General features: G+C 64.9%; 51 protein-coding genes (1 of these 51 running past the window's edge). 20 read left to right on the top strand and 31 right to left on the bottom strand.

Annotated elements, in window-relative coordinates; all coding sequences use genetic code 11:
- The 6 genes from GPL20_RS13510 to GPL20_RS13480 form a co-directional block, all read left to right on the top strand.
- A protein-coding gene (locus tag GPL20_RS13510) for an AAA family ATPase (protein WP_157329971.1) crosses the window boundary here: on the top strand, positions 1-834 show its 3' portion. It extends 165 nt beyond the left edge of the window; only the last 834 of its 999 coding nucleotides appear in the window; its start codon lies off the left edge, out of view; it ends in the stop codon at positions 832-834.
- A complete protein-coding gene (locus GPL20_RS13505; RefSeq protein WP_157329970.1) occupies positions 834-1778 on the top strand; it encodes a DUF58 domain-containing protein in 945 nt (314 codons plus the stop codon). Before GPL20_RS13510 ends, GPL20_RS13505 begins: the two co-directional genes overlap by 1 nt.
- Positions 1775-4573, top strand: a complete 2799-nt coding sequence (locus GPL20_RS13500) for a DUF4159 domain-containing protein (RefSeq protein WP_157329969.1) — start codon at positions 1775-1777, stop codon at positions 4571-4573. Before GPL20_RS13505 ends, GPL20_RS13500 begins: the two co-directional genes overlap by 4 nt.
- A 151-nt stretch (positions 4574-4724) precedes the next feature.
- Complete coding sequence (locus GPL20_RS13490; protein ID WP_157329968.1) at positions 4725-6788, top strand: hypothetical protein; 2064 nt, start codon at positions 4725-4727, stop codon at positions 6786-6788.
- Between the two features lie 143 nt (positions 6789-6931).
- The gene (locus GPL20_RS13485; RefSeq protein ID WP_157329967.1) at positions 6932-7336 is read left to right on the top strand and encodes a DUF2946 family protein; all 405 of its coding nucleotides are present in this window, start codon (positions 6932-6934) and stop codon (positions 7334-7336) included.
- Positions 7337-7480: 144 nt separating this feature from the next.
- The gene (locus GPL20_RS13480) at positions 7481-9859 is read left to right on the top strand and encodes a TonB-dependent receptor (RefSeq protein ID WP_157329966.1); all 2379 of its coding nucleotides are present in this window, start codon (positions 7481-7483) and stop codon (positions 9857-9859) included.
- Positions 9860-10124: 265 nt separating this feature from the next.
- Here the strand turns inward: GPL20_RS13480 and GPL20_RS13475 are convergent, their stop codons facing one another.
- The 5 genes from GPL20_RS13475 to GPL20_RS13455 form a co-directional block, all read right to left on the bottom strand.
- Complete coding sequence (locus GPL20_RS13475) at positions 10125-10643, bottom strand: GNAT family N-acetyltransferase (protein WP_157329965.1); 519 nt, start codon at positions 10641-10643, stop codon at positions 10125-10127.
- Between the two features lie 57 nt (positions 10644-10700).
- A complete protein-coding gene (locus tag GPL20_RS13470) occupies positions 10701-11810 on the bottom strand; it encodes a hypothetical protein (protein ID WP_157329964.1) in 1110 nt (369 codons plus the stop codon).
- 48 nt (positions 11811-11858) lie between these two features.
- Positions 11859-13010, bottom strand: coding sequence for a glycosyltransferase family 2 protein (locus GPL20_RS13465; RefSeq protein ID WP_157330108.1), 1152 nt, complete (start codon positions 13008-13010; stop codon positions 11859-11861).
- A 107-nt stretch (positions 13011-13117) separates the two neighbouring features.
- A complete protein-coding gene (locus GPL20_RS13460; RefSeq protein WP_157329963.1) occupies positions 13118-14182 on the bottom strand; it encodes an acyltransferase family protein in 1065 nt (354 codons plus the stop codon).
- Positions 14183-14257: 75 nt separating this feature from the next.
- On the bottom strand, positions 14258-14749 hold the full coding sequence (locus GPL20_RS13455) for an NUDIX domain-containing protein (protein ID WP_157329962.1): 492 nt from the start codon (positions 14747-14749) through the stop codon (positions 14258-14260).
- Positions 14750-14841: 92 nt separating this feature from the next.
- On the opposite strand from GPL20_RS13455, the gene GPL20_RS13450 reads away from it, so the two are divergent.
- A complete protein-coding gene (locus GPL20_RS13450) occupies positions 14842-15726 on the top strand; it encodes a metallophosphoesterase family protein (protein WP_157329961.1) in 885 nt (294 codons plus the stop codon).
- Between the two features lie 104 nt (positions 15727-15830).
- On the opposite strand, the gene GPL20_RS13445 is transcribed toward GPL20_RS13450, so the two are convergent.
- The 3 genes from GPL20_RS13445 to GPL20_RS13435 form a co-directional block, all read right to left on the bottom strand.
- Positions 15831-16385: a hypothetical protein gene (locus GPL20_RS13445; protein WP_167533011.1), complete on the bottom strand. Its 555-nt coding sequence runs from the start codon at positions 16383-16385 to the stop codon at positions 15831-15833.
- Positions 16386-16567: 182 nt separating this feature from the next.
- On the bottom strand, positions 16568-16777 hold the full coding sequence (locus GPL20_RS13440; RefSeq protein WP_008560963.1) for a DUF4170 domain-containing protein: 210 nt from the start codon (positions 16775-16777) through the stop codon (positions 16568-16570).
- Between the two features lie 29 nt (positions 16778-16806).
- Entirely contained in the window at positions 16807-18435 is a 1629-nt protein-coding gene (locus GPL20_RS13435; RefSeq protein WP_157329959.1) for an isocitrate lyase, read from the bottom strand.
- A 229-nt stretch (positions 18436-18664) separates the two neighbouring features.
- On the opposite strand from GPL20_RS13435, the gene GPL20_RS13430 reads away from it, so the two are divergent.
- Positions 18665-20110 carry a helix-turn-helix domain-containing protein gene (locus tag GPL20_RS13430; RefSeq protein ID WP_157329958.1) on the top strand — a complete coding sequence of 482 codons (1446 nt, stop codon included), beginning with the start codon at positions 18665-18667 and terminating at the stop codon, positions 20108-20110.
- A 146-nt stretch (positions 20111-20256) separates the two neighbouring features.
- Here the strand turns inward: GPL20_RS13430 and GPL20_RS38795 are convergent, their stop codons facing one another.
- Positions 20257-20550: an antibiotic biosynthesis monooxygenase gene (locus GPL20_RS38795; RefSeq protein ID WP_045005289.1), complete on the bottom strand. Its 294-nt coding sequence runs from the start codon at positions 20548-20550 to the stop codon at positions 20257-20259.
- Between the two features lie 230 nt (positions 20551-20780).
- Between GPL20_RS38795 and GPL20_RS13420 the strand changes: the two genes are divergently transcribed.
- Together GPL20_RS13420 and GPL20_RS13415 are read left to right on the top strand one after the other, a co-directional pair.
- The gene (locus GPL20_RS13420; protein WP_157329957.1) at positions 20781-21584 is read left to right on the top strand and encodes a hypothetical protein; all 804 of its coding nucleotides are present in this window, start codon (positions 20781-20783) and stop codon (positions 21582-21584) included.
- 172 nt (positions 21585-21756) lie between these two features.
- Complete coding sequence (locus GPL20_RS13415) at positions 21757-22104, top strand: hypothetical protein (protein ID WP_157329956.1); 348 nt, start codon at positions 21757-21759, stop codon at positions 22102-22104.
- 85 nt (positions 22105-22189) lie between these two features.
- Here GPL20_RS13415 and GPL20_RS13410 read toward each other — a convergent pair whose 3' ends face one another.
- From GPL20_RS13410 to htpX, 3 genes are all read right to left on the bottom strand, one after another.
- On the bottom strand, positions 22190-22564 hold the full coding sequence (locus GPL20_RS13410) for a DUF3551 domain-containing protein (protein WP_246250472.1): 375 nt from the start codon (positions 22562-22564) through the stop codon (positions 22190-22192).
- Positions 22565-22772: 208 nt separating this feature from the next.
- On the bottom strand, positions 22773-23414 hold the full coding sequence (locus tag GPL20_RS13405; protein ID WP_157329954.1) for a tetratricopeptide repeat protein: 642 nt from the start codon (positions 23412-23414) through the stop codon (positions 22773-22775).
- A 137-nt stretch (positions 23415-23551) separates the two neighbouring features.
- Positions 23552-24520: a zinc metalloprotease HtpX gene (gene htpX / locus GPL20_RS13400; RefSeq protein WP_157329953.1), complete on the bottom strand. Its 969-nt coding sequence runs from the start codon at positions 24518-24520 to the stop codon at positions 23552-23554.
- Between the two features lie 284 nt (positions 24521-24804).
- Between htpX and GPL20_RS13395 the strand changes: the two genes are divergently transcribed.
- From GPL20_RS13395 to GPL20_RS13375, 5 genes are all read left to right on the top strand, one after another.
- Positions 24805-26151 (top strand): HlyD family secretion protein, encoded by a 1347-nt coding sequence (locus GPL20_RS13395; RefSeq protein ID WP_157329952.1) that lies wholly within the window; start codon positions 24805-24807, stop codon positions 26149-26151.
- Entirely contained in the window at positions 26151-28088 is a 1938-nt protein-coding gene (locus GPL20_RS13390) for a glycosyltransferase (RefSeq protein WP_167533019.1), read from the top strand. The genes GPL20_RS13395 and GPL20_RS13390 overlap by 1 nt, the downstream gene beginning before the upstream one ends.
- A 122-nt stretch (positions 28089-28210) precedes the next feature.
- Positions 28211-29512 (top strand): lytic murein transglycosylase, encoded by a 1302-nt coding sequence (locus tag GPL20_RS13385; protein WP_157329950.1) that lies wholly within the window; start codon positions 28211-28213, stop codon positions 29510-29512.
- Positions 29513-29620: 108 nt separating this feature from the next.
- Positions 29621-30124, top strand: coding sequence for a DUF1993 domain-containing protein (locus GPL20_RS13380; protein WP_157329949.1), 504 nt, complete (start codon positions 29621-29623; stop codon positions 30122-30124).
- Between the two features lie 179 nt (positions 30125-30303).
- A complete protein-coding gene (locus GPL20_RS13375; RefSeq protein WP_157329948.1) occupies positions 30304-31404 on the top strand; it encodes an alkene reductase in 1101 nt (366 codons plus the stop codon).
- Between the two features lie 227 nt (positions 31405-31631).
- Here the strand turns inward: GPL20_RS13375 and GPL20_RS13370 are convergent, their stop codons facing one another.
- The 8 genes from GPL20_RS13370 to GPL20_RS13335 all read right to left on the bottom strand — a co-directional run bounded on the left by GPL20_RS13370 (position 31632) and on the right by GPL20_RS13335 (position 39540).
- Positions 31632-33374 carry an ABC transporter substrate-binding protein gene (locus GPL20_RS13370; protein ID WP_167533018.1) on the bottom strand — a complete coding sequence of 581 codons (1743 nt, stop codon included), beginning with the start codon at positions 33372-33374 and terminating at the stop codon, positions 31632-31634.
- 129 nt (positions 33375-33503) lie between these two features.
- Positions 33504-33833: a DUF2160 domain-containing protein gene (locus tag GPL20_RS13365; protein WP_157329946.1), complete on the bottom strand. Its 330-nt coding sequence runs from the start codon at positions 33831-33833 to the stop codon at positions 33504-33506.
- A 9-nt stretch (positions 33834-33842) separates the two neighbouring features.
- A complete protein-coding gene (locus GPL20_RS13360; RefSeq protein ID WP_157329945.1) occupies positions 33843-34649 on the bottom strand; it encodes a carbohydrate ABC transporter permease in 807 nt (268 codons plus the stop codon).
- Positions 34649-35623, bottom strand: a complete 975-nt coding sequence (locus tag GPL20_RS13355; RefSeq protein ID WP_157329944.1) for a carbohydrate ABC transporter permease — start codon at positions 35621-35623, stop codon at positions 34649-34651. The genes GPL20_RS13360 and GPL20_RS13355 overlap by 1 nt, the downstream gene beginning before the upstream one ends.
- The gene (locus GPL20_RS13350) at positions 35623-36708 is read right to left on the bottom strand and encodes an ABC transporter ATP-binding protein (RefSeq protein ID WP_157329943.1); all 1086 of its coding nucleotides are present in this window, start codon (positions 36706-36708) and stop codon (positions 35623-35625) included. The genes GPL20_RS13355 and GPL20_RS13350 overlap by 1 nt, the downstream gene beginning before the upstream one ends.
- Positions 36709-36721: 13 nt before the next feature.
- Entirely contained in the window at positions 36722-37798 is a 1077-nt protein-coding gene (locus tag GPL20_RS13345; protein ID WP_157329942.1) for an ABC transporter ATP-binding protein, read from the bottom strand.
- The gene (glpD, locus tag GPL20_RS13340; RefSeq protein ID WP_157329941.1) at positions 37795-39345 is read right to left on the bottom strand and encodes a glycerol-3-phosphate dehydrogenase; all 1551 of its coding nucleotides are present in this window, start codon (positions 39343-39345) and stop codon (positions 37795-37797) included. The genes GPL20_RS13345 and glpD overlap by 4 nt, the downstream gene beginning before the upstream one ends.
- Before the next feature lie 51 nt (positions 39346-39396).
- A complete protein-coding gene (locus tag GPL20_RS13335; RefSeq protein ID WP_157329940.1) occupies positions 39397-39540 on the bottom strand; it encodes a hypothetical protein in 144 nt (47 codons plus the stop codon).
- An 83-nt stretch (positions 39541-39623) separates the two neighbouring features.
- Here GPL20_RS13335 and GPL20_RS13330 point away from each other — a divergent pair, with 83 nt between their 5' ends.
- Positions 39624-39875: a type II toxin-antitoxin system prevent-host-death family antitoxin gene (locus tag GPL20_RS13330; RefSeq protein WP_157329939.1), complete on the top strand. Its 252-nt coding sequence runs from the start codon at positions 39624-39626 to the stop codon at positions 39873-39875.
- The gene (locus tag GPL20_RS13325) at positions 39875-40291 is read left to right on the top strand and encodes a type II toxin-antitoxin system VapC family toxin (RefSeq protein WP_157329938.1); all 417 of its coding nucleotides are present in this window, start codon (positions 39875-39877) and stop codon (positions 40289-40291) included. The genes GPL20_RS13330 and GPL20_RS13325 overlap by 1 nt, the downstream gene beginning before the upstream one ends.
- A gap of 4 nt (positions 40292-40295) precedes the next feature.
- Here the strand turns inward: GPL20_RS13325 and GPL20_RS13320 are convergent, their stop codons facing one another.
- Together GPL20_RS13320 and GPL20_RS13315 are read right to left on the bottom strand one after the other, a co-directional pair.
- The gene (locus tag GPL20_RS13320) at positions 40296-41141 is read right to left on the bottom strand and encodes a DeoR/GlpR family DNA-binding transcription regulator (protein ID WP_254125753.1); all 846 of its coding nucleotides are present in this window, start codon (positions 41139-41141) and stop codon (positions 40296-40298) included.
- A gap of 91 nt (positions 41142-41232) precedes the next feature.
- A complete protein-coding gene (locus tag GPL20_RS13315; protein ID WP_157329937.1) occupies positions 41233-41907 on the bottom strand; it encodes an HAD family hydrolase in 675 nt (224 codons plus the stop codon).
- A 154-nt stretch (positions 41908-42061) separates the two neighbouring features.
- On the opposite strand from GPL20_RS13315, the gene GPL20_RS13310 reads away from it, so the two are divergent.
- Complete coding sequence (locus tag GPL20_RS13310; protein WP_157329936.1) at positions 42062-42514, top strand: nuclear transport factor 2 family protein; 453 nt, start codon at positions 42062-42064, stop codon at positions 42512-42514.
- A gap of 118 nt (positions 42515-42632) precedes the next feature.
- Here GPL20_RS13310 and GPL20_RS13305 read toward each other — a convergent pair whose 3' ends face one another.
- Positions 42633-42824 (bottom strand): hypothetical protein, encoded by a 192-nt coding sequence (locus GPL20_RS13305; protein ID WP_157329935.1) that lies wholly within the window; start codon positions 42822-42824, stop codon positions 42633-42635.
- Positions 42825-43314: 490 nt separating this feature from the next.
- Here GPL20_RS13305 and GPL20_RS13300 point away from each other — a divergent pair, with 490 nt between their 5' ends.
- Positions 43315-44211 carry a hypothetical protein gene (locus tag GPL20_RS13300; protein ID WP_157329934.1) on the top strand — a complete coding sequence of 299 codons (897 nt, stop codon included), beginning with the start codon at positions 43315-43317 and terminating at the stop codon, positions 44209-44211.
- Positions 44212-44223: 12 nt separating this feature from the next.
- Positions 44224-44538, top strand: coding sequence for a hypothetical protein (locus tag GPL20_RS38790; RefSeq protein WP_167533010.1), 315 nt, complete (start codon positions 44224-44226; stop codon positions 44536-44538).
- A gap of 111 nt (positions 44539-44649) precedes the next feature.
- Here the strand turns inward: GPL20_RS38790 and GPL20_RS13295 are convergent, their stop codons facing one another.
- From GPL20_RS13295 to GPL20_RS13260, 8 genes are all read right to left on the bottom strand, one after another.
- On the bottom strand, positions 44650-45060 hold the full coding sequence (locus GPL20_RS13295) for an acyl-CoA thioesterase (protein ID WP_157329933.1): 411 nt from the start codon (positions 45058-45060) through the stop codon (positions 44650-44652).
- Between the two features lie 7 nt (positions 45061-45067).
- Positions 45068-47164: a 3-hydroxyacyl-CoA dehydrogenase NAD-binding domain-containing protein gene (locus tag GPL20_RS13290; protein ID WP_167533009.1), complete on the bottom strand. Its 2097-nt coding sequence runs from the start codon at positions 47162-47164 to the stop codon at positions 45068-45070.
- Between the two features lie 2 nt (positions 47165-47166).
- Positions 47167-48450 (bottom strand): acetyl-CoA C-acetyltransferase, encoded by a 1284-nt coding sequence (locus GPL20_RS13285; RefSeq protein ID WP_157329931.1) that lies wholly within the window; start codon positions 48448-48450, stop codon positions 47167-47169.
- Positions 48450-50717, bottom strand: coding sequence for an acyl-CoA dehydrogenase (locus GPL20_RS13280; protein WP_167533008.1), 2268 nt, complete (start codon positions 50715-50717; stop codon positions 48450-48452). The genes GPL20_RS13285 and GPL20_RS13280 overlap by 1 nt, the downstream gene beginning before the upstream one ends.
- 295 nt (positions 50718-51012) lie before the next feature.
- Entirely contained in the window at positions 51013-51636 is a 624-nt protein-coding gene (locus tag GPL20_RS13275; protein WP_254125752.1) for a flavin reductase family protein, read from the bottom strand.
- Positions 51637-51769: 133 nt separating this feature from the next.
- Positions 51770-52369, bottom strand: a complete 600-nt coding sequence (locus GPL20_RS13270) for a TetR/AcrR family transcriptional regulator (protein ID WP_157329928.1) — start codon at positions 52367-52369, stop codon at positions 51770-51772.
- 33 nt (positions 52370-52402) lie between these two features.
- On the bottom strand, positions 52403-55540 hold the full coding sequence (locus GPL20_RS13265; protein ID WP_157329927.1) for an efflux RND transporter permease subunit: 3138 nt from the start codon (positions 55538-55540) through the stop codon (positions 52403-52405).
- Positions 55541-55763: 223 nt separating this feature from the next.
- A complete protein-coding gene (locus GPL20_RS13260) occupies positions 55764-56870 on the bottom strand; it encodes an efflux RND transporter periplasmic adaptor subunit (RefSeq protein ID WP_157329926.1) in 1107 nt (368 codons plus the stop codon).
- Positions 56871-57152 lie beyond the last annotated feature (282 nt).

Here is a 57152-nt window from a genome sequence, read left to right as displayed (position 1 = left end):
CTGATCGGCGTGCCGGGCCTTGCCAAGACCAAGCTGGTCGAGACGCTCGGCGTCACGCTGGGACTCGACGCCAAGCGCATCCAGTTCACCCCCGACCTGATGCCGTCGGACATTCTCGGCGCCGAAGTGCTCGACGAGAGCACGGCGGGCAGGCGCTCGTTCCGCTTCATCGCGGGTCCCGTGTTCGCGCAGCTGCTGATGGCCGACGAGATCAACCGCGCCAGCCCGCGCACGCAATCGGCGCTGCTCCAGGCGATGCAGGAGCAGCACATCACCGTGGCCGGCGCGCGTCACGACCTGCCGAAGCCGTTCCACGTGCTCGCGACGCAAAACCCGCTGGAGCAGGAAGGCACCTATCCGCTGCCCGAAGCCCAGCTCGACCGCTTCCTGATGGAGATCGACGTCGACTACCCCGATCGCGACGCCGAGCGCCGCATCCTGTTCGAGACCACCGGCGCCGAGGAGACGCTGGCCAGGGGCTCGATGACCGCGGATGCGCTCATCACCGCGCAGCGCCTGATCCGCCGCCTGCCGGTCGGCGATTCCGTGGTCGAGGCGATCCTGTCGCTGGTACGCGCGGCCCGTCCGGGGCCGGAGAGCGGCGAAGCCGGCAAGTTCATCGCCTGGGGACCCGGGCCGCGCGCCAGCCAATCGCTGATGCTCGCCGTGCGCGCACGCGCGCTGATCGACGGACGCCTCGCGCCCTCGATCGACGACGTGCTCGACCTCGCCGAGCCCGTGCTGAAGCACCGCATGGCCCTCACCTTCCAGGCACGCGCCGAGGGCCGCACGATTCCGGACGTGATCCGGCAGTTGAAGACACGGATCGGTTGATGGCCGCAGAAAACGGGCACACAGCAAAGGAGATCATTGCGATCCGACGTGCCGATGGCGAAAGCCGTACGCTCGCCGCTTCGCTTCCGCGCCTGGTGCTCGAGGCCCGCCGCATCGCCGCCAACGTCATCCACGGCCTGCATGGCCGCCGCCGCGCCGGCTCCGGCGAAAGTTTCTGGCAATACCGCCGTTTCGTCTCGGGCGAGCCGTCGCAGAACGTCGACTGGCGCCGCTCGGCGCGGGACGAGCATCTCTATGTCCGCGAGCATGAATGGGAGGCTGCGCACACGGTCTGGATCTGGCCGGACCGCTCGCCGTCGATGGCCTTCGCCTCGAAGACCGCGCGCGAATCCAAGCTCGAACGCACGCTGATCGTCGCCTTTGCGCTGGCCGAGCTGCTGGTCTCGGGCGGCGAGCGCGTCGGCATTCCCGGCCTGATGGCGCCGACCGCAAGCCGCAGCGTCATCGACAAGATGGCACAGGCGATGCTGCATGACGATGCCGACCGCCTCAGCCTGCCGCCGTCCTTCGTGCCCTCGGCGCTCGCCGAGACGATCGTGCTGTCGGATTTTTGGTCGCCGATCGCGGAGATCAGGGCGACGCTCGCAGGGCTCTCCGGCTCAGGCGCGCATGGCACGCTGGTGCAGGTCGTCGATCCCGCGGAGGAGTCGTTTCCCTATTCCGGCCGCGTCGAGTTCGTCGAGCCCGAAGGGTTCGGCGCGATCACCGCCGGCCGCGCCGAGAGCTGGGTCCAGGATTACACCGCGCGGCTCGCGCTGCACCGCGATCAGATCCGGGCCGAGACCAACAAGCTGGACTGGCTGTTCACGACGCATGCGACCGATCGCTCGGCGGCGGAACTCCTGCTGTTCCTGCATGCCGGCATGCAGGTGAGCAAGTCGGGCGCCCGCACCACGACGATCAAGGCGGGGCCGGCCGCATGATGGGACTGCCGCTCGCTTTCACCGAACCTCTGCTGCTGATCGGCCTCGTCAGCCTGCCCGTGCTGTGGTGGCTGCTGCGGGTGATGCCGCCGCGGCCACGCCGCATCGAGTTTCCGCCGACCCGCCTGCTGTTCGACATCGCGCCACGGGAAGAGACGCCGTCGCGGACGCCGTGGTGGCTGACCGCATTGCGGCTTTTGGCTGCCGCCCTCGTCATCTTCGCCGCCGCCGGCCCGATCTGGAATCCGCAAACCGGGCTCGCCGGCAGCAAGGCGCCGCTGATGATCATGCTGGACGACGGCTGGAGCGCGGCCTCGAACTGGGACATCAGGATCAGGGCCGCCGACGAGCTGATCGCCAATGCCGACAACGACCGCCGCGCGATCGCGCTGGTGCCGCTGTCCGAGCCGAACCGCGACATCACGCTAATGCCGGCGGGTGCGGCGCGCGTCGCGCTGCGCCAGCTCGCGCCGAAGCCCTATTCGATCGACCGCGTCGAGACCCTCGCCGCCGTCGATCGCTTCCTGAACGCCACCGGCGACTGCGAGATCGCCTGGCTCTCGGACGGCGTCGACACCGGCCGCGGCGACGAATTCGTGCAAGCCCTCGGCAAGACCATCGGCGATCGCAGCCTGACCGTGTTCGAAGGCGGCACCTCCTCGCCGCTGGCGCTGGGCGCGGCCGAGAACGCCGCCGCCAGGATGACGGTGAAGGTGCTGCGCACCGACGGCGGCATCGCCGCGGGCACCGTGCGCGCGCTGGACCAGAAGGGTTCGCCGATCGGCGAAGCGCGCTATTCGCTCGGCCCGCAGGACAAGGAGACCGACGCCGCGTTCGATCTGCCGGTCGAGCTGCGCAACGACATCACGCGGCTCGAGATATCAGGCGAGCGCTCCGCCGGCGCGGTGCAGCTGCTCGACAAGCGCTGGCGCCGCCGCGCCATCGGCATCGTCTCGGGCTCGACCAGCGAAACCGCGCAGCCGCTGCTGGCGCCGACCTTCTACCTCACCCGCGCGCTGGCGCCGTTCGCCGACGTACGGCTCGCCGACAAGGGCTCGCCGCAACAAGGCATCACGCAATTCCTCGACCAGAAGCTGCCGATGATCATCCTCGCCGATGTCGGCACCATCGCGCCTGAAGTCCGCGAGCGTCTCAACGCCTGGATCGACCAGGGCGGCGTGCTGGTGCGGTTCGCCGGCCCCCGGCTGGCGCAGGCCGAGGACGATCTCGTGCCGGTCAAGCTGCGCAAGGGCGGCCGCACCCTCGGCGGCAGCCTGACCTGGGAGAAGCCGCAGCACCTCGCCGCCTTCGCCGCCGACGGTCCGTTTGCCGGCGTCGTCGTGCCGAAAGACGTCACCGTGAGCCGCCAGGTCCTGGCCGAGCCCGACGCGGTGCTGGCCACCAAGAGCTGGGCGTCGCTGGAAGACGGCACGCCGCTCGTCACCGGCGAGCATCGCGGCAAGGGCCTGGTCAGCCTGTTCCACGTCAGCGCCGACATGCGCTGGTCGGACCTGCCGATGTCGGGCACCTTCGTCGAATTGCTGCGGCGGGTGGTCGACATGTCCGGCTACACGTCCAAGCCCGGCGCCGGCGTCGCCAGCGAAGCGACCACCGAGACGGTGGCGCCGCTGCACATCCTCGACGGCTTCGGCGCCTTCGGCCCGCCGCCGGCCACCGCAAAACCGTTGTCCGCGGATTACCGCGACCGCGCCACCCCCGATCATCCGCCGGGCTTCTATGGTCCGGCAGAAGGACCGCTTGCCGTGAACACGCTTGCCGCCGCCGACCGCATCGCAGCGCTGAACACGGCGAGCCTGCGCGCCCGGCACGCCACCTACACCAATGCCGAACCGCGGGACTTGCGCGGCTGGCTGCTGTCGACGGCGCTCGCGCTGTTCCTGATCGACGCCATCATCGTCGCGCTGCTCGGCGGCGGGATCGCCGCGCTGCTGCGCCGCCGCGCCGCGGCCGCGATGATCGCTCTCGGCCTCGCGCTTGCGAGCCTCGTCTCGCCGGCGCCGTCGCGTGCCGACGGCGCCGCGGACGAGTTCGCGATGAAGGCGGTGTCGCAGACCCGCCTCGCCTATGTCGTCACCGGCAATGCCGACGTCGATTCCATCGTCAAGGCGGGCCTGACCGGACTGACCCTGTTCCTGGCCAATCGCACCGCGCTCGAGGCCGGCGATCCCGTCGGCATCGATCCGGCACGCGACGAGCTAGCCTTCTTCCCGCTGATCTACTGGCCGATCGTGCCGGGGGCGCCCAAGCCGCCGCAGGATGCCCTCAACAAGATCGACGCCTACATGAAGCAGGGCGGCACCGTGCTGTTCGACACCCGCGATGCGATCGAGGCGCCGCCCGGCGACGCGCAGACACCGGGGATGCGGACGCTCCGCGAGATCCTGTCGTCGCTCGACGTGCCCGAGCTCGAGCCGGTGCCGCGCGAGCACGTGCTGACCAAGACCTTCTATCTCCTGCGTGACTTTCCCGGCCGCTTCAACACCGGCCAGACCTGGGTCGAGACGCTGCCGCGCGACGAGGATGACGACAGTGCGCAGCGGCCCGCCCGCGGCGGCGACGGCGTCTCGCCCATCATCATCACCTCGAACGATCTTGCCGGCGCCTGGGCGGTACGGCCCGACGGGCAGGCCATGCTGCCGGTGACCGGCGGCGACACCCGCCAGCGCGAATTCGCCTACCGTGCCGGCGCCAACATCGTGATGTACACGCTGACCGGCAACTACAAAGCCGACCAGGTGCACGCGCCGGCCCTGATCGAACGGTTGGGGCAATAGAGATGCACGTGACGAGTTTGAGCCACGCGCCCTGTCATTCCGGGATGGTCCGAAGGACCAGACCTCCGAGCGCAATTGCGCTTCGAGGAATCTCGAGATTCCGGGCTCGATGCTTCGCATCGCCCCGGAATGACGTTGATAGGTTTGTCTGATGAATTACGGCATCGCGTTCACGCCGCTTGTTCCCGCGATCGTTCTGTGGCTCGCACTCGCCGCCATCGTCGTCATCGCGCTCGTGCTGCTGCTTGCACGTGCGCGCGGTGCGGCCGTGCGCGTCGCCGCGCTGCTGCTGTTCCTGCTGGCGCTCGCCAACCCCTCCTTCACCCGCGAGGACCGCGATCCCCTCACCTCGGTCGCCGCGGTCGTCGTCGACAAGAGCCCGAGCCAGAACTTCGGCAACCGCAATCGCGAGGCAGCGCAGGCGCAGGAGGCGCTGGTCGACAGCCTGAAGAAGATCAAGGGCCTCGACGTCCGCGTCGTCGACGCCGGACAGGCCGACGGCGAGACCGACGGCACCCGGTTGTTCGGTGCGCTGGCGTCCGCCTTGTCCGACGTGCCGGTCGACCGCGTCGCCGGCGCGTTCCTGATCACCGACGGCCGCGTCCACGACATTCCGGCCAGTGCCGCCGCGCTCGGCTTCCAGGCGCCGGTGCACGCGCTGATCACCGGGCAGAAGGACGAGCGCGACCGCCGCATCGCGATCACGGCAGCGCCGCGCTTCGGCATCGTCGGCCAGAGCCAGACCATCACCTACCGCCTCGACGACCAGGGCGTCTCCGGCGAGCGGGCCAAGGTCACGATCCGCCGCGACGGCGAGGTCATCAACGAGCGCACGCTGGGAAGCGGCCAGAGCGCAAGCGTCGAGGTCGACATCAAGCATGCCGGTCCGAACATCGTCGAGATCGAAGCCTCGCCGCTCGAGCGCGAGCTGACGCCGGTCAACAACCGCGCCGTCGTCGCCATCGACGGCGTGCGCGACAAGCTGCGCGTGCTGCTGGTCTCGGGCGAGCCGCATTCCGGCGAGCGCACTTGGCGCAATCTGCTCAAGTCCGACGCCAGCGTCGACCTCGTACACTTCACCATCCTGCGTCCGCCGGAGAAGCAGGACGGCACGCCGATCAACGAATTGTCGCTGATCGCGTTTCCGACCCGCGAGCTGTTCCAGCAGAAGATCAACGAATTCCAGCTGATCATCTTCGATCGCTACGCCCGCCAGGGCGTGCTGCCGATCGCCTATTTCGACAACATCGCGCGCTATGTGCGCTCGGGCGGCGCGGTGCTGGTCTCGGCCGGCCCCGACTACGCCTCCAACACCAGCATCTGGCGCACGCCGCTGGATTCGGTGCTGCCGGCCGAGCCGGTCGGCGTGACGGAGAAGCCGTTCTATGCGCACCTGTCCGACATCGGCAAACGCCATCCGGTGACGCGCGGGCTGGAGGGCGCGGGATCCGAGCCGCCGCGCTGGAGCCGCTTCTTCCGCACCGTCGATACCCGTAATGCCGTCAACCCGCCGGTGATGACGGGCGCAGACGGCAAGCCGCTGTTGTTCCTGTCGCGCTTCGGCGAGGGCCGCGTCGCGCTGCTGCTCTCCGACCACATCTGGCTGTGGGCGCGCGGCTATGAGGGCGGCGGCCCGCATCTCGACCTGCTCAGGCGGATGTCGCACTGGCTGATGAAGCAACCGGATCTCGACGAGGAGGCGCTGCGCCTCCAGGTGCAGGGCAAGAACCTGGTGGTGGTGCGCCAGACCATGTCGGACAGCGTTCAGCCGGTCAGTGTGACCTCGCCGTCGGGCGCCTCGCGCGATCTGACGCTGAGCCCCGGCGATCCCGGCGAGTGGCGCGCCAGCCTGCCGGCCAGCGAGCTCGGCCTGTGGCAGGCGACCGACGGCACGCTGAAGGCGCTCATCAATGTCGGCCCGACCAATCCGAAGGAGTTTTCGGAAGTCACCTCCACCACCGAGACGTTGAAGCCGCTGGCACAGGCGACCGGCGGCAATGCCGTGCGCGTGGTCGACGGCACGAGCGTCGAGCTGCCGCGCATCGTGCCGGTGCGATCAGTGAGCGTCTTCGCCGGCGACGGCTGGATGGGGGTCAGGATGCGCGACGCCAGCGTGGTGAAGGGCGTCGGCGTGCTGCCGATCTTCGCCGGCCTGATCGGCCTCCTGCTGCTGCTCGGCGCCTTCGCCGCGACCTGGGTCCGCGAAGGGCGCTAGTTGCAGGAACGCCACATCGCGTGGCTGGCCCACGCGTGCCAAGCTGACAGCGGTTGACATCCGCTGACCGACCCTGCGATGTTACATTATAACATCGCGGCATCAGCGGATTGGCGCCTCGCGATGTGGGGTGGCGTTTCCAGATGAAGTGGGTCCGGTCGAATATCAGGCACGGCGCCCGGCTCGCGCTCTTCGCGATGCTGGTGCAGCTCGCGTTGACGTTCGGCCATAGCCATTGGTTCGCTCAGGCCGCCCCCCTCGCCCAGTCCTCGCTACAGCAGGCCGACGGCGCCAAGGGCGCTGCCGCGATCGATCGCGCCGCGGTTCAGAAGCAATCGCCTTCCGGCCCCCACCGCGAGCAGCCGGGCGACGACAATTGCGCGATCTGCGCCGTGGTCGCGATGGCGAACACAGTCGTGTTCGCGACGCCGCCCCTGCTGCTGCTGCCTCAGGCGGTCGAGCTGCTCCACCGCACCCTGGATGCCGAATTCAGCCACCTGAAATCGGCCGGCACGGCGTTCCAGCCGCGCGCCCCTCCGGCCTCCTGATCTCCAACGCTTGATCACGCCCGGGCTCGCCACACGCCGGCGAATGTCCGGGAGAAGTTGAAGTCGAATTCCGTCGCACCGCGACGGCAGGCCGCCTCCGATCAACACACATTCTTTCGGACGGCGCCTGATGGAATCAGGACCATGTCATTTGAATTGCGACGCGTGCAGCGTCTTGGCGGAGCAAGCCTGCTCCTGCTCGGCGCCGCCGCTACATCGGCGTCCGCCCAAGAGTCTGCGCAAGACAAATCGTCGACCGAGCTCCCCGCCGTCACCGTGACGGCCCCGAGCCCGATCGTGCGCAGAGCAGCGGTGGTGCCGTCCCGCACCGCAGGCCGCGGCACGCGAACCGCGCGGGTGCGCAGCCGCGAACGCACGGCGGAAGCCGCGCCGGCAGCTTCGGCGCCCGCAGCCGCCCCCCAGCAGGGCGTGCTGCCGATCGTGACCAACCAGTTCGCCACCGTCACGGTGGTGCCGAACGAGGAGATCCGCCGCGAGGGCGGCGGCCAGCTCGGCGACCTCCTGTTCTCCAAGCCCGGCATCACCGGCTCCAGCTTTGCGCCCGGCGCCTCCAGCCGGCCGATCATCCGCGGCCTCGACGTCAACCGCGTCGGCATCGTCGAGAACGGCACCAATGCGAACGGCGCCTCAGATCTCGGTGAGGACCATTTCGTTCCCGTTGATCCGCTTGCGACCAACCAGGTCGAAGTGATCCGAGGGCCCGCGGCACTACGTTACGGATCGATGTCGATCGGCGGCGTCGTTGCCGCCACCAACAACCGGATTCCGGATGCGTTGCCATCTTGCGCCGCCGCGCCGTTCCAAACCTATGGCCTCCCGACCAAGGCGCCGCTCGCAACGGCCACATCATCGCCCTGCTTGACGGCTGAGACGCGCACGTCGTTCGATTCGGTCAATCGCGGCGTGGAGACGGGAATTCTGCTCGATGGCGGCGGCAATAATTTCGCCATCCACGCCGACGCGTACGGCCGCAATACGTCCGACTATTACATTCCCGGCTATCCCTACCGCTTCGACAACACCCGGCCGGTCGGCAGTCGCCAGCCGAACTCGGCAAGCCAGGCGGACGGTGCTTCGATTGGCGGCTCGTACTTCTTCTACGGCGGCTTCATTGGCGCTGCGATCACGCAGAATGATGCGCTGTACCACATCCCCGGTATTGACGGTGCCGACCATCAGACCCGCATCGATGCCCATCAGACCAAGATCACCATGAAGGGCGAGTACCGGCCGGATGCAGCGGCGATCGATGCCGTTCGCTTCTGGGCCGGTGCCACCGACTATCGGCACAATGAGATCGGACTTGCCGACCCCGCCGACCTCAACAGCGACGGCATCAGGCAGACCTTCACCAACAAGGAGCAGGAAGTTCGCGTTGAAGTGCAGCTCATGCCGTTCAACGCGCGCTTTGCGGAGGTGACCACCGCCTTCGGTCTCCAGGCCGGACATCAGGAGCTGACCGCGCCAAGCCCGGACGATCCCGGTTCGCTCTTCAACGGGCTCTGGAACCCGAACCACAACATGCGCGAGGCGGGCTATGTCTTCAACGAGCTCAAATTCACCGACACGACCAAGGCCCAGGTCGCCGGCCGTATCGAGCACGTCGACTTGAGCGGATCGACGCCGAATTTCCCGGCTGATTTTCTGCCCAATGGTGATCCTCTGGCCAGCATGGCGCGCAACCTGCATTTCACGCCAAAGAGCGGCAGCGTCGGGCTCATCCAGCAACTGCCTTACGACCTCGTCGGTAGCCTCACCGCGCAATATGTCGAGCGCGCGCCGAAGCCTGCCGAACTGTTCTCGCGCGGCGCGCACGACGCCACCGCAACCTTCGACATCGGTAACCCCAACCTGACGATCGAGACCGCCAAGACAGTCGAGGTCGGCTTGCGCAAGGCGACGGGACCGTTCCGCTTCGAGGCGACTGCGTACTACACCCGCTTCGACAATTTCATTTTTCGCCGGCTCACCGGGGTCATGTGCGGCGAGGATTTCGCGTCGTGCGGAGCCCCCGACGCCGAGCTCAACCAAGCCGTCTACTCGCAGCGGAATGCGATCTTCCGCGGCGGCGAGTTCCAGAGCCAGATCGACGTCGGCCCGCTCTACGGCGGCATCTGGGGATTTGAAAATCAGTTCGACATCGTTCGCGCTACCTTCACCGACGGAACGAACGTACCCCGGATTCCACCGGCGCGCATCGGCGGCGGACTGTTCTGGCGGGACAGCAACTGGCTGACCCGCATCAACCTGCTGCACGCGTTCCCGCAGAGCAACGTCGCCGAGATCGCCGAGACGCCCACGCCCGGCTACAACCTCTTGAAGGCGGAAGTCAGCTACAAGACCAAGCTCGACCCGAACGTGTTCGGCGCGCGGGAAATGTATGCGGGCCTCGTCGGCAACAATCTGCTCAACGAGAAGATCCGCAACTCGGTGTCCTACAACAAGGACGAGGTGTTGATGCCCGGCATCGGCGTCAGGGCGTTCGCGAACTTCAAGTTCTGATCGGCCAAGGCCGGGGCCTCATGGGCCCCGGCAAACACCGTCATTGCGAGCGTAGCGAAGCAATCCAGACCGCCTCCGCGGGACGATTCTGGATTGCTTCGCTGCGCTCGCAATGACGGAGTATGAGGTGACGCCGGCACGTTTCTAAAGCGCGATGAGATTGGGATGAATCGTCATCGCGCTTTAAGTTGTTGTTTGAGCATGATCTTTTCGGAAAACCGCTGCGCACTTTTCCGGATCATGCTTTAACTCTCGGCGTCGTAGCCTACCCTGCCCGCGCCTTGCTCCAGTCCGGCACCACCGCTCCCGACACGCCCTCGAATGCGCCGTCGACGAGCTCGAACACGAGGATGCGCGCGGCGTCGACCGGGCCCGGCATGGTCACGCGGCCCTTGGGGACCTGCTTGAAGCCGACGCGGCTGTAATAGGGCTCGTCGCCGACCAGGAGCACGATGGCGTGGCCTTTTTCCTTCGCGTCCTTCAGCGCGCGCTCCATCAGGAGACGGCCGACGCCGCGGCCGCGGAACGGCGGCTCGACGGTGAGCGGTCCGAGCAGCAGCGCCGGTGTGTCGCCGACCAGGATCGGCAATTGCCGGACGGAGCCGACCAGCAGCGTGCCGATGCGGGCGGTGAAGGACAATTCGAGCAGATGGTCGACGTGCTCGCGGATGCGATAGGCGCTGAGCACGAAGCGGCCGGGCCCGAAGGTGCGCTCGTGCAGCCGCTCGATCGCCAGAGCGTCGCCGGCAGTCTCGGGAAGGATGGTGAGTGAGAGATCGGTCATGTCAATGCGCGGGATAGCACCTGAATGCACCGGGGTCCATCGGGCAATGCTGCCGGCTCACACATGTAGCTTCTGCCCGAGCCGCGCCTGCGTCGCAGGTTCGGCTGGTTGCATCACGAGGGCGAAACACACGCTCCAGGCCGAGAGCATCGTGATGGGAACGACATAATAGGGGGTGAACGTCGGATGGCCGACGAAGAAGATGAGATTGACGAGAAGATTGCCACCGACGACAAAGGCGACCTGTCGTGCTCCGCCCTGGCCGGTCCGCAACAGCCAGACGGTCGAGCCGACCGCGAGCAGGATCAGTGCAAACTGCATATCGTGCAGATACTGCGTCAGGACAGCGAGATCGATGTCGAGGGCCTTGGCGTCGTCGGAACTGTAGGTCGTCACGAACGGACTGCCGGCGTTGATTGCGTTCGCGACCAACGTCGGAATCATGCCGACGATGAAGGCGAGACCGAAGACCAAACCCTGCACGAACGTCGTGACCGTACGCGACCTGAGGAAAGCCACACCCAAAAACAGGACATAGCCAGCGACCAGGAACAGGTTCGGCAGCCTGAGATTGACCGACAATCCGAGCAAGAGACCGATCAGCAGGAGGAGCCAAACATTGTGCTTCGCCCTGATGAGCCATAGAGCAGTTAGATAGCCCACGACGGCGCAGAGCGCCATCGTGGGCGCAATCGAATAGCTGGCCTTTGCCGGGTTGATCATCATGTACACGGCAAGCGCGCCAAACACGCCTGCTCCCAAGGCCGACCAAATCGACCGCGCGTAAAAGATGGCGAGCAACGCGAAGCCGCAGACGATCAGATTGACGCTGACGTAGAGCGGCACCACCTGATGGCCTTGTGGAAACAGCGCGAGCACGAGCCCGGTGCCTGGCGGATATTGCATCACGTATTTTCCGCTGGCATTCGGGGGATGGCACGGTGCGGGGCTTTCCTCGGGGAAGCCTATCTCCTTCAGCTTGCCTTTCAGAAAGTGATCTTCATCCCGGGAGACATCCGTGTCGAGCCCGCCGATCCCATACAGCTGAAACAGGTGCGCCTGCCGCAAATAGCATATGTCGTCCCATACGCCGCGGGCTTCAGTCCAATGCGACGTCACACGAACGTTGCTGGCGAGGATCAGCAGACAGATCAGGCCGAACGCCAACTTGAGAAGCTTCATCCAATCACCATGACCCGGAACGCATGCATTAGACTAGGAGTGCTTGATGGACATCAGGCCGGCGAGGAAGCCGGCGAATACAAGTTGGGCCCCGACCGTGATCGCAGTCGTGGAAAGCGCCACGACACGGAGCAGGCTCGATACGTCGAGCGGCCCGAAATTGGCTTCGCCCCATTGGACAATAGCCGTGATCAGGCCGCCGATCCCGAGCACGAAGATCGCAGCCCCCCCAAAGACGAAGAACTCGAGCGTGCAAGCATCCAGCATGCGGCCATATCGCTCAGAAGGTGGAAGAAGGTTCATATCCTCAGCGAAACTGCGGGCAATGGTTGCGAAACAGATGCCTTGGATTCCCACGATGAGGCAGGTGCACGCAACGAGCATCGTCCGGATATCGAAGCCGATTCCGCCGATCCTGATCGGCCCGAAGAAGAGGATGCCGCTCAAAAGAGTACCGGCGGCGACGAGGAGCACGCCCGGGTAAAAGAACAGCCACCTCGGCGAATAGAGCAGCAAGAACTTGAGGTGACGCCAGCCATCGCGCCACGTCCTCAAGTGTGGAGGACGAGATCGGCCATCCTTCGACAGCGTGGTCGGCACTTCCGATATTTTCAATCCGACGAGCGTGGCACGAACAACCATCTCGCTCGCAAACTCCATTCCGGTGGTGCGCAGGTCCAGCTTCGCAATTGAATCCCTGGAAAAGCCCCGCATGCCACAATGAAAATCACGGAGAGGCGTGCGGAAGAACAGACGGCCCAACCAGCTCAGGATGGGGTTTCCGAGATAGCGATGAAGGAAGGGCATAGCGCCGGCTTCGATGCCACCGCGAAACCTGTTTCCCATCACCAGATCATCACCGGCCCGCAGGCGTTCCAGGAATGCATCGAGGCGTGCGAAATCATAACTGTCGTCAGCGTCTCCCATCACGACATAGCGGCCACGGGCCGCCGCGATACCGGCGCGGAGTGCTGCGCCGTAGCCGCGCATGGGGACGTCGATGACACGAGCGCCGCCGGCCTCAGCGATATGCTGCGAATTATCCGTGCTGCCATTATCCGCAATCAAAACTTCGCCCGTGATCTGGGCCCGACGAAGAAACGCCTGCGCCTTGGCAACGCAGACTGCCAGCGTTTCGGCCTCATTGAGGCAAGGCATCAAAATTGTCAGTTCGAGCTCAGGCATGGTCACCGACGGAGTGTCCCGACTTGCCTTACGCTTTTCGAAGGAGGTTCGGTCGTATCCATCGGTTCAACCAGTTTCGCTCGCATGCATGGGGACAGGTAGGACCGTTACTGTGCAACGGCGCGGTTGTGCAAGCCATTCAGACCTGCCAGCCGGCGACCAAGGTTAATCCCGGGAATTTCGATCAGCTTGTAGCAGGCCAGTGAAGGCACGGCCGCTGCGAGGGTAGTCAGCACTGATAAGGTCATCGCGGTTGCCCAGGGGTTCAGGTGCTCGAACCATCCAGCGCCCAGAGCTATCACGGGCGCGACCGTGAGCATGTGCAGCAAATAGAAGCTATAGGATATCCGACCGTAGAAGCGTACCAGAGGCCAATCGAGCGGTTTCATCATGGGTTGATGCGGCCACTGCGAAATCGCCAGCACGAGCAAAGCTCCGCCGATGCAGTCCATCAAGATCATCAAACCGGCGTCTTGCTTGAGCATGCCCGCCGCAAGGAACAGCGCTATGCCGAGGGCGGGAATCCAAGCCGACATCCGCAGGGACACGGAGCGCGCGATCTTCGGTCCCTCGAAATGAACGAGAATGCCTGCAAGAAACGCATAAAGCGGCGCCAAATTCGCGCCAATGAGATCGCGATACTGGCCAACGAACGACAGGCCAAACAGAACGGCAGCAACTGCGAGAAGAGGCGTCCTGCCGCGTTTCCTGTATGCTCGGACGGACATGAAGATCAGCGGAGTTGCGGCAATCTCGACCGTCAATGACCACATCACGCCATTGATGTCGCTCTTGATGAGAAGCATGTTGAGCAAGACGTTGAGGGGCGCAAACGAACCCTCAAAGCCAACATAGAATCCAAAGCGTTCATGAAGGAACGTGAGCAGGCCTACGACCGCTATGGACGCCGGCAAAAGACGAAAGGCTCTGTGCCTGGCAAAGGAACTGAAGGAGATGGAACTCGCCCTGTCGAGGCTTCGGGCGAGAACAAATCCGCTGATGACGAAGAAAACGACCACGCAGCCAAGGCCGTTGGCGAAGGCGAAATAGAGGCGCGAAAACCCTGAGGCCGGGTATTGCAAGTACATAACGCCGCAATGATAGACGGCGACCAGAACGGCAGCCACACCGCGAAGAGATTCAAGTCTCGGGATGAAGTCACTTTGCCCCATACGGCATCGTTCCTAACACAACAATAGCCCACGAAAAAAGGAGGTTCCTTCCGCCTTCGGCTCCGCATTGAAGCCTCACCGCCACGTCGCGATCGGCGGCTTGCCGTCCAGCACTTCCGCGATCCGCAGCCGCGTCCCTCGCGTGGTGCCCTCGGGCAGCGCGGCGCTGTCGAAGAACCCGCATTCCACGATCTCGTGGTTGGGCTCGGGCAGGCGGTCCTGCCTGAACTGCCTGACCACGTAGACCGCGACATGGTCGCGGCGGGAGACGTGGCTATTGAGGAAGATGCCGTGCAGCACCGCATCCGCGGTGAGATCGATATCGCCCTCCTCCTTGAGCTCGCGCCGCATCGCCTGCTCCATGGTCTCGCCGAAATCGACGCCACCGCCGGGCAGATACCAGCCGCTGATGTAGCTGTGCCTGACCAGGAACACCCTGTTCTCGGCATCCAGCACCACGGCGCGGACGCCGAGCGTCATGCCGCGAACGATCAGGAAATAGGCGTGGAAGATTCGCCGCAGCAGCGGCTCGAATTTCCGTCGCATCCGGTCCAGGCGATCCCCCATCAGTCTCCGTCGATGCCCCGATTCAGGCTTCGCTTGCGCGTTGCCGACGACCTTGCCATTACAGCGGACGAATAGCGAGGCAATCGCGCGCCATGGCCCCCTTCACGCTCGCCCATCTGTCCGACCCGCATCTGCCGCCGCTGCCGAAGCCGCGGCTGATCGAGCTCGCGGGCAAGCGCGCGCTCGGCTATGTCAACTGGACGCGCAACCGCCACAAGTACCAGCGCCGCGAGGTGCTCGACGCGCTCGTCGCCGATATCCAGGCGCAGGCGCCCGACCACATCGCCGTGACCGGTGATCTCGTCAACCTGGCCCTGGAAGCCGAGTTTGCGCCGGCCCTGGCCTGGCTCGAAAGCGTCGGCCCGCCCGACCGCGTCACCGCGATTCCCGGCAATCACGATGCCTATGTCGGCGCGACGCAACATCGCTTCGGCGAGACGTTCCTGCACTACATCGCCGCGGACACGCCTGACATCGCGACCTTCCCCGGCGTGCGCCGGCGCGGACCGCTGGCGCTGATCAGCCTGTCCACGGCGGTGCCGACCCTGCCGCTGATGGCGACGGGCACGCTCGGGCGCGACCAGCTCGCCTCGCTCGAACAGGTCCTCGAACGGCTCGCGGCCGAGGATGTCTTCCGCGTGCTGCTGGTGCACCATCCGCTGAAGTCCGCCGCGCGCCAGAAGCGGATGACCGACGCGACCGCGCTGCTGGCGGTGCTGAGGCGCCACGGCGTCGAGCTGATCCTGCACGGGCACGACCACATTCATTCGACGATGTGGTTCGAGGGCCCCAACGGCAACATTCCCGCAATCGGCGTGCCGTCGGCTTCCGCGCTCGCGCACGGGCGATACCCGGCGGCGGCCTATAATCTGTTCAGAATCGAGAAGGACAATGCCGGGTGGCGTTGCGAGCAGACGGTGCGGAGCCTGGGAGCCGGATTTCAGATCCAGCAGATCAAGCACGCGCGGTTGATTTAGCTCACCGTCATTGCGAGCGAAGCGAAGCAATCCAGGAATCTCTCCGCGAAGGCAGTCTGGATTGCTTCGTCGCAAGGGCTCCTCGCAATGACGACGGAGGAGCCTCACCAGCTCCGCAAGGCCGCAACCACGGCGACGCCGAACAAGGCGGCGGCGCCAAGAATGAACCCGAACACGAACGGCCACACGCGCGAACGGCGCGGCGGCGGCGCGGCCTCCGGCTTCGGCTCGGGCGGGACCACCATCGCGTGCTCGCGCTCGATCATGCGGCGCGCGACATAGTCGGTCACGGCTTCGACGATCACCGACGTGTCGTGCGATTCGGCGAGCACGATGCGGCCGAAGCGGGTGTCCTGGACGAAGCGGTACATCCGCTTGTCGCGCCCCATCACGATGTGCGCGACGACGTCGATCCAGAGTCTCGGCGTATCGCCCTGGCTGATGCCGCGGTCGAACAGATCGATCTGCTCCGGCACCTGCGCGAACAGGGGATCGAGCGCGTCGTTGAGGATCTCGAGCCGCGCCACCTCGGCGTCGCGCAAGTCGACGACGACGCCGGTCCGGTCGGCGGCCTCGATCCGCGCGCGCAACAGCGCATCGCGCAGCCGCACCGGGCGTGGCTGGCTGGGATGGGTCCCGCTGGTCTCGGGCTCTGACATGGTCGGCCTCGTCCTCAAACACTGCCATTAACCTATCAGCAACCATGATGGCCGCAAAGGGCCTACAATTCCAGATACTTACGGCACCCACAGACGTTTCACCTGTACCAAAAACAGACGATCCCACCCAGGCAGGGCCTGGATGGGACCGTCCGTCCTTGGACGTCTTCTTGTTCAGTGTGTCAGGCCGAGACCCGCGACGGCTCTTCCACGATCGAGAAGCGGACGCCGGCCTTGTGGCGGCTCTCTTCCGACACCTCGCGCCAGCAGTCCTCGGCTTCCTTGCGGGTCTTGAACGGACCTTTGACCTGGGCCGAGCCTTCCACGAGCTTGTGGAAGTTCATCGAACCGAACTCGCCGCCGATCACCCAGAAATTGCTGCCTTTGGTCATTGTCAGTCTCCTGTCGAATAGCGTCTGCGTTAGCCGAACTGGTTCATGGTGTTGTGGGCGCCGCCCGCCTTCAGGGCAGCCTCGCCGGCGAAGTACTCCTTGTGGTCGTCGCCGATGTCGGAGCCGGCCATGTTCTGGTGCTTCACGCAGGCGATGCCCTGACGGATCTCGGCGCGCTGGACGTTCTTGACGTAGCCGAGCATGCCCTGCTCGCCGAAATACTCGCGTGCGAGATTGTCGGTCGAGAGCGCCGCCGTGTGATAGGTCGGCAGCGTGATCAGGTGGTGGAAGATGCCGGCGCGCTTGGCCGAATCCGCCTGGAAGGTGCGGATGCGCTCGTCGGCTTCCTTCGCCAGAGGCGTGTCGTCGTACTCCGCCTTCATCAGCTCGGCACGGTTGTACTGGCTGACGTCCTTGCCGGCTTCCTTCATCGCGTCGTAGACCTGCCAGCGGAAGTTGAGCGTCCAGTTGAACGACGGCGAGTTGTTGTAGGCCAGCTTCGCGTTCGGCACGACCTTGCGGATGCGGTCGACCATCTTGGCGATCTGCTCGATATGCGGCTTCTCGGTCTCGATCCAGAGCAGGTCGGCGCCGTTCTGGAGCGAGGTGACGCAGTCCAGCACGCAGCGGTCTTCGCCGGTGCCCGGGCGGAACTGGTAGAGATTGGAGGGCAGCCGCTTCGGACGCATCATCTTGCCGTTGCGGTTGATGATGACGTCGCCGTTGCGGGCGTTCTCCGCCGTCACTTCCTCGCAGTCGAGGAAGCTGTTGTACTGGTCGCCGATGTCACCGGGCTTGTGGCTGACGGCGATCTGCTGCGTCAGGCCGGCGCCGAGCGAATCGGTGCGGGTCACGACGACGCCGTCTTCGACGCCGAGCTCGAGGAAGGCGTGGCGGCAGGCGCGGATCTTCGCGAGGAAGACGTCATGCGGCACGGTGACCTTGCCGTCCTGGTGTCCGCACTGCTTCTCGTCGGAGACCTGGTTCTCGATCTGGAGCGCGCAGGCGCCCGCTTCGATCATCTTCTTGGCGAGCAGATAGGTCGCCTCCGCGTTGCCGAAGCCGGCGTCGATGTCGGCGATGACGGGCACGACATGGGTCTGGAAGTTGTCGATCTTCTCGATCAGTTCCTTCTCGCGGGCCTTGTCACCGTCCTTGCGCGCCTTGTCGAGGCTGCGGAAGATGTCGTTGAGCTCGCGCGAGTCGGCCTGGCGCAGGAAGGTGTAGAGCTCCTCGATCAGCGCGGGCACCGAGGTCTTCTCGTGCATCGACTGGTCCGGCAGCGGGCCGAACTCGGAGCGCAGTGCCGCGATCATCCAGCCGGAGAGATAGAGGTAGGTCCGATCGGTCTTGCCGAAGTGCTTCTTGACCGAGATCAGCTTCTGCTGGGCGATGAAGCCGTGCCAGCAGCCCAGCGACTGGGTGTACTTGGTCGGATCGCCGTCATAGGCGGCCATGTCGGCCCGCATCAGCGCCGCGGTGTAGCGGGCGACGTCGAGGCCGGTCTTGAAGCGGTTCTGCAGGCGCATGCGCGCGACCGCTTCGGCCGTCACCCCGTTCCAGGTCGGCTGGGTCTTAAGGAGCGCCTGGGCCGCCTCGATCTCGCTCTGATACGAGGCCGGGCGCAGGGTGCTGATGCCGCGGGGCTGGTAGTTCATGTGCCTGATCCTTTCGTCGACGACGGCTATCTAAGCCATCGACATTTTTGACAGTGCATTGCGAAATGCGTGTCAGCAGCTAAACGCGAGAAACCGAACTTCGTACAGAGAGCTTGAATCCGAATGGTGATGTCATGTAACATCAGAACATGTCATAGATGTTATTTTGTAAAGTTTGTAAAAATATCGGTCAGCTAGACTGTCCTTGGATGCCTCAGGAGATCTGAAAATGCCCGCCGAGTCCGGGAAGAAACTGTTCGTCGGGCCCCGCTTCCGGCGGATCCGGCAGCAATTGGGGCTGTCGCAGACCCAGATCGCGGAGGGGCTCGGGATCTCGCCGAGCTACATCAACCTGATCGAGCGGAACCAGCGCCCGGTGACCGCCCAGATCCTGCTGCGGCTGGCGGAGGCCTACGACCTCGACCTGCGTGATCTTGCTACCGCCGACGAGGACCGCTTCTTCGCCGAGCTCAACGAGATCTTCTCCGATCCACTGTTCCGCCAGATCGACGTGCCCAAGCAGGAGCTGCGCGACCTCGCCGAGCTCTGCCCGGGCGTCACCCATGCGCTGCAACGGCTCTACGCGGCCTATACCGAAGCCCGCCAGGGCGAGACGCTGGCGGCAGCGCAGATGGCCGACCGCGACGTCGGCACGCGTTATGAGGCCAATCCGGTCGAGCGCGTGCGCGAGCTGATCGAGGCCAACCGCAACTATTTCCCGGAACTGGAGCAGGCCGCGGAGACACTGCGCGATGAGTTGAACGTGCCGGCCGAAGGGCTCTATGCGGCGCTCGCCGCGCGCCTGCGCGAAAAGCATTCGATCCAGACCCGCATCATGCCGGTCGACGTGATGCGCGAGACGCTCCGGCGGTTCGATCGCCACCGCCGCCAGCTGCTGATCTCGGAGCTGGTCGATCCGCCCGGCCGTGCGTTCCAGCTTGCCTTCCAGCTCGGCCTTGGCGAATGCGCGCAGCATCTGGAGACCATCATCGGCCGCGCCGGCCCGCTCGACGACGCGCCGCGCCGGCTGTTCCGCATCACGCTCGGCAATTACTTTGCGGCCGCCGTGATGATGCCCTACCCGGCCTTCCTCGCCGCGGCCGAAGCGCTCAACTACGACATCCACGTGCTGGCGCAGCGGTTCAATTCGGGCTTCGAGCAGGTCTGCCACCGTCTCACCACGCTGCAACGGCCGAACGCACGCGGCATTCCGTTCTTCCTGCTGCGCGTCGACAATGCCGGCAACGTCTCGAAGCGGTTTTCCTCCGGCACCTTCCCGTTCTCGAAATTCGGCGGCACCTGCCCGCTGTGGAACGTGCACTCGACCTTCGACACGCCCGATCGCCTGCTCAAGCAGGTGATCGAGCTGCCCGACGGCACGCGCTACTTTTCGATCGCGCAGATGGTGCGCCGCCCCGTCGCGCCGCACCCGCTGCCGCAGCCGCGCTTCGCCATCGGCCTCGGCTGCGAGATCCGTCACGCCGCGCGCCTGACTTACGCCGCCGGCATGGACCTGGAGAAGACGGAGGGCACGCCGATCGGCGTCAACTGCCGCCTCTGCGAGCGCGAGAATTGCGCCCAGCGCGCCGAGCCGCCGATCACGCGCACGCTGATCCTGGACGAGACGATACGGCGGGTGTCGAGTTTCGCGTTCTCGAACGCGCGGGAGTTGTGAGGGCGGCGCGCATCCGTCTCAGTCTCGTCATTGCGAGCGAAGCGAAGCAATCCGGACTGTTTCCGCAGTGACAGCCTGGATTGCTTCGTCGCCAGCGCAAAATTGCTTCGCAATTTTGTCACGGGCTCCTCGCAATGACGAAGGGCTCACGCCAGCGTATGCACGATCACCGGCCCCGCGGCGGCGCTTGCATGTCCGGCGAGCAACGAGCCCAGATCCTTCTCGATCCAGGCGATCGCACGCCGGTTCGCCTCCTCCGCCTGTTCGAACTTGTCGAAGATCGAGATCGCGGTCACGGTGTCGTCGCCGGCATAGACGACGTAGTAGGCGCGGAAACCGTCGACATCGCTGATGATCGGAACGGCGCCGTCCTTGATGCGGCGCGCCAGCTCTTCCGCGCTCCCGCTCTTCGCCTTGGCCTGACGGATGGCGGCATACATGGCATCCTCCTCCGGCTGTCTGGATCTACGGGCCTGGTTGCCCGGAGGCGGATGTTACGCCGAAGCGTGCGGCCGATCCACGCTTGGTTAACCCGGCACTAATCCGCCCGCACGATCTGCAACCAGCGGTTAAGCACGCCTCAACATCGGTGCCTTAGTGTTGCCCCACTCACTTTTCGCAAACGGCGACGACCTATTCTGCCGGGCGAAGTGACATCAGGGGGTTCATCATGCGCATTGCGTTGCTGCTGACGGCAACCATCGTCGGCGCGCTCTTCGCCAGTCCATCCAACGCCGGGCCGCTCGAGGCCGCTGGCGCAGCCAAGCCGTTGCCGCCGGGTTTCCAGAGCTACCGCGGCTACATGTTCGACCTGTCGGAGAATTCCGAACGCAAGGACGTCGACAAGCTCACCGAGAATCTGAAGCAGCAGATCGACGTCGTCGAGGCGTCCGGCCTCTCGCCGCGGGTGCTGCGCTTCTTCCATACCGTTCCGATCGTCGCAAGCGAGCTGGCCTGCCTTGACGAAGGCGCCGCGACCGCGTGCTACGGCAGGGTCACGCCGGACATCCAGCGCACCGCTCCGCGGGCGCTGACGGTCTGGGACCACGCCACGCAGCGCTGGACCAATCCCAATGCCGTCGACCTCGCGGTCGATTCGGGGCTCGGCGTCATCATGCTGCGGCCGGACATGATGCGCTACGAGAAGGAGGCCGTGCTGCTGCACGAGCTGCTGCACGCCTACCACGCGCGGCTGTTGCCGGACGGCTACGCCAACAAGGGTGTGATCGGCTACTACGCTCTGGCCAAATCCAAGGACCTGCTGCCCAAGGAATCCTATGCGATGAAGAACCCCATGGAGTTCTTCGCCGTGACCTCCAGCATTTTCCTGGCTGGAAAAAGCGAATTCCACGACCCGAAGTCGCGCGAGGCGCTGAAGGAGAAGATGCCGGACTATTACAAATATCTGGTCGGCGTGTTCGGCTTCGACCCCGACCCGGCAGCGTCAAGCGGCCCGGTTGCCTCGCTGAAGTGAGGCCGAGACGGCGCGCCAGGCGCCAGGCCACGTCAAGAGCCGCGCGAGAAGCGCGGCTTTCTTGTTTGTAAAGCGGAAGCTGCGGATGACGCACAGGCGGGAATTGCCAAGGGGGGCCTCGATCTGCATAGTCCCGCCCGCATCGATATCGTTTCGAAGAGGATGGAAGAACATGGCGGACGCCGACCTGGATGTCGTGATCCGGCAATTGGCCAGACAGCTGCATACGGGCCTGATGACCCGCGCCAAGGAGCGGCGGGATCGCTTCAACGGCCTTGCGGCCAAGGCCAAGGGCAAGGAGACCGGCGAGCGCTTCAAGATGATGGCCAAGGCCACGATGGAGCAGGCGAGCGCCGCCGCCAAGCGCCTCCAGATGTCCGCCGACAACGTCGCCGACAGCTACGCGCGGTCGATGCGGCTTGCCGCCAGCACGCCAATCGCGGCGAAGGTGGAGAAAAAGGCGAAGGAAAAGCCTGAGAAGAAGGCTGCGGGGAAGGCCAAAGGGAAGAAGACGAAGTAGTCGTTGCTCTTCCCTGCTCCCCGTCGCGGGCATCTCATCGCGCTTTAAGCGGCGTCCGTGCGCGAGCACGGCCGCCCGCCATCCGTCACATGTATCGCCTCACGCTATCGAGAAAACGCTGTTTCTCGCCCGGCGCGTAACCTTGGGAAGCTCCATAATACGGTTCATTGAATTGATTGTACGGTGCAGCCCGATAGTGGATCGGCGGCCTAGGTGGCACGTACGTTTGGCGATGATGACGCCGATTGCTCCCTCTGGCCGCCGTGCCGGCGTAATACGGGTTGAGGACGCACATCTGACCGTTGGCCGACGCCCGGCATTGCTCCATCGTCGTGTAGCTGCATCTATAGTAAGGGGTCATTCCGCGAGAAATGACGTTCAGGCAAACGGGATAAGCCGGGTCATATCTTTGCGCCCGGGCGTGCCCCGCTGTTAAGGCGATACTCGCTGTCAGGATCATCAAAGCCCATTTGCGCATTGGAACCTCCTCCAAGTCCGCACGACACGGGGTCCACTCTGGCCGCAATTCGGTATTGATCCAAATCAATACTCGCGGAATTGTTGACGCGCTCGCAGTGAGAGGCTGCGACAGTTTTGCTCGGCAAGGCTTCCGGAGTGTCACGGCGCGGTGGTCGCACCGGATTGCCGGCAGTCGCCAGCCCCAACTCTCACCGTCTCGGCGCTGCGACCTGTGTCGGCTCCGCACTTGCGAGTTCGGCGAGCCTGGCGCGCGCGGCCTCGCGGGTGCGGCCATCCTTGCCGGCGGGCAGCGCCAGAGCGGCTTCGAAATCGGCGCGCGCGTCGTCGGCCTGGCCGCGGGCAAGGTACGACAGCCCGCGGTCGAGGCGGGTCTGCGCATCCGACGGGTCGAGGCGGATCGCCGTGTTGTAGCTCAGGATGGCGCGATCGAGATCGCCCGTTGCAGCGAGCGCCAGACCGCGCTGATGATAGGGCGCGGCGAGCCTCGGATCATGCGCGATCGCTTCGTCATAGTCCGCGATGGCGAGCTCGAGGTCGCCATTCTGCCGGCGCGCCAGCGCCCGGTCGCGATAGAGCGAGGCACGGTTGGGATTGAGATGGATGGCCTCGTCGAAATCGGCGATCGCCCGCCGCCAATCGCTATGGCGCAACGCGATCCGCCCGCGCCCCTCATAGGCGAAGGCGATCAGCGAGCCGCGCAGCGGCGAGAAGCCGATCACGGCCGAGCAGATGTCGGGATCGTCCTCGTCACCGCAATTGACGACCATATGGGTGGACAAGCCAACGAGCACGCCCAGAACGATCAACGATGGTACGGCAACTCTGATCATCTTCGACGATGACCGGCGGTGAGCCGGCCACGCATCCCCTTTCGAAGGAATGGTCTCGTCGAGGTGTTAGCACCCGCTTCGATGATCCTGTGTGCGCCAGGTCACAAAGCCGGGCGCAATTTCCGATGGCGGTTCCATCAGCCCCAAGGGCCACGTGAAGGGCCACGTGAAGGGCCACGTGACGGACCGCGCGAGGACGAGCGGCCCCAGGGGCCTTGCGGCGGATAATTCTCGTTGGCACCGACGGACGGCCCCGCCTGCGCGCCGAGCTCGGCCGCCAGTTGCTGGAGCGCGGCGATGCGGTTCTGCGTCGAGGGATGGGTGGTGAAGAGATTGTCCACGCCATGGCCCGACAGCGGATTGATGATGAACATGTGCGCCGTCGCGGGATTTCGCTCGGCCTCGTAGTTCGGCACCTGATGCGCGGCACCCTCGATCTTCACCAGCGCCGAGGCCAGCCACATCGGCTGGCCGACGATGCGCCCGCCGAGATTGTCCGCGGCATATTCGCGGGTGCGGCTGATCGCCATCTGCACCAGCATGGCGCCGAGCGGGGCGAGGATCATCATCAGGATCGAGCCGACAATGCCCGGGCCGTTGTTGTCGCGGTGGCCGCCGAAGAACATGCCGAACTGCGCCAGCATGGAGATGGCGCCGGCGATGGTCGCGGTGATCGTCATCAGCAGCGTGTCGCGATGCTTGATATGCGCGAGCTCGTGCGCGATCACGCCGGCGAGCTCCTCGCGGCTGAGCTGGTGCATCAGGCCGGCGGTGACGGCGACCGCGGCGTTCTCGGGATTGCGGCCGGTCGCGAACGCGTTGGGCTGCGGCTCGTCCATCAGGAACACGCGCGGCATCGGCAAGCCGGCGCGGCCCGCAAGCTCGGCGACGAGGCCAACCAGCTCAGGCGCAGTCGAACGGTCGACCTCATGGGCGCCGTACATCGACAGCACCATGCGATCGGAGTTCCAGTAGGCGAAGAGATTGGTCGCCGCCGCAATGACGAGCGCGATCATGGCGCCGGTGGCGCCGCCGATCAGATAGCCCACGCCCATGAACAGGGCGGTCAGGGCTGCGAGCAGCATTGCGGTACGAAAATAGTTCATGGCCGTCTCCCAAGGCGGCCGCGGGCGAACCTCTGGCCGGCACCCAGCAGGTATGAACGCGGCCGCGCACCGCAAGGTTCGTGCGTCGCCCGGCCGCAGAACCATGGCGGCGCGGCCAGCCTTTCCGCCGTCGCGAAATCTTGACGGGAATTTGTACAAAAACACACGCGGACGCTTAGCGACCTGGAAAGCGCAGTGTCGGCTTAATTGGCGGTAACCGGGCACGCTGCGCGGTTCCTGCGCATTGACCGGTTCCGTTGGCATCTCGTCAGCAAGGTGACCGCATGATGGACCGCTCGCGCGCCGCTTCCGTCGACCAAGGATCAACCCCCTCCTCCCAGGACGCGAAGACCGACGCGAAGGGCTTGCAGGAGGCCCTGCACGAGCAGCTGTTCGCCAATGACGAGCCCGGCCACGCGCCCGAAGCGCAGACAGCGCCGGAATCCGGAAGCCGCTGGCCGCATCTGCGACGCGGCGCCAAGATCGCCATCGGACTTGCCATCATCGCCGTGTTCGGCTGGCTGCCGCTGCGCGCGATCTGGGAGACTTCGAGCGTCGAGGCGGTGCTGAATTCCCGCCTCGTCACCCTGCGCACGCCGATCGGCGGCCGCGTGGCAGCCGCGCAACGCGTCACTGACCAGACCAAGCTCGACGCCGGGGCCGTTGTCCTGCGCGTCGTGAATTCGCGCAGCGATCGCACCCGGCTCGACGATCTCCGGCGGCAGAAATCGCGCCTGGAGAACGAGCGGCCGAGCCTTGCCGCCAAGCTTGCCTCGGCCCAGGCCGCACAAAAGGACCTGGCGCGGCAGGCCGCACAATTCCGCGAGGGGCGCGTGCTCCAGCTCGAGGCGCGCATTGCGGAGATCCAGACCTCGATCGAGGCGGCGGCAGCGCGGCGGGACGAGGCCAGTGCCGCCGTCGAGCGTGCGTCGTCGCTGGCGAAATCCGGCAATGTCTCGACGGTCGAGCTGGCACGATTGACGCGCGAACTTTCGGTGTCACAGCAGACCGAGCTCGGTGCGCGCAAGCGGCTGGATGCGGCGAAGGTCGAGCTCACTGCGGCGCGGAACGGCTCGTTCCTCGGCGACAGCTATAACGACCGGCCAAGCTCGGTGCAGCGCGAGGAGGAGATGCGCCAGCGCGCGAGCGATCTCGAAGCCGATCTCGCACGCACCGACACCGAGATCGCCTGGCTCGCCAACGAGATCATCATCGAGGAGGCCCGCTACGCCGATCTCTCCGAGGCCAACATCACCACGCCAGTAGCGGGCCGCGTCTGGGAGATGATGACCTCGCCCGGCGAGGACGTGCAGGCCGGCCAGCCCCTGCTCAAGGTGCTCGATTGCAGCGGCGCCGTGATCACCGCGAACGTCACCGAGAACGTCTACAACCGCCTGCAGCTCGGCGATCACGCCACGTTCGAGCCGAATGACGGCGGCGAGCCGATCTCCGGCACCGTCGTCAACCTGACGGGCGCCGCCGGCGCGCCCGCCAATCTCGCCATCAATCCGGATGCGCTGAGCAAGGAGCCCTATCGCGTCACCGTGGCATCCCGCGATGCCGCGGCACGCGCATGCACGGTGGGACGCACCGGCCGCGTCGTGTTCGCCCGGAACGAGGCCGCGCCGTGATGACGGCGCTGACGCCCGGCCTGATCACGCTCGGCGCCTTCATGGCGATCGTGCCGCTGCTCAATCGCAACAGCGCGATGGCACGCTCGTTCCTGGCCGTCGTCTCGCTGGTCTTCCTGCTCCGCTATCTCACCTGGCGCATCACGTCGACGCTTCCGCCGCCGCATCTGACCGTCGATGCCGTAATCGGCTATCCCTTCATGCTGCTGGAAGCAGCCTCGCTCGTCGCGGTAGCGTTGTCCCTGCTATTCCTGAGCCGGACGATCGACCGCACCAGTGCGGCAAGGATAGACCGCCGCGCCCGCGATCCGCGCGCGCCGCTGATCGATGTCTTCATCTGCACCTACAACGAGGAACGATCGATCCTCGAGCGCACGATCATCGGCGCGACCGGCATGGAGTACGGCAACTACCGCGTCTGGGTGCTCGATGACGGCCGCAGGTCCTGGCTGCGCCGGCTCGCGGGCGAACTCGGCTGCCACTATCTGACGCGGCCGGACAACCTCCACGCCAAGGCCGGCAATATCAACCATGCCCTCAGGCACGTCGGCGCGCTGCCGGAGCGGCCGGACTTCGTGGCCATTCTCGACGCCGATTTCGTGCCGCGGCCCGACTTCCTCGCGCGGACAGTTTCCCTCATGGACGATGCGTCGGTCGGCGTGGTGCAGACGCCGCAGCACTTCATCAATCCCGATCCGATCCAGACCAACCTCGCCGCGACCGATGTCTGGCCCGACGAACAGCGCTTCTTCTTCGACATCCTCATGCCGGCCAAGGACGCCTGGGGCGTCGCGTTTTGCTGCGGCACCTCATCCCTCATCCGCTATGCCGGGCTGATGCAGATTGGTGGCTTTCCGACCGACTCGGTGACGGAAGACTACCTCGTCACGCTTCGCCTGAAGGAATGCGGCCTCAATACGATCTATCTCAACGAGCGGTTGACGATCGGGCTCGCGCCGGAAGGGCTGAAGGAATACATCACCCAGCGCGCGCGCTGGTGCCTCGGTCTGATGCAGATCGTGCGCGGCCGCAGCGGACCGCTCTCGCGGGAGTCGAAGCTTGCCTTCATCGACCGGCTCTCGCTGGTCGACGCCTTCATGAGCTGGTCTGCGGTCTACATCTCGAAGGTGGCGGGCCTGGTGGTGCCCTGGCTGTTCCTGCTGTTCGGCATCAAAGCGGTTCGGGCCGACCTGACCGAGCTGCTGCGCGTTTTTCTGCCGTTCTATGTCTGGCACGGTCTCAGCATGGCCTGGCTGTCGCACGGCCGCTCGCTCGCCATAATGTCGGACGTGTCCCAACTCATCGCCGCGCCCGCCGTGCTCAAGGCGGTGGCAACCGGCCTGGTGAAGCCGAAGGGACACAAATTCAAGGTCACGGCGAAAGGCGGCGACCGCGACAGGCGCTTCGTCGAATGGCCGCTGCTGCGGATCTATGGCTGCGCGCTTGTCATCACGCTCGCGGCCATCGCCTACGCCTTCATCCTGCATCTGCGCGGCGAGAACATCGCCTATGGCGGACTGGCGCTGGCCTGGAGCCTCTACAACGCGCTCATCCTCACCGTGGTCTGCTTCGTCTGCATCGAGCAGCCGCGCAAGCGCAAGGCGGAGCGTTTCAATCGCAACGAGGCCGTCCTGCTGCGCCAGAAAGGCAGGTCGCATCTCGCGCGGCTCGCCGACATCTCCATTACCGGTGCGCGGCTGATCGACCCCGATCCGCCGGCACCCGGAAGCACCATCGAGTGCCGCATCTACGGCCGTTCAATCGCGGCCGTCGTGGTGCGACGGACCGCGGATGGATTCGCCGTGCGGTTCGAGGAAGGCATGGATACGCGCGTCCACGCGATCCGGGCGTTCTATGCCGGCGAATATGTTCGCGCCTATCGGGGCGTCAAAGCGCTCCCGGTCGGGAAAGCGCTGCTGATGCGGCTGTTCAGCTAGGCGCCGCACGACATCCGCTCGCTCGCATTGCCTGCGCCGGCGTGGCATGGAAAGGATGGCCTGAGGCCGTCACTTCACCTAGACTTCGTGCGAATCCACGCCTGCTCCCCGCCGGAACCCCCATGCTCCAGACCCGATTTGCGATCGCGGCCGTCGCGCTCCTCGCATGCTCCGCCACCGCCTCCGCCCAGCTGATGCCACCGCCTGCCAAGCCCGCAGCGCCCAGGGCCACCGCGCCCTCGCCGCGCGCGGCCTCGTGCCACAATGGCGCGAGCTTCGATCGCTTCCTGGCCGACGTGAAACAGCAGGCGGTTGCCGCCGGCGTGTCTCAGCACACCATCGCGGAGGCTTCGCCCTACCTCGTCTACGACCAGGGCATCGTCAACCGCGACCGCGGCCAGCGCGTGTTCGGCCAGCTCTTCACCGAATTCGCCGGCCGCATGGCCGCGCCCTATCGCATGCAGAACGGCCAGCAGCACATCAAGCAATATGCCGCCGCGTTTGCACGCGCCGAGAAGGAATACGGCGTGCCGCCGGCGGTGATCGCCGCGTTCTGGGGGCTGGAGAGCGATTTCGGCGCCAACATGGGCAATCTGCCGACGTTGAAATCGCTGGTGTCGCTGGCGTATGACTGCCGCCGCTCGGAGATGTTCGTGAACGAGACCATCGCCGCGCTGAAGGTCATCGACCGCGGCGACCTCACGCCCGAGGAGATGATCGGCTCATGGGCCGGCGAGCTCGGCCAGACCCAGTTCCTGCCGACGCATTACGTCAACTACGCCGTCGATTATGACGGCGACGGGCGGCGCGACCTCTTGCGCTCGGGGCCCGACGTGATCGCCTCGACCGCGAACTACATCGCCAACGGCTTGAAGTGGCGGCGCGGCGAGCCATGGCTGGAAGAGATCAGGGTGCCGCCGAACCTGCCGTGGGACAAGACCGATCTCACGGTGCGGGAGCCGCGCTCGACATGGGCGCAGCTCGGGGTCACCTATCCCGATGGTCGTCCATTGCCGAACGACAATCTGGCCGCCTCCGTGCTGCTGCCGATGGGGCGTAACGGCCCGGCCTTCATGGCGTATCCGAATTTCGCCGCCTACACCGAGTGGAATAACTCGCTGATCTACTCGACCACCGCGGGCTATCTCGCCTCGCGCATCGCGGGCGCAGCGCCAATGCGCAAGCCCTCGGCACCGGTCGCACAGCTGCCGTTCAACGAGCTCAAGCAATTGCAGCAGCTTTTGGTCCAAGCCGGCTTCAATGTCGGCAAGGTCGACGGCGTGCTGGGCCAGCAGAGCCGCGCCGCCGTGAAGGCGATGCAGATCAAGTACGGCCTGCCCGCCGATTCCTGGCCGACCGCCGAGCTCCTCGCCCGCATGCGCGGCGGCACGGCACAGGCGCAGCCACAGGCGACGGTGCGGTAGAATTTTCGCACCGCACAAGCCGCTGTCCGCGATTGTATTTTTCCATGACGGCCCCATGTGAGTGGCTCAGGTTTCTCCTGAATTTCCCACCATGAGAGCGAGCATCACATGTCCTTCTACGACGCCGTCGTCCCCGCCTATCTGCAAATGCTGAACAGCCTCACCGGCCTGCTCACCAAAGCCGAGGCGCATTGCGCGGCCAAAAAGATCGACCCCAGCGTCCTGCTGGGCTCCCGCCTCTTCCCGGACATGCTGCCGCTGTCGAAGCAGATCCAGCTCGTCAGCGATTTCGCCACCAAGGGCTGCGCGCGGCTGACGCACAGCGAGGTGCCCTCCAATCCCGATACCGAAAAGACCTTCGAAGAATTGAAGCAGCGTCTGGCGAAAACCATCGACTATGTGAAGTCGTTCAAGCCCGAGCAGTTCGAGGGCGCGGAGAGCAAGGACGTCACCTTTCCGACCGGGCCCGATAAGACTACGACCCTGAAGGGCCAGCAGTTCCTGAGCGCATTCTCGCTGCCGAACTTCTATTTCCACTGCGCGACCGCGCACGGCATCCTGCGTCACAACGGCGTCGAGATCGGCAAGCGCGATTTCATGGGCCTGAACTGATTTGCGCAATCGCACGGCCGCGGCAGCGGGATTCTACTGTCGTGGCCGAAATTGCACATGAATTATGCTACGCGGGCCCTGCCGCGCAGCTCGCCTGCACTTTCCGTATGGCTCGTCCCTTGCGCTGATTGCCGCGATGCACAAGTGTTCGTGACCTCTCACCGCCTGGAAGCATTCCCATGAGCCGTTCGGCCAAATTGTTTGAGACCTACAAGCTCGGCCCGATCACACTGGCCAATCGCCTGGTGATGGCGCCGCTGACGCGCAACCGCGCCGCGCCCGGCACCTTCGTGCCGAGCCCGCTCGCCGCCGACTATTACGGCCAGCGCGCGTCCGCAGGCCTCCTGATCACCGAAGCGAGCCAGGTCTCGCAGCAGGGCCAGGGCTACCAGGACACGCCCGGCATCTACTCCAGGGACCAGGTCGCCGGCTGGCGCAAGGTCACCGACCGCGTGCATGAGCGCGGCGGCAAGATCTTCATCCAGCTCTGGCATGTCGGCCGCATCTCGCATGTCGACCTCCAGGCCAATGGCGCCGCCCCGGTGGCGCCGAGCGCGATCCGCGCCAAGGGCAAGACCTTCGTCAACGGCACCTTCGCCGACGTCTCCGAGCCGCGTGCGCTCGAGCTCTCCGAGATTCCAGGCATCATCGACGACTTCAAACGCGCGACGAAGAACGCGCTGGAGGCCGGCTTCGACGGCGTCGAGATCCACGGCGCCAACGGCTATCTGCTCGACCAGTTCGCCCGGGACGGCGCCAACAAGCGCCAGGACGCCTATGGCGGCTCCATCGAGAACCGCGCGCGGCTGATGCTCGAGGTCTCCAAGGCGGTTGCCACTGAAGCCGGCGCCGACCGCACCGGCATCCGCATCTCGCCGGTGACGCCGGCCAACGACCTCTCCGACTCCAACCCGCAAGCCTTGTTCGACCACATCGTCGACGGGCTCAGCGCGCTCAAGCTGGTCTATCTCCATGTCGTCGAAGGCGCGACCGGCGGCCCGCGCGACATCGCGCCGTTCGACTATGGCTCCTTACGCAAGCGCTTCACCGGCGCCTACGTCGCCAACAACGGCTACGACTTCGATCTCGCGACCAAGGTGCTGGACGCGAACGCGGCCGATCTGATCGCCTTCGGCAAGCCCTTCATCTCCAACCCCGACCTGGTCGAGCGGCTGAAGACGGGCGCGGCGCTGAACGACTGGGACAAGACCACGTTCTACGGCGGCGGCGCGAAGGGATACACGGATTACCCGACGCTGGCGGCCGAGCCGGCGGAGTAGGTCTTCTCCACACGACAACTGTCATGCCCCGCGAAGGCGGGGCATCCAGTACGCCGCAGCTTATCGGTTCAGTCACGACCGCCTCGGAGTACTGGATTGCCCGCCTTCGCGGGCAATGACACCGAGAATATGGAAAGTGCGTGCCTCAAGCTCATGATCGCGAGAGCACAAGAAAAAGGCCGGGATCGTTCCCGGCCTTTCGTGTTTCTCGGCGCTCTGTGCGCCGCTTACTTCGCTTCCGCGCGCTTGGGCGGGGTGGCCGGCCACGACTTGATCAGAGTGTCGTAGTCGACGGTTTCGCCCTTCGGCTTCTCGTTGGCGAGCTTGCGCTGCGGCGCAATCGTGCCGTCCTTCTGGGCCTTGGCGAACCAGAACTCGGCACTCTCCTTCTTGTGCAGCTTCGGACCGCAGGCGCCCTGCACGCCGGACTTCTCCAGACGCTCCATGACGGAGTCCTGGGCCGCCGCAAGAGCATCCATGGCCTGCTGCGGCGTCTTCGCACCGGACGACGCATCGCCGATGTTCTGCCACCACAGCTGCGCGAGCTTCGGATAGTCGGGCACGTTGTTGCCGGTCGGGGTCCACTGCACGCGCGCGGGCGAGCGGTAGAACTCGATCAGGCCGCCGAGCTTCGGCGCACGCTCGGTGAACGACTTGTCCCAGATGTCGGATTCACGGATGAAGGTGAGACCGACATGGCTCTTCTTCAGCGACACCGACTTGGAGATGATGAACTGGAGATAGAGCCAGGCCGCCTTGCGGCGATCCGCCGGGGTCGACTTGAGCAGCGTCACGGAGCCGGCGTCCTGATAGCCGAGCTTCATGCCTTCCTTCCAGTACGAACCGTGCGGCGACGGCGCCATACGCCATTTCGGCGTACCGTCCGCGTTCATCACGGCGATGCCCGGCTTCACCATGTCGGCGGTGAAGGCGGTGTACCAGAACATCTGCTGGGCGATGTTGCCCTGCGCCGGCACGGGGCCGGCTTCGGAGAACGTCATGCCCTGCGCCTGCGGCGGCGCGTACTTCTTCAGCCACTCGAGGTACTTGGTGATCGAGTAGACCGCGGCCGGACCGTTGGTGTCGCCACCACGTTCCACCGACGAGCCGACCGGGCGGCAGCCTTCCATGCGGATGCCCCACTCGTCGACCGGCAGACCGTTCGGAATGCCCTTGTCACCGTTGCCGGCCATCGACAGCCAGGCGTCGGTGAAACGCCATCCGAGCGAGGGGTCCTTCTTGCCATAGTCCATATGGCCGTAGACCTTGACGCCGTTGATCTCCTTGATGTCGTTGGTGAAGAACTCGGCGATGTCCTCATAGGCCGACCAGTTCACGGGCACGCCGAGCTCGTAGCCGTACTTGGCCTTGAACTTGGCCTTGTAGTCGGGGTTGGTGAACCAGTCGTAGCGGAACCAGTAGAGGTTGGCGAACTGCTGGTCGGGAAGCTGATAGAGCTTGCCGTCCGGTCCCGTCGTGAACGACTTGCCGATGAAGTCGTTGACGTCGAGCATGGGATCGGTGACGTCCTTGCCTTCGCCGGCCATGTAGTCCGACAGCACGACCGTCTGGCCGTAGCGGAAATGGGTGCCGATCAGGTCGGAGTCGTTGATCCAGCCGTCATAGACGTTCTTGCCCGACTGCATCTGGGTCTGGAGCTTCTCGACGACGTCACCTTCCTGGATGAGGTCGTGCTTGAGCTTGATGCCGGTGAGCTCGGAGAACGCCTTGGCCAGCGTCTGCGATTCGTATTCGTGGGTGGTGATGGTTTCGGAGACGACGTTGATCTCCATGCCCTTGAAGGGTTCGGCCGCCTTCGCGAACCATTCCAGCTCCTTCTTCTGGTCTTCCTTCGACAGCGTCGAGGGCTGGAATTCCGCGATCCATTTCTGGATCACGGCGTCGTCGGCAGCGCGAACCGGCGCCGAGACGGCAAACGACACCGCAACAATCGCGGCGACGCTGGACATGGTCAGAAAGCTATTCTTGGTCAATGGACCTTTCCTTCTCCTAAACTGTCGCATGTTGTTCCTCCATTGCAGCGACAAACTTTATACAGGCCCGGGTTGGTCCCGGATCTGGCCGTCCCTTCGCGAGCTTCAGACCGTGCGAAAAATGAACACGGCCGTGACAAGCGAAATTCCACTTGCGAGCCACAGGCTCGAAATCTCGAATCCCTCCTCGCCGATCGGCAGTGTGGCGATCGCGTCGTTGCCGACGAGGCCGATCCACGCGAGGTGAATGACGGCGGCCGCGATCAGCGAGATAAACAGGCGGTCGCCGCGCGTGGTCGGAATGCGCAGCACGCCGACGCGCTCGGCCTCGGGATAGACCGCGGCAAGATACGTCATCACGGCCAGCGTGCAGGCGAGCGCGGCGAAGAAGATCGCGGTCGGCAGCGTCCAGGCCATCCATGCGATGGATTCCATGAGAACCTCCTAGACCCGGCCGAGCGCGAAGCCGCGCGCGATGTAGTTGCGGACGAACCAGATCACGAGCGCGCCCGGAATGATGGTGAGCACACCGGCGGCAGCCAGCAGGCCCCAATCCATGCCGGCCGCCGACACCGTGCGCGTCATGATCGCGGCGATGGGCTTGGCCTGCACCGAGGTCAGTGTGCGCGCGAGCAGCAGCTCGACCCAAGAGAACATGAAGCAGAAGAAGGCTGCGACGCCGATGCCGCTCGCGATCAGCGGCACCAGGATCTTGATGAAGAAGCGCGGGAAGGAATAGCCGTCGAGGAAGGCGGTCTCGTCGATCTCGCGCGGCACGCCCGAGACGAAGCCCTCGAGGATCCACACCGCGAGCGGGACGTTGAAGATGCAGTGCGCGAGCGCCACCGCCCAGGGCGTATCGAACAGCCCGATCGCCGAATACAAATTGAAGAACGGCAGCGCGTAGACCGCGGCCGGCGCCATGCGGTTCGACAGCAGCCAGAAGAACAGGTGCTTGTCGCCGAGGAAGCGGTAGCGCGAGAAGGCGTAGGCCGCCGGCAGCGCCACCGAGATCGAGATGATGGTGTTGAGGACGACGTATTCCAGCGAGTTGATGTAGCCGGAATACCAGCTCTCGTCGGTGAAGATGCGCTTGTAATGCTGCAGCGTCGGGGTGTGCGGCCACAGCGTCATCGTCGAGACGATCTCGGCGTTGGTCTTGAAGCTCATGTTGACGAGCCAGTAGATCGGCAACAGCAGGAAGATCAGGAACAGCGCCATGATGAGGCGGCGGCCGGGAATCGAATGCATCAGGCCACTCCTTCCTTTGGCTTGAGCGCGGGCACCGGCACGAGCCCGGCCGAAGGCTTGGGCTCTACCGCCGGCTTGCTCTCCACCTGGACTTTGCGTTCGACGCCGGCATTGGTCATGACGGTGTAGAAGATCCAGCAGACGATCAGGATGATCAGATTGTAGACCAGCGACAGCGCCGCGGCCTTGCCGAGGTCGAACTGGCCGAGCGCGATCTTGACGAGCTCGATCGACACGAAGGTCGTGGAGTTGCCGGGCCCGCCGCCGGTGACGACGAACGGCTCGGTGTAGATCATGAAGCTGTCCATGAAGCGCAACAGCACCGCGATCAGCAGCACGCGGTTCATCTTCGGCAGCTGGATCGCCTTGAACACGGCCCAGCGCGAGGCGCCGTCGATCTGCGCCGCCTGATAATAGGCGTCGGGGATCGACTTCAGGCCGGCATAGCAGAGCAGCGCAACGAGGCTGGTCCAGTGCCAGACGTCCATCACGATGACGGTGACCCAGGCATCAACCTCGTTGGAGACGTAATTGTAGTCGATGCCGATGGCGTTCAGCACATAGCCGAGCAGGCCGATGTCGGGCCGGCCGAAAATCTGCCAGATCGTGCCGACCACGTTCCATGGAATCAGCAGCGGCAGCGCGAGGATGATCAGGCAGGCCGCGACGGTCCAGCCCTCGCGCGGCATCGACAGCGCGACGACGATGCCGAGTGGCACCTCGATGGCGAGGATCACCAGCGAGAAAAACAGGTTGCGGCCGAGCGAAGCGAGGAAGCGGCCGCCGAGATCGGTCGAGGGATCCAGCAGCTCCTTGAACCAGCCGACGCCGTTCCAGAAGAACTGGTTGTTGCCGAACGTGTCCTGCATCGAATAGTTCACCACCGTCATCAGCGGCAGCACCGCCGAGAAGGCGACCACCAGGAACACCGGCAGCACCAGGAACCAGGCTTTTTGGTTGATGGTCTTGTCCATCAGGCGGCTCCCTCCACCAGAAGGCTGTCGGCATAGACGTGGACGTGCGACGGATCGAACTTCAGCCCGGCGTTGCCGTCCGCGCTGGTGAACCCCGCCGGCGAACGCGCCGCGAGCTTTGCATCTCCGAGGCGCGCCCGTGCGAAGCGGATGCGGCCGAGATCGTCGATGCGCTCGATCCTTGCGGTGAGCAGGCCGAGCGCCGGCGCGACGACCTCGACGAACTCCGGACGCACGCCGATCTCGATCTTGGCGCCCGAAGGCAGATTGTCGTAAGCGCGGTTGAGCGCGATGACGTGGCCGCCGATCCGGGCCTCGCGCCCCCTCACCTCTGCCGGCAGGATGTTCATGCCGGGCGAGCCGATGAAGTAGCCGACGAAAGTGTGCGCCGGCTTGTCGAACAGTTCGGCCGGCGTTCCGCTCTGCACCACGCGGCCGTCATGCATGACGACGACCGTGTCGGCGAAGGTCAGCGCCTCGGTCTGGTCGTGGGTGACGTAGATCATCGTGAGGTCGAGCTCGCGATGCAGCGCCTTGAGCTTGGAGCGAAGCTGCCATTTCAGCTCGGGATCGATCACGGTCAGCGGCTCGTCGAACAGAACCGCGGCGACATCGGAGCGGACGAGGCCGCGGCCGAGCGAGATCTTCTGCTTGGCGTCGGCGGTGAGCCGCGTCGCCTTGCGGTTCAGATAGGGTTCGAGATCGAGCAGCCGGCCGATCTCGGCGACGCGCTTGTCGATCTCGGCCTTCGGCACGCCGCGGTTCTTGAGCGGAAATGCCAGGTTCTGCCCCACCGTCATGGTGTCGTAGATCACCGGAAACTGGAACACCTGGGCGATGTTGCGCTTCTGCGTCGACAGCGGGGTGATGTCCTTGTTGTCGAACAGGATCTTTCCGCGCGACGGCGTGATGATGCCGGAGATGACGTTGAGCAGCGTGGTCTTGCCGCAGCCGGACGGCCCGAGCAGCGCATAGGCGCCGCCCTGCCGCCAGGTCATGGTCACCGGCTTCAGCGCAAAGGTCTCCGGCGGGGCGTCGTTGCCGCCGTAGGAGTGGGCGAGATCGACGAGGTCAATGCGGGCCATGGCGCATGCCTCCTCAAGATGCTGGCGCAGCGACCAATCGGTCAGCCGCGTCAAAGACAAAGACATCATTCGGATCGAGCACGGCATCGATGGTCTGGCCGGGCTCGAACTCGTGCACGCCGTGCAGCACCGCCACCCAGTTCGATCCGTCGCGGGTCAGATGCACGAAACTCTCCGAACCGGTGATCTCGGTCACCGTCACCGTGGCGTGGAAGGCGTGGCGGCCGGCCTCGCCATTGGCGAGCCCGAGCTGATGCGCGCGGAAACCGACGCGATAGGCGCCGTCGGCGAGCGACGAATAGAGTCCCGAGGCCGGCGAAGCCGTGCCGCCGGCATATTGCACGGAGCCGTTCTTCTTCTCGATGCCGACGAGATTGAGCGGCGGATCGGAAAACACCTGCGCGACGCGAAGCGTCTGCGGGCGGCGGTAGACGTTGGCGGTCTCGCCCATCTGGAGCGCTTCGCCCTCCCACATGCACACCGTATTGCCGCCGAGCAAGAGCGCCTCGGTCGGCTCGGTGGTGGCATAGACGAAGATCGCGCCGGAGGCCTCGAAGATACGCGGCAGTTCGGCGCGCAGCTCCTCGCGCAGCTTGTAGTCGAGATTGGCGAGCGGCTCGTCGAGCAGCACGAGATCGGCGCCCTTGACCAGCGCGCGCGCGATCGCGGTGCGCTGCTGCTGGCCGCCGGAGAGCTGGAGCGGCGTGCGCTTCAGGAACGGCTCGAGCCGCAGCAGCTTTGCCGCTTCCGCCACGCGCTGCTCGATCTCCCCGCGCGGCTTGCCCTGCACGCGCAGGGGCGAGGCGATGTTCTCGTAGACCGTGAGCGAGGGATAGTTGATGAACTGCTGATAGACCATGGCGACCGAACGCTGGCGCACGTCGGCGCCGGTGACGTCCTTGCCGTTGACCAGCACCTTGCCCGTGGTCGGCTTGTCGAGGCCGGCGAGCAGCCGCATGATCGAGGTCTTGCCCGACAGCGTCGGGCCGAGCAGCACGTTGAGGGTGCCGCTCTCGAGCGTCAGGGAGACGTCGCGGATATGCGGCACCCCTTCGACGGTCCGGGTCACGTGGTCGAGTGTCACCGTCATGAGCGTCCTCCCGCTTCCAGCAGGGGACTTTGCGGCACAGCGTGGGTCCTGATCCAGTCATCAAGCGATGCGATCTCGTCGGCAGATAGTCGCAGGCCGAGCTTGGAACGCCGCCAGACCACGTCCTCGGCGGTGACGGCCCATTCATTGGCCATGAGGTAGCGGACCTCGCGCTCGGTCAGCGTCGCCCCGAACGCCTGGCCGAGATCCGCCGCCGATTTCGCGTCGCCGAGCAGCTTGATGGCCCTCGTGCCATAGGCCCGCGCGAGGCGCCGCGCATGCTCGTGGCTGAGGAAGGGATAGCCGCGCTGGAGCTCGGCGATCAGCCCGTCGATGTCAGACACATTCATGTCGCCGCCGGGCAGCGGCCATTTGCCGGTCCAGCCCTCGCGCGCTTTTGCGCTGCGAAGATAGGGCGCGAGTCGTTCCAGCGCCTCTTCGGCGAGGCGGCGATAGGTCGTGATCTTGCCGCCATAGATCGAGAGCAGCGGCGCGCCGCCGGGGGTGTCGAGCTCGAACACGTAATCGCGGGTCGCAGCCTTGGCTTCGCTGGCGCCGTCGTCATAGAGCGGGCGCACGCCGGAATAGGTCCAGACCACGTCGTCGGGCTTCACGGGCTTTGCCAGATATTCGCTCGCGGCCGTGCAGAGATACTGGATCTCCTCGGGCGTCGCCTTCACCTTGGCAGGATCACCGTCATAGTCGCGGTCGGTGGTGCCGATCAGCGTGAAATCGTCCTGGTACGGGATCACGAAGATGATGCGGCCGTCGGCGTTCTGGAACATGTAGGCGCGGTCGTGGTCGTAGAGCTTCCTGACCACGATGTGCGAGCCCTGCACCAGGCGGACCTTGGCCTTGGCGTTGACGCCGGCGCCGCGGCCGAGCACGTCCTCGACCCAGGGCCCGCCGGCATTGATGAGCGCGCGCGCCTGGATCGACGAGCGCGCACCGGTCAGCGTGTCGACCATGCTGACCGTCCAGATGCCGTCGGACTGGCGGATCTCGGTGGCACGGGTGCGGGTGCGGATCTCGGCGCCCTTGTCGGCGGCGTCGCGCGCATTGAGCACGACGAGGCGGGCGTCATCGACGAAGCAGTCGGAATATTCGAACGCGCGGGAGTAGCGGTTCGGGATCAGCGGGCGGCCGACCTCGTCGCGCCGGAGATCGACGGAGCGCGTGGCGGGCAGCAGGTGGCGGCCGCCGATGTGATCATAGAGGAAGAGGCCGAGCCGCAGCAGCCAGGCGGGGCGCAGGCCGGCGTGATGCGGCAAGACGAAGCGGAGGGGGCGGATGATGTGGGGCGCGATGCCCCAGAGAATCTCGCGCTCGATCAGCGCCTCGCGGACCAGGCGAAACTCGTAATATTCGAGATAGCGCAGGCCGCCATGCACCAGCTTGGTCGACCAGGACGATGTCCCGCTCGCCAGATCGTTCATTTCACACAGGAAAACCGTGTTACCGCGGCCCACCGCATCGCGCGCGATGCCGCAGCCGTTAACACCGCCTCCGATGATGGCGAGGTCGAAAATACGCTCCAACAGACGCATCCCCCGGCGACCGCCCGTTCCTTCGAGCGGCTACTTTCGTTTTTGATTAGATCACACCGAAAAACGAAAGCAAGATGAAAGAGAGGCGGCAAGAAGCGAAACCGGAACTTTTTTCGTGGGCAACGCGATGGAATGATTGGCAGCGGGATCGACAGGTTCAGGAGCAAAAGCCCGACTGATCAGCACGTGGCGCATGAATGATGTCAGCAAATGCCGCAGAGCCTTGAATGTAGCAACATGCCTACATATGATACGATCTTGGCCAGGAGGCGCAAAAGATGGTGACCACTCTCACCAGCCGAGAATTCAACCACGACACCAGCGGCGCCAAGAAAGCGGCCTCGCACGGACCCGTCTTTATTACGGACCGTGGCCGCCCGGCCCATGTCCTGCTGACGATCGAAGATTATTTACGTCTGACTGGCGGGCACATGAGCCTAGCCGAAGCTTTGGCGCAGGCGGACACGGACTTTGATTTCGATCCGCCGCCTGTTGCCGGCGGGATCTTCAAGTCCGCCGATCTCGACTGATGTTTCTGCTAGACACCAACGTTATTTCCGAACTGAGGCGACCTGATAAAGCCCATCGCAACGTCGTCGCCTGGGCCAATGCAATTCCCGCGGCGAACTTCTTCATATCCGCGATCTCAATACTCGAAATTGAACTTGGCGCGCGCCTGATCGAGCGCAAAGATGCCGCGCAAGGTGCGCTCCTGCGCAATTGGATCGACAATCATATTCTGGCTCGTTTTGAAGGCCGAATCCTGGCCATCGACACGGCAGTGGCGCGGCGCTGTGCCCAACTTCACGTTCCCAACCCGAGGGCCGAACGCGACGCTCTCATTGCGGCAACCGCGCTTGTTCACGGCTTGACGATCGTGACGCGTAACGTAGGAGATTTCGAGCCTACGGGCGTTCCGCTGCTCAACCCGTGGGCCGACGCCTGAGCCGCTATCGCAGCCGGACCACCGGCGCCGCTTCAGGCGCGGCATCCTGAGCTTCGCCCTGGGCGTCATCGATATCCGCCCCCTTCGGCATCGCCTCGACCACCTCGATGCCCTTGCTGTGGCAGATGGTGGCGAGGCGCTCGGGCAGTTCCTGGTCGGTCACGAAGGTCTGGATCTGGCTGATGTGGGCGATGCGCACCGGCGCGCTGCGGCGGAGTTTTGTGGAATCGGCAACCAGCATGACGCTGCGGGCATTGGCGATGATGGCCTGCGCCACCTGCACCTCGCGATAGTCGAAGTCGAGCAGCGCGCCCTCCTCGTCGATCGCGGACGCGCCGATGATGGCATAGTCCACCTTGAACTGGCCGATCAGCTGCGTCGCGGTCGAGCCGACCACGGCACCATCTGCGCGCCGCACCGTGCCGCCGGCGACCACCACCTCGATGCGGGGATGGCGGTAGAGCAGCATGGCGACGTTGAGGTTGTTGGTGATGACGAGGAGGTCCTCGTGCGAGGTCAGCGCGCTCGCAACCTCCTCCGTCGTGGTGCCGATGTTGATGAACAGCGAGCAGCCGTTCGGGATCAGCGAGGCGGCGGCAGCGCCAATCGCCTTCTTCTCGTCGGCGGCGACGAAGCGGCGCGCCTCATAGGCGAGATTTTCGACGCCGGAGGCGATGATGGCGCCGCCATGGATCCGGGTCAGCGAACGGCGCTCGCAGAGATCGTTGAGATCCTTGCGGATGGTCTGCGCGGACACCTCGAACCGGCGCGCGAGCTCCTCGACCATGACGCGGCCGGAGGCGCGCGCGATGTTGAGGATTTCGGCTTGGCGATGGGTCAGTCCGGTCACGGCGAGAACCTCAAATCAGAGCGATGCATGGTGCGGCGGTTCGCGCGTCCGGTCAATGCGCGCGCCGATCACGGTTAATGGAAGAGGCGGCTCACCACGCCATGACGGCGGCAAGGCGCGCGAGCAGCTCCGGATCATCGAAGGCGCTTGCAGAGGCAACCGCGCCGGCACCGACGAGGTCAGCATGGCTGAGGCTGGTCCGGATGCCGATGGTCGGAATACCCGCGGCGGCCGCCGACTGCACGCCGGAACGGGAATCCTCGAACGCGATCGAAGCCGCCGCGCTGGCGCCGACAAAGCGCAGTCCCTCCTGATAGGGCAGCGGATGCGGCTTGCCGTGCGGCAGCTCGTCGCCGATCACCAGCGCCTTGAAGCGATGCGTGATACCGAGGCCGGAGAGCAGCAGCTCCGCGTTCAGGCGCGGCGCATTGGTCACGGCGACCATGGGAACGCCGGCAGCGTCGGCACGTTCGAGCAGGGCCATCAGGCCCGGCAGCGGCGCGATCTGCCCCGCCACGAGCGTGCGGAAGACCTCTTCCTTCTCGCCGAGGATCGCAACGCGCCGCTCCTGCGCTTCGTCGGGCAGAAAGCGCTCGCCGATCGACGCATTGGAGAAACCCTGCAGCTCCTTCGAGAAGCGCGCATGGTCGAACACATGGCCGCGCGGGCCGAGCACCTGGTTGAACGCCTTCAGGTGCAGCGGGTCGGTGTTGGCGAGCGTGCCGTCGATGTCGAACAGCAATGCCGTGCCGATCGCCTCAATCATTTCCGTACTTTCCCATATGTGCGACGCATCGATGCGCGAGACGTATCAATACCGGGTCGATCGCGCAATGACGCATGCAGATGACCGCGAGGTGACACTCGACAAAGTCGCGCGCGGCTGCAACACTCGGTACAAGATCAAAAAGGAGGAAACGATGACGATCAACCGACGCGATCTGGCTCTCTCGACTCTCGCCGTCTCCGCACTCGCTCTCGCAGCACCGGCGTTCGCTGCCTCGGCAGACGAAGAGGCGGTGGCGAAGAAGGTCGAGGCCTTCCGCCTTGCCCAGATCGCGGCCGACCCGAAGGCGCTCGGCGCGCTGTGCTGGGACGATCTGAGCTACAGCCATTCCAGCGGCAAGGTCGAGGACAAGGCAACCTTCATCACCAACGCGACCGACGGCAAGTCAAAATTCCTCTCGATCGAATACAAGGATCCGACCATCAAGGTCGTCGGCCCCACCGCGATCGTGCGCTTCCACTGGGTGGCGGAACAGGAGATGGCGGCCGATGGGAAAAAAGTGCCGACCAACCTTCACATCCTGATGAACTGGCAGAAGCAGGGCGACGAGTGGAAACTGCTCTCGCGGGCGGCTACGAAGTTGTGATCGACGACGTCATTCCGGGACGCGCCGAAAGGGCGCGGGCCCGGAATCCATTTATCAACCCATTTTGAGGCGCGATGGATTCCGGGCTCGCGCTGCGCGCGCCCCGGAATGACAGCGACTACGCCGCCTCCTTCACATCGCCGTTAACGAGCTTGCGCGCGGCGCGCTCGGCTTCGCGGGCGTTGCGGAAGAATTGACCTTCGAGGCGGTTGAAGCGGTGGGATGAGGCGAAGAAACAGTAGCCTCCCTGAGAACGAACGACGATACCTGCGGTCTGCGAGTTGACTTCGATGATGTAGCTGTCCGGCATGGTCCGTGGATTCCTCAGTGCGGGCAGATAACAACATGCCTGCCCAAAGGTTCCTGAGGGCATCGGCCGGTTTCCACCCCGAATCGACACGCAATTGAGTACGCCTGGACCTCATCCGTTTTATGACCCGTTCTTGGCAAAGCCGCGACGCGTTGACTCACTGACGCCGCGTTTTGCTAACGGCAATGACAGCGAAGATGAGGCGCTGATGTCTCTGGTCCGCCTTCGTAGCGGGTAGAGAAAAATTGCCGTTGGTGACAACCAACGACACGAGCCTTTCGCCATAGCACTTAGGCTCCCAGCGTCACGCAAAACAAATGCGTACGCGAGATCGACGTGAAGCAACGCGAAATCGCAAGCGCAAGCATCTCGATCGCAATGCAGCATAGGCCCGGCTTTTCTCAAACCCGAAATATATTTGACATTCAACCAATAATTGTGGACTCTGCGAGAGGGCAGGGACGAAGCTTTTCTGGCTTCGATTTGATTTATGTTTTTTTATCGCTTTCGGCGGCTTTTTGCCGCCGCGTTGGCGGCTGTTGCCGTCTCGAATTGCAGTCATCCAACCGACAAGGCGATCGCGAGCTTTTCGGACTCAACAACGGCCATCACGTCGATAGCCTCAAGTGCGTCCGATCTTCAAACGGATTTGGACGACAAGACGCAGGCTCTGAGGGCCGCCACCGACTTTACAGCAAGCAAGAGACTGGTTTTCCCTCCTCCTCACGGCAGCTATTGGGACAAGCAATTCAAGAAGGACTGGGCTGTTCGCGTTGCTGTTCTGAAAGCCATTGGAGCTTACGCGCGGGCGCTGTCCGAGGCCAACGACCCGGCGCTGGCGAAGTCTGTCGGCGAAACCACCACAAGCCTCGGTGTCGCCCTGTCTGATTTCCAGACGGCTGTCGCAAGCAGAGCAGGAACATCTCCGGGTGTATCGCAGCACATCCAGATCGTTGGTGGCATCATTGCGGATGCGGCCAGTCTGCTCACCGAGTTTTATACGGCGCAACAGTTGCGAGTTGTTATGGCAAGAGTGCATCCCAAGCTTGAGCATGCACGTGACCTGATCAAACAGGATCTAGCTGAAATTGCGCTGGGCCTCAAAAGCCAGCAGAACGCCTATAAGCGCGCACTCGACGACAAGCTGACCAAGATTTCCGGACTGAGCGACTCGCAGCGCTACGACGCTTACATGAGCGCCGCGGCAGACTACAGCGCAATGGCTGCACGCATTTCGCTCGTGGAAAGTTCAGCTTCCGGGTTGGACGCAATGGTCGATGCTCATCGGGAATTGTTGGAAAGTTCGGACGACAAACGGGCTGTCATGGCCTTCACCACCTTTGTCAAAGATGTCGCCGACAAAGCAAAGAAGCTTCAAACCAGCTAGATGAGGGCGCACGTGCCGACACCGCAACAAATTCTCACGAAGCTTGTAGCCGCAGATGATGCTCTGAGTGACGCATATGCCTCGGCTCCACCCGCGATCAAGGCGCAAATTACGATCTGTTCCACGGCTATTGAGGCAGTCATTAAGGATATAATCCGCTCTGACGTCCACAGACGAACCGCGGCGCTGCAGAATCTATCCAAGACCTTGTCAGATTCGACCAAGGAACTTCAGCAGATCAAGGCCAGGGTCACAAGCTTCAGCGAGACCGCGGCCTTCGCCCAGAATGTCCTCAGCACGCTTACTGCGCTTCTTGCATTCTTGTAAGCACATCATAGGTCGACTAATTCGCCTTCGCTCGTCATCCGCAGCGATGAGTGCCGACTATAGAGTATGCTGCGGCGGCGGAAATGCTCCCGGACAGCGCCGCCAATCAAGTTACGTCGTGATCGGCGGATCGTTCCTCTGGATCGCCTGCGGACGACCGTGTTCGTCGATAGACACGTAGGTGAAGTGACCGTCGGTCACGAGGAACGGATGCTCCTCCCCGCGCCGCAGCGCCCAGGCTTCCAGATGCACGGTGAGCGAGGTTCGCCCGACGCGCACGAGATTGGCATAGACCGAGACGAGATCGCCGACATAGACGGCTTTACGAAAATTCATCGCCTCGATGGCGACGGTCACGGTGCGCGACCTCGCGACCTTTAAGGCAAACACGCCGCCGCCGACATCCATCTGGCTCAGCAGCCAGCCGCCGAAGATGTCACCGTTGGCATTGGTGTCGGCGGGCATCGCCAGCGTGCGGATGCAGAGATCGCCGCTCGGCCCGGTATTGGCTTGTTCGTTCATGCCCCTCTCACTTGAAATTGTCCCAGCCCGCATCAGGCGCGAAGCGCTCGCCGAATCGTTCGGCCAGCGCGCGCAAGGTGGATACGACATTCTCCACCCCTCGCGTGCGCGCATAGTTCAGCGGACCGCCGCGGAACGGTGCATAACCCGTGCCGAAGATCATGGCGCCGTCCACCGCCTCGGCATCCTCGACGATGCCTTCACGAAGCGCCGCGACGCAGACGTTGGACATCGGCAGCACCAGGCGGTCGATCATCTGGTCGGTGACACGCGGGCCGGTTTCGGCGAGCGGTGCCTTCTCCGCCTTGCCATCCTTCCAGGTGTAAAAACCCTTGCCGGTCTTGCGGCCGAGCTCGCCCTTGGCGACCTTCTCGCGCAACCAAGCCGGCGTCGGCGGCAGGAGATCGCCGAATTTGGTGCGCAGCATGTCGCCGACGTCGAGGCAGATGTCGAGGCCGACCTGGTCGGCGAGCTCGATCGGTCCCATCGGCATGCCAAACTGTTCGGCCGCGGCGTCGATCAGGCGCTGGTCGGTCTTCTCGTCCAGCATCACCATCGCCTCCAGCATGTAGGGCGTCAGCGCGCGGTTGACGAGGAAGCCGGGCGAGCTCTTCACCGGCAGCGGCAGGCGGTCGATTGCGCCGACGAAGGCGAGCGCTTGCTTCAACAGCTCAGCGGAGTTGCCGTCATGGCTGACGACCTCGACCAGTTGCAGCCGCGACACCGGATTGAAGAAGTGCAGACCCACGAGCCGCTCCGGCCGCGCCAGCCCATTGCGCAGATCCTGAAGCGGAATGCTCGAGGTGTTGGTCGCAAGGATCGCGCCCGGCTTCATCCCTGGCTCCAGGCCGGCGTAGATCTTCTGCTTGAGCTCGAGCTTTTCCGGCACCGCCTCGATGATGAGATCGGCGTTGCGGACACCCTCTCCGTCCATATCAGGGATGAGGCGATCGAGCGCATCGCGTACCTCGGTCGGTTTGCGGATGATCTTGCCGTAGAGTTCGGCAGCGCGCTTTACCGCGCCCGCGATCGGCTCCGCCTTCATGTCGGCGAGCGAGACGCGCAGTCCCTGCCCCGCACACCACGCGGCGATGTCGCCGCCCATGGCACCGGCGCCGATGACGTGGACGTGCCTGATCGTGTTGCCACTGCCGGCCGCCTTCTTCATCTGCTCGCGCAGGAAGAAGACGCGGATCAGGTTCTGCGCGGTCGGCGTCACCATCAGCTTGGCGAACGAGGCCTGCTCCGCCTTCAGCATCGCGGCCTTGTTGCCGCCATGCGCTTCCCAGAGATCGATCAGCGCGTAAGGCGCCGGATAGTGCTCGCGCGACGCCGCCTTCGCCGCCTCCGCGCGCATGCGCCTGGCGAGCAGTCCGCGCACGGCGCCGAAATTGGCCGCGTGCGTCAGGAGACCCGGACGCGCCCGCTTCAGCCGGCCGAACAGCGCATCCTTCACGGCGTTGCGGACGTGGCGCTCCTGCGTCACGGTGTCGACGAGGCCGAGCGCTTTGGCACGGCGCGCGTCGATGGTGCGGCCGGTCAGCATCAGTGTCATCGACTGGGTCGGATTGACCAGCGCGGTGAAGCGCGCGGTGCCGCCGAGGCCGGGATGCAGGCCCAGCATCACCTCGGGGAAGCCGAAGCGCGCGCCGTCGACGGCGATGCGCGACTGGCAGGCGAGCGCAACCTCGAGCCCGCCGCCGAGGCAGAAGCCGTGGATGACCGCGACCGTCGGCAGCCTCAAGGCTTCCAGATGATCGACCACCGCATGCGCGGCGCGGATGCGCGTTTCCACCATGTCGGGATCGGATGCGCCGCGGAATTCGTTGACGTCCGCGCCCGCAATGAAGCCGGACGGCTTCGCCGAGCGGATCACGAGGCCGGCCGGACGCTCGGTCTCGATCGCCGCGAGCACGGCGTCGAACTCCTCCATCACGTCCGAGGACAGCGTGTTCGCACTTGTCTCGGCGCGGTCGAACAAGAGCCAGGCGACGCCGTCGGCATCGCGCGTCAGCTTGAAATGCTTGTAGCGACCGTCGGCCGCGGGCTGAGGCCCGAGCGTCAGCACACGGTCGCCGAGCGCCGTCATGATCCTGGAATCCATGGTCACACCGCCTCGATCAGCATGGCGCCGCCGAGCCCGCCGCCGATGCATTCGGTGGCAACGCCGCGCCGCGTGCCGAGCCGCTTCATCGCATTGACGAGATGCAGCACAATGCGGTTACCGGAGGTGCCGACGGGATGGCCGAGCGAGATGGCGCCACCGTCGACGTTGAGTCTTTCTCGGTCGATCTCGCCGGCGGCGCCGTCGAGCCCCAAAATCTCACGGCAGAATTTTTCGTCATTCCAGGCGGCGAGGCAGCCGAGCACCTGCGTGGCAAAAGCCTCGTTCAGCTCCCAGGTCTCGACATCCTTGATGGTGAGGTCGTTGCGCTGGAGCAGCGGCGTTGCGGACATCACGGGACCTAGTCCCATGATGCTCGGATCGAGCGCGGCCCAATGGCTGTCGACGATGACTGCCTTCGGCGTCAGCTTGTGTTTGGCGACCGCCGCGTCGGACGCGAGGATCACCCAGGAGGCGCCGTCGGTGATCTGCGAGGAGTTGCCGGCGGTGACCTGGCCCCATGGGCGCTCGAACACCGGTCGGAGCTTCGCCAGCGTCTCGGCCGTCGAGTCCAGACGGACACCGTCGTCATGATCGAAGAACTTGCCGTCGCGGGAGAAAGCGGTCTCGACCTCGCCTTTCAGAAAGCCCGCGCCTTGCGCATGCGCGAGCCGGCGATGGCTCTCGGCCGCATACGCATCGGACTGTGCGCGCGTAATGCCGAAGAGATGGCCGACGACCTCGGCGGTCTGGCCCATGTTCAGATCGGTGACGGGATCGGTCAGCCCGCGCTCGAGGCCGATGATCGGCTTGAGGTAGCGCGGCCGCAGCTTGAAGGCGGCCGCCAGCTTCGCGGCGACGCCCTTGGCGGTGGCAAGGCCGGCGAACCAGCGCACGCCGGAATTCGGCCAGACCAGCGGCGCGTGGCTGAGCGCCTCGGTGCCGCCGGCGAGGATCATGTCGGCGTGGCCTTCGCGGATGTAGCGATAGGCGGTGTCGATCGACTGCATGCCGGAGCCGCAATTGATCTGCACCGTGAAGGCGACCATGTCCTCGCCCATGCCGAGCCGGAGCGCGGCGACGCGGGCCGGGTTCATCTCGTCCGCGATCACGTTGACGCAGCCGAGGATGACCTGGTCGAAATCATCTGGAGAAAACGGCTGGCGTGCCAAGAGCGGCCGTCCGCACTGTACCGCGAGATCGACCGGGGTGAACGGCCCCGGCCCGGAACGCGCCTTCAGGAACGGCGTGCGACTGCCGTCGACGATGAAAACCGGTCGTGCCATCAGCCTGCCGCCCTCTGTTCACCGAGTTCCTGGAAGAACTGATGCACGTCGCCGGTTTTTTTGTAAATCGGCGACAGCGCCTCCGGCGCAAAATCGTCGACCTCTATCACTTTTGTGACGGCTTCGCGGGCGGCGGCGACCTGCTCGCCTTCAGCCTGAGTGATCACGCCCTTGGCCACGGCCTCCTTCCAGTCGCCAATATGCGCGGCGCGCATGCGCTTGGCGATCGCCTCGGTGGCTGCGACCAGCTTGAACGCACGCTCCAGCCGGGCAAAGCCGCCGTCATCATCGACACGGGCCAGATCGGGCGTGAGGCGATCGCGCGCCGCCGACGGCTCCAGCACGAGGCTCGCGCATCGATGCACGACGCGATCCGAGGGGCCGAGCACGCGGGCACCGAACGGCTGGACCACGAGCTTGAGGAAGGCCGCGACGAAACGGTTGGGAAGATTGGCGAGAATTTCGGCGAGCCGGTTCTCGATGGTTTTGAAACCCGTCGCCATGCACCATTCGAGCGCGGCAAAGTCCTCCTTCTGCCGGCCCTCGTCCTGCCAGCGCTTCAGCGCGGCCGAGAGCAGATAGAGCTCGGAGAGGATGTCGCCGAAACGCGCCGACAGCATCTCCTTGCGCTTGAGCGCGCCGCCGAGCGTGAGCAGCGCCATGTCGGCGCAGAGCGCAAACGCCGCGGAGTAGCGCGAGAGCTGGCGATAGAATGGCGTAGCGTCGCCCGCATCGGGCGCAAGCGCGAAGGCGCCAAAGGTCCAGCTCCGGCCAAAGGCGCGGAACAGCGTCTGGAAGCTGTGGCCGATATGTTTCCAGAACGCCCTGTCGAAGGCGGCGAGCCCGCGTTCGCGGTCGGTGTCGGCGAGCGCATTCATCTCGTCGAGCAGGTAGGGATGAGCGCGGATGGCGCCCTGTCCGAACACGATGAGATTGCGCGTGAGGATGTTGGCGCCCTCGACGGTGATGCCGACGGGAACGGCGCGATGCAGATTGCCGAGATAGTTTTGCGGACCGTCGATCACGGCCTTGCCGCCGTGGATGTCCATGGCGTCGTCGACCGCGACCCGCATCCGCTCGGTTGCGTGCAGCTTCATGATGCCGGAGATGACGGCGGGATGGATGCCGGCATTCAGCGCCGCGCAGGTGAACCGGCGCGCCGCGTCGAGCTGATAGGCGGTCGCGACGATGCGCGCGAGCGGCTCCTCGACGCCTTCGAACTTGGAGATGGAGATGCCGAACTGCTCGCGGATGCGGGCATAGGCGCCGGTGGTGCGCGCGGCATACGCCGCACCCGCCGCCGACAGCGATGGCAGCGAGATGCCGCGGCCGGCGGCAAGCGCCGTCATCAGCATCTTCCAGCCCTGCCCAAGGCGCTCCTGGCCGCCGATGACGTAGTCGAGCGGAATGAAGACGTCGCGGCCCCGGTTCGGGCCGTTCTGGAACACCTGCATCGACGGCAGATGACGGTGGCCGATCTCGACGCCGGGCAGATTGGTCGGAATCAATGCCACGGTGATGCCGAGTTCATCCTGCTGGCCAACGAGGTGATCGGGGTCATAGGCCTTGAAGGCGAGGCCCAGCAGCGTCGCGACGGGGCCGAGCGTGATGTAGCGCTTGTGCCAGTTGAGCCGGAGGCCGACGACCTCGCGCCCCTCGAAATTGCCCTTGCAGATGATGCCGGTGTCGACCATCGAGGCGGCGTCGGAGCCGGCTTCCGGGCTGGTGAGGCCGAAGCAGGGAATATCGCGGCCGTCAGCCAGCCGCGGCAGCCAGCGCGCCTGCTGCTCCTTGGTGCCGAAGCGCATCAGGAGCTCGCCGGGGCCGAGCGAGTTCGGCACCATCACCGTGACGGCGGCGGCGATCGAGCGGGTCGAGATCTTGCGCACCACTTCCGAATGGGCATAGGGCGAGAAGCCGAGGCCGCCGAATTCCTTCGGAATGATCATGCCGAAGAATTTCTCGCGCTTGACGAAATGCCAGACGTCGTGCGGCAGATCGCGCCATTCCCAGAAGATCTTCCACTCGTCGAGCATGGCGCAGAGCTCGTCGACGGGGCCGTTGAGGAAGGCCTGCTCCTCGTCGGTCAGCCTTGCCTGCGGGACCTTGAGCAGCTTCGACCAGTCGGGATTGCCGGTGAAGAGATCAGCGTCCCACCAGACATCGCCCGCCTCCAGCGCCTCGCGTTCGGTGGCGGACATCGCCGGCAGCACGCCGCGCGCCCGGGAGAAGATCGGCTTGGTGATAATGTCGCGGCGGAAGCTCATGGCTGACCTCATGCATCGGCGCGGGTATCGGGCATTTTAGCGGAAAGTGGCTGGCGGAGGCGAACACTTCGCCTGCGAAATTGACGCGGCCGGGCGGCCGCCCAGGGGCCATAACGGCCGGGCGTGGCGGCAGTTCCGGGAGGGGTATTTGGCTGCGCTTGTCCCTCACCGTCATTCCGGGGCACGCGGAGCGTGAACCCGGAATCCATCGTGCGGCAGCGCTGGTCGATGAATGGATTCCGGGCTCGACGCTTACGCGTCGCCCCGGAATGACGGTGGAGAGAAAGAAGCCGGCCTAATCCGGCCGCACCATCTCGAACATGTTTTCCGGCTTGATCTCGAAATAATCGCCGCGGCGGCCGGCGCGGACGATGGGGCGGGCGACGGCGGTCTGGTACACGCCGTCCTTGATCATGGCCTTGTCGATGTGGACGGCGACGACCTCCCCTAACGTCAGCCAGGCGTCCGCCTCCTTGCCGTCGGCGCCCTTGAGGCGGACGATGTCGGACACCTTGCACTCGAAGGCGACCGGGCTTTCGCCGACGCGCGGCACATTGACGAGCTTGCCGGGCACGGCGGTGAGGCCGGCGATCTCGAACTCGTCGACCTCGGGCGCGACATGGGCCGCGGTCGCGTTCATGTGCTTGGCGAGGTCCATGGTGGCGAGATTCCAGACGAACTCGCCGGTCTGCTGGATGTTCTCGACCGTGTCCTTCCAGTTGGTGGAGGAGAAGCCGATGATCGGCGGAACGTAAGCGAAGGCATTGAAGAAGCTGTAGGGCGCGAGATTGACGTGGCCGTTGGTATCGCGCGACGAGATCCAGCCGATCGGCCGCGGCGCGATGATGGCGTTGAAGGGATCGTGCTTGAGGCCGTGGCCCTTGGAGGGCTCGTAGAAGTAGAGGTCTTTGTCGGTCACCGCGGGGTCTCCACTCTCCGTCATTCCGGGGCGGTCCGCAGGACCGAACCCGGAATCTCGGGATTCCGGGTTCGCGCTACGCGCGCCCCGGAATGACAGTGGAGCAGCTTATAGGAGGAAACTCCTCCGCCCGTCAGTGGCGCGGGGACAGACCCGCGATGACGAAATCGATCATCTGGTCGATGGTCGGGCCCGGCTTGGTCGCGCACTGGGCGATCATCTGGGGGTGGAAGAAGCGCATCATCGCGGTGCAGGCACAGAGCGAGGCCAGTTGCAGGTCGGGCGCCTCGAACTCGCCCGAGGCGACCCCTTGCGCGATCATCTGGCCGATCACCCCGGCGATGCACTCCATATGGGCGACGCAGACGTCCCAGTCCTCCTGCATCGCGATCTCGACCATCTCGTGCAGCTTGGAATCGCCGACATAGCGCTCGGTGTTCATGCGATGGATGGTGGTGAGCAGCTCACGAAAGCGCGGCAGGACCGGACCGGATCTGCCTACGATCCGCTGCGCCTCCAGCTCGACCTCGCCCATCAGGCCCCGCGCCACCGCCTGATGAATCGCCTTCTTCGATTCGAAGAAGCGATAGACGTTGGCGGGGCTCATCCTGAGCTCCTTGGCGATGTCCCCGACCGTCGTCTTCTGGTAGCCGATCTGGCGGAACAGCCGCTCGGCCACCTCGAGAATACGGTCCCGGGTGTCGCCTTCGATATGTTCCGAAATCAGGGCCATCAGTCAGGACTCGTTCGTCGGTAGTCTTCTCATTTATTCAGCCGCTTCAGCAAGCGGAATTGCGTGCTGGTCATCGCTCCCATGCTGCGGCGCGGCAGGCTGCTCAGGCGTACCGGCCTCATCCAGGCTCTTCCTGAACCACAGGGCGTAGAGACCCGGCAGGTACAGCAGCGTCAGGAAGGTCGCGACGAACAGGCCGCCCATGATCGTGATCGCCATCGGGCCCCAGAAGGCCGAGCGCGACAGCGGGATCATGGCGAGGATCGCGGCCAGCGCCGTCAGCACCACCGGCCGGGCACGGCGAACGGTCGCCTCCACGATCGCCTCGCGGCGGGTCAGGCCGTGGGAGACGTCGGTCTCGATCTGATCGACCAGGATGACCGTGTTGCGCATGATCATACCGGCAAGCGCGATCAGGCCGAGCAGCGCCACGAAACCGAACGGGGCGTTGGCGACGTTGAGCCCGAGGGAGGCGCCGACGATGCCGAGCGGCGCGGTCAGGAACACCAGGATCAGGCGCGAGAAGCTCTGGAGCTGGATCATCAGCAGCGTCAGCATCACCATGACCATCACCGGGAAGAGGATGAAGATCGAGGCGTTGCCCTTGGCGGATTCCTCGAACGCACCACCCGGCTCGATCCGATAGGCCGGCTCGAGGTAGTCCTTGATGGCTTGCAGCTTCGGCGTGATCTGGTTGGTGACGTCGGGCGCCTGCACGCCGTCGACGACGTCGGAGCGCACGGTGATCGCCATGTCGCGGTTGCGCCGCCACATGATCGGCTCCTCGTGGGCGTACTCGATCTTGGCGATCTGCTGGAGCGGCACGGCGACGCCGTTACGCGAGGTGATGGTGAGATCGCCGACGCCGCCGAGGTCGAGGCGCTCGGACGGGATCGCACGGGCGACCACGCCGACCTTCTCGATGCCGTCGCGGATGGTCGTGACCTGCGCGCCCGAGATCAGCATCGCAAGCGCCTGCGAGACGTCCTGCGGGGTCAGGCCCATGGCGCGGGCGCGGTCCTGGTCGACGACGAGCTTGAGGTAGGGCGACTGCTCGTTCCAGTCGAGCTGCACGTCCTTGACGCTCTTGTTCTGCCGCATGACGTCACGGACCTGGTAGGCGATTTCGCGCACCTTGTTGGCGTCGGGGCCGATCACGCGGAACTGCACGGGGAAGCCGACCGGGGGGCCGAAATTGAAGCGGTCGACGCGCACGCGCGCCTCGGACAGGAAGCCTTCGGCAGCCGCGTTCTCGATCTTGGCCTTGATGCGCTCGCGTGCCTCGACGCCCTTGGCGACGATGACGATCTCGGCGAAGGCCTCGTTCGGCAGCTGCGGATTGAGGCCGAGCCAGAAGCGCGGCGAACCCTGGCCGACATAAGCGGTATAGGTCGCGATATCCTTGTCGTCCTTCAGCAGGGTCTCGGCCTTCTTCACCGACTTTTCGGTGACGTTGAAGGCGGTACCCTCCGGCAGGCGAAGCTGGAGGAACAGCTCGGGCCGCTCCGACAGCGGGAAGAACTGCTGCTGCACATGACCGAAACCGACGATCGAGGCGACGAAGACGCCGACGGTCGCGACCACCACGGTGATGCGGTGGTTGACGCACCACTGCACGATGGCGCGCAGGCCGCGGTACATGCGGGTCTCGTAGACTGCATGCGGGTCGTGATTGTGGTGCGCCTTCATCTCGGGCAGCAGCTTGACGCCGATATAGGGCGTGAAGATCACCGCCACGAACCAGGAAGCGACCAGCGCGATCGCCACGATCCAGAAGATGCTGCCGGCATATTCGCCGACCGCGGAATTGGCAAAGCCGATGGGGAGGAAGCCAGCGGCCGTGACCAGCGTTCCCGTGAGCATCGGAAACGCAGTTGATTCCCAGGCAAAGGACGCCGCGCGCATGCGATCCCAGCCCTGCTCCATCTTCACCACCATCATCTCGACCGCGATGATGGCGTCGTCGACGAGCAGGCCGAGCGCGATGATCAGCGCACCGAGCGTGATGCGGTGCAGGTCGAGCGACATCGTATTCATGACGATGAAGACGATGCCGAGCACCAGCGGCACCGACATCGCGACCACGATGCCGGTGCGCCAGCCGAGCGCCAGGAACGAGACGAACAGCACGATCACGAGGGCTTCCATGAAGGAGTGCACGAACTCGCCGACGGCGTGCTCGACCACCTTCGGCTGGTCGGCGATCAGCTTGACGTCGATGCCCTGCGGCACGGCCTTCATGAATTCGGCCGTCGCCTTCTCGACCTCCTTGCCGAGATCGAGGATGTTGGCACCCTTGGCGGTGACCACGCCGATGCCGATCGCGGGCTTGCCTTCCTGGCGGACGACGAAGCTCGGCGGATCGACAAAACCATGGGTGACGGTGGCGATATCGCCAAGACGGAAGACGCGGCCGTTGCTCTCGACCGGGGTCTCGGCCACGGCCTTGGCTCCGTCGAGCGCGCCGGTGACGCGCAGCGGCACGCGCTGCGACGAGGTCTCGACCGTGCCGGCGGGCGTCACGTTGTTCTGCTTGGCGAGCGAATCGAACAGCGCCTGCGGCGTGATGCCGAGGGTGGCGAGCTTGGCGTGGCTGAACTCGACGAAGATGCGTTCGTCCTGGTTGCCGTAGACGTCGACCTTGGTCACGCCCGGAACCTTCAGAAGGCGCTGGCGGAAACCTTCCGAGACCTTCTTGAGCTGGGCATAGTCTGCGCCGTCGCCGGTCATCATGTAGAGGATGGAATCGACGTCGGAAAACTCGTCGTTGACGACGGGTCCCAGGATGCCCGAAGGCAGCTGGCCCTGCACGTCGGCCAGCTTCTTGCGCAGGAGATAGAAGAGATAAGGCACGTCCTTCGGCGGCGTGGAGTCGCGGAAGGTCACCTGGAGCGCGGTAAAGGCGGGCTTGGAATAGGTCTGCACCTTCTCGAAGTAAGGCAGCTCCTGGAGCTTCTTCTCGATGGGGTCGGCGACCTGGGTCTGCATCTCCTGCGCAGTCGCGCCGGGCCACATCACGGAGACGTTGACCACCTTCACGGTGAAGAACGGATCCTCGGCGCGGCCGAGCTTCTCATAGGAGAAGAAGCCGGCGACGCCGAGCACGAGCATCAGGAAGAGAACCAGCGTCGGATGGCTGACGGCCCAGGCCGAAAGGTTGAAGCGCTTCATCGTAGTCTCCGAAAAGACGATCCAATTGCCAGAACGACAGCCACTCTGTTCAAACCATCATCGCGAGGCAGCGAAGCAATCCAGGGGGCTGGGCAGGTTCTGGATCGCTTCGCCGCTTCAGCCCCAGCATTTGCGCTTGGGCCGAAACTCGCCTTGCAACGACGAAACTTACTTTTCTTGTCGTTCCGGGATGGCCCGAAGGACCGGGCCCGGAGCGACGGGATCAGAAGGACAGTGACGACACGATCCGCACCTTCTGGCTGGGATCGAGCTTCTGCACGCCGAGAGCGACGATCTTGGCGCCCTCTTCCACACCGCTGGTGATGACGACGTCGTTGCTCTCGTAGGACTTCACCGTGACCGGCTTCAGCGTGACCGCGCCGTTGTCGTCGACGACGTAGAAGGAGGGCTTGCCGCCTTCGTTGAACAGCGCCGACAGCGGCAGCCGCGCGACGCGCTCGGTGGCAGCGTCCGACAGGGTCAGCGTCGCGGTCATGCCGAGCGCGACCTTGTCGTCGGCCTCGGGCAGCGAGAATTTTGCAAGATAGGTGCGGGTGGCCGGATCAGCCGCCGGCGCGATCTCGCGCAGCTTGGCCGTGTACTTCCTGTCCGGCTCGGACCAAAGAGTGACGCTGGCGACGCCCGACTTGGCGCGTCCAACCAGCGTCTCAGGGATCGCGACGACCGCTTCCTTCTCGGCAAAGCGGGCGACGCGGATCGAGGCCTGGCCCGCGGCGACCACCTGGCCGGGCTCGATCAGCGTTGCGGTGACGACGCCACGGGCGTCGGCGTTGAGCGTCGCGTAGGAAAGGGAATTCTTGGTCAGCTCGACCGAGCGGACGGCGCGGTCGAGGCGCGCGCGGGCCTCATCGGCCGATGCCCGGCTCGAATCCAGCTGCGCATCGGTGGTCCAGCCCTTGGCCTTCAAATCCTTGGCGCGCTGCTCGGCGGCGGCGGCCTGGGCCAGCACGCCGGTCGCGGCGCTTTGCTCGGCGACGGCCTGCTCGGCCTGAAGCTTCAGGTCGACCTCATCGAGGGTCGCGAGCGGCTGGCCGATCTCCACGGTCTGGCCGACCTCGACGAGGCGCTTGGCGACCTTGCCGGCGACGCGGAAGCCGAGATCACTCTCGATCCGGGGCCGGACCGTGCCGACGAAGCTGCGCTCCGGCGTCTCGGCATCATAATGCGCGGTCGCGACCAGAACCGGCCGCGGCGGCTCGGCCTTTTGCGCCACCGTATCGTTGCATCCGGCCAGTGCTGCGGCCATCAGGGCCAGCGATACACCCGCCAAGAGCCTGGAATAGCTGGACAAAACTGACCGAACGAACATCGGGGACACTCCTGCGGCTGCAATGAGAGGAATGTCGACTAATCACTGATAAAAGTCAATAATCGTCAGTCATCAGGAAAGCGTGATCGTTAAGGGGTGGTAAGGATTGGGAGGACCTCGTTAGGAAGGTGCGATCGTAGGGGCCGCAGAGGCCCGTAGATGGGGTAACGGGCTCCGCTGAGGCCTTCCAACCAGCCGCGCTAGCTACGGCACTATTTGATAGCGCGCGTCGCGCGGCTTGATTGGAAGGCAAGCGGTCGTCCCTCACATGATGGTGTAGCG

The organism is Bradyrhizobium cajani (genome assembly GCF_009759665.1).
GTDB lineage: Bacteria > Pseudomonadota > Alphaproteobacteria > Rhizobiales > Xanthobacteraceae > Bradyrhizobium > Bradyrhizobium cajani.
Note: the sequence above shows the minus strand (reverse complement) of the source record. Positions and strands in the feature narration are given on the sequence as shown.

Excerpts from the sequence above, each read along its gene's own strand:
- GPL20_RS13350 (WP_157329943.1), bottom strand. The coding sequence starts at position 36,708 with ATGGCCCGCATTGACCTCGTCGATCTCGCCCACTCCTACGGCGGCAAC.
- GPL20_RS13345 (WP_157329942.1), bottom strand. The coding sequence starts at position 37,798 with ATGACGGTGACACTCGACCACGTGACCCGGACCGTCGAAGGGGTGCCG.
- GPL20_RS13385 (WP_157329950.1), top strand. The coding sequence starts at position 28,211 with ATGCTCCAGACCCGATTTGCGATCGCGGCCGTCGCGCTCCTCGCATGC.
- GPL20_RS13355 (WP_157329944.1), bottom strand. The coding sequence starts at position 35,623 with ATGGACAAGACCATCAACCAAAAAGCCTGGTTCCTGGTGCTGCCGGTG.
- GPL20_RS13330 (WP_157329939.1), top strand. The coding sequence starts at position 39,624 with ATGGTGACCACTCTCACCAGCCGAGAATTCAACCACGACACCAGCGGC.
- GPL20_RS13500 (WP_157329969.1), top strand. The coding sequence starts at position 1,775 with ATGATGGGACTGCCGCTCGCTTTCACCGAACCTCTGCTGCTGATCGGC.
- GPL20_RS13445 (WP_167533011.1), bottom strand. The coding sequence starts at position 16,385 with ATGTCAGAGCCCGAGACCAGCGGGACCCATCCCAGCCAGCCACGCCCG.
- GPL20_RS13450 (WP_157329961.1), top strand. The coding sequence starts at position 14,842 with ATGGCCCCCTTCACGCTCGCCCATCTGTCCGACCCGCATCTGCCGCCG.
- GPL20_RS13505 (WP_157329970.1), top strand. The coding sequence starts at position 834 with ATGGCCGCAGAAAACGGGCACACAGCAAAGGAGATCATTGCGATCCGA.
- GPL20_RS13300 (WP_157329934.1), top strand. The coding sequence starts at position 43,315 with ATGTTTTTTTATCGCTTTCGGCGGCTTTTTGCCGCCGCGTTGGCGGCT.
- GPL20_RS13270 (WP_157329928.1), bottom strand. The coding sequence starts at position 52,369 with ATGGCCCTGATTTCGGAACATATCGAAGGCGACACCCGGGACCGTATT.
- GPL20_RS13260 (WP_157329926.1), bottom strand. The coding sequence starts at position 56,870 with ATGTTCGTTCGGTCAGTTTTGTCCAGCTATTCCAGGCTCTTGGCGGGT.
- GPL20_RS13430 (WP_157329958.1), top strand. The coding sequence starts at position 18,665 with ATGCCCGCCGAGTCCGGGAAGAAACTGTTCGTCGGGCCCCGCTTCCGG.
- GPL20_RS13360 (WP_157329945.1), bottom strand. The coding sequence starts at position 34,649 with ATGCATTCGATTCCCGGCCGCCGCCTCATCATGGCGCTGTTCCTGATC.
- GPL20_RS13485 (WP_157329967.1), top strand. The coding sequence starts at position 6,932 with ATGAAGTGGGTCCGGTCGAATATCAGGCACGGCGCCCGGCTCGCGCTC.
- GPL20_RS13265 (WP_157329927.1), bottom strand. The coding sequence starts at position 55,540 with ATGAAGCGCTTCAACCTTTCGGCCTGGGCCGTCAGCCATCCGACGCTG.
- GPL20_RS13380 (WP_157329949.1), top strand. The coding sequence starts at position 29,621 with ATGTCCTTCTACGACGCCGTCGTCCCCGCCTATCTGCAAATGCTGAAC.
- GPL20_RS13295 (WP_157329933.1), bottom strand. The coding sequence starts at position 45,060 with ATGAACGAACAAGCCAATACCGGGCCGAGCGGCGATCTCTGCATCCGC.
- GPL20_RS13325 (WP_157329938.1), top strand. The coding sequence starts at position 39,875 with ATGTTTCTGCTAGACACCAACGTTATTTCCGAACTGAGGCGACCTGAT.
- GPL20_RS13465 (WP_157330108.1), bottom strand. The coding sequence starts at position 13,010 with ATGCCTGAGCTCGAACTGACAATTTTGATGCCTTGCCTCAATGAGGCC.
- GPL20_RS13480 (WP_157329966.1), top strand. The coding sequence starts at position 7,481 with ATGTCATTTGAATTGCGACGCGTGCAGCGTCTTGGCGGAGCAAGCCTG.
- GPL20_RS13335 (WP_157329940.1), bottom strand. The coding sequence starts at position 39,540 with ATGCGCCACGTGCTGATCAGTCGGGCTTTTGCTCCTGAACCTGTCGAT.
- GPL20_RS13490 (WP_157329968.1), top strand. The coding sequence starts at position 4,725 with ATGAATTACGGCATCGCGTTCACGCCGCTTGTTCCCGCGATCGTTCTG.
- GPL20_RS13460 (WP_157329963.1), bottom strand. The coding sequence starts at position 14,182 with ATGGGGCAAAGTGACTTCATCCCGAGACTTGAATCTCTTCGCGGTGTG.
- GPL20_RS13280 (WP_167533008.1), bottom strand. The coding sequence starts at position 50,717 with ATGAGCTTCCGCCGCGACATTATCACCAAGCCGATCTTCTCCCGGGCG.
- GPL20_RS13415 (WP_157329956.1), top strand. The coding sequence starts at position 21,757 with ATGGCGGACGCCGACCTGGATGTCGTGATCCGGCAATTGGCCAGACAG.
- GPL20_RS13305 (WP_157329935.1), bottom strand. The coding sequence starts at position 42,824 with ATGCCGGACAGCTACATCATCGAAGTCAACTCGCAGACCGCAGGTATC.
- GPL20_RS13310 (WP_157329936.1), top strand. The coding sequence starts at position 42,062 with ATGACGATCAACCGACGCGATCTGGCTCTCTCGACTCTCGCCGTCTCC.
- GPL20_RS13370 (WP_167533018.1), bottom strand. The coding sequence starts at position 33,374 with ATGTCCAGCGTCGCCGCGATTGTTGCGGTGTCGTTTGCCGTCTCGGCG.
- GPL20_RS13375 (WP_157329948.1), top strand. The coding sequence starts at position 30,304 with ATGAGCCGTTCGGCCAAATTGTTTGAGACCTACAAGCTCGGCCCGATC.
- GPL20_RS13290 (WP_167533009.1), bottom strand. The coding sequence starts at position 47,164 with ATGGATTCCAGGATCATGACGGCGCTCGGCGACCGTGTGCTGACGCTC.
- GPL20_RS13420 (WP_157329957.1), top strand. The coding sequence starts at position 20,781 with ATGCGCATTGCGTTGCTGCTGACGGCAACCATCGTCGGCGCGCTCTTC.
- GPL20_RS13365 (WP_157329946.1), bottom strand. The coding sequence starts at position 33,833 with ATGGAATCCATCGCATGGATGGCCTGGACGCTGCCGACCGCGATCTTC.
- GPL20_RS13405 (WP_157329954.1), bottom strand. The coding sequence starts at position 23,414 with ATGATCAGAGTTGCCGTACCATCGTTGATCGTTCTGGGCGTGCTCGTT.
- GPL20_RS13390 (WP_167533019.1), top strand. The coding sequence starts at position 26,151 with ATGACGGCGCTGACGCCCGGCCTGATCACGCTCGGCGCCTTCATGGCG.
- GPL20_RS13395 (WP_157329952.1), top strand. The coding sequence starts at position 24,805 with ATGATGGACCGCTCGCGCGCCGCTTCCGTCGACCAAGGATCAACCCCC.
- GPL20_RS13315 (WP_157329937.1), bottom strand. The coding sequence starts at position 41,907 with ATGATTGAGGCGATCGGCACGGCATTGCTGTTCGACATCGACGGCACG.
- GPL20_RS13455 (WP_157329962.1), bottom strand. The coding sequence starts at position 14,749 with ATGGGGGATCGCCTGGACCGGATGCGACGGAAATTCGAGCCGCTGCTG.
- GPL20_RS13285 (WP_157329931.1), bottom strand. The coding sequence starts at position 48,450 with ATGGCACGACCGGTTTTCATCGTCGACGGCAGTCGCACGCCGTTCCTG.
- GPL20_RS13410 (WP_246250472.1), bottom strand. The coding sequence starts at position 22,564 with ATGATCCTGACAGCGAGTATCGCCTTAACAGCGGGGCACGCCCGGGCG.
- htpX (WP_157329953.1), bottom strand. The coding sequence starts at position 24,520 with ATGAACTATTTTCGTACCGCAATGCTGCTCGCAGCCCTGACCGCCCTG.
- GPL20_RS13435 (WP_157329959.1), bottom strand. The coding sequence starts at position 18,435 with ATGAACTACCAGCCCCGCGGCATCAGCACCCTGCGCCCGGCCTCGTAT.
- GPL20_RS13440 (WP_008560963.1), bottom strand. The coding sequence starts at position 16,777 with ATGACCAAAGGCAGCAATTTCTGGGTGATCGGCGGCGAGTTCGGTTCG.
- GPL20_RS38795 (WP_045005289.1), bottom strand. The coding sequence starts at position 20,550 with ATGTATGCCGCCATCCGTCAGGCCAAGGCGAAGAGCGGGAGCGCGGAA.
- GPL20_RS13475 (WP_157329965.1), bottom strand. The coding sequence starts at position 10,643 with ATGACCGATCTCTCACTCACCATCCTTCCCGAGACTGCCGGCGACGCT.
- glpD (WP_157329941.1), bottom strand. The coding sequence starts at position 39,345 with ATGCGTCTGTTGGAGCGTATTTTCGACCTCGCCATCATCGGAGGCGGT.